This is a genomic window from Clostridium bowmanii (assembly GCF_018861315.1).
GTDB classification, from domain to species: domain Bacteria; phylum Bacillota; class Clostridia; order Clostridiales; family Clostridiaceae; genus Clostridium_AD; species Clostridium_AD bowmanii.
The window spans coordinates 57,672-100,445 of record NZ_JAHLDL010000016.1; the positions used below are offsets into that span (position 1 = coordinate 57,672).

Here is a 42,774-nt window from a genome sequence, read left to right on the forward strand (position 1 = left end):
GTTCTCCCCCTTTTAATATGTGGAATTATTACATTTTCTATTAGATTCTCTACTATTATTTCTACTGTATCCCACGCATAGCTACTAATATAGCATATGTCCTTATTTTCAAATTCAATGGTTACTTCATACTTACCATCGCTTATTTCTGTGGCTGCTACGTATGTATCCTCAATGAGTACTTCTTCTATTACTGTCTTGTAGATATCCCCTAAATCACACCCTACAACTGAATCTACTGTATACTCCATTAGATTATCTATACCAAATTCCCCTATGGCTTTCTTCGTTCTTCTTTCAAGATATTCTATGTCCATTCTTGTTAATAAGCTTTTTATCATTATTCTCATTCCTCTCTTCTTAATTTTGGGCACAAAAATAGCACCTAACCTCATTTATTTGAGATTAGGTGCCTCCTAGGAATTTTTTATAAAATTATATCTTTCAATCCCATAAAGGAACTAGTAAACTTTTCTATTGCACTATTTACAGCTATAATATTAATGCCCTCATTGTTTACTACCGCATATACAACTATATCTTCTTTAATTTCATCATTAGATATTAAGGCATAATCACAGATATTTGTGTTACCTGTTCTCAAGTCTGTAATTTCAATTTTAACCATTTCATCAAAACTTGTACCTGCCATATCTATTAATTTTGTTTCTAACAACTCCCCTATATTTTTAAACATTTCTGCATCCATTGAATTCGAAAATACTCGTTTGACTGGCATGTCAACTAAGACTTTTACTGAATATTCATTTACTAAAAGTTTCTCATTTATTGATTTAACTATCATTGGTTTATGCCCCCTACTCTTATTTTATAATGTTTCTTAGACTTATTACATAGTAACATATTTTTAACCTATCCTGGCATATTTTAGAGAACTGGTGCCTATATATTTTCAATGTCTTTCATGTTCTTTATTATTTCCTACATCCATAGATTCCTTGCTATCCATTTTCTAAATACTACACCTACTATTCCACCAAAGATTATTCCTGAACCAATACTTGTTCCTGTCATTACTGCCGCTATAGCACCTACTACAGCACCACCTATTGCCCATTTTATTAACATATATAATTCCTCCTTTTTATGCTCCTGTGTGTTCCATTTAATATGAATGTACTAAATTTATAATATAATATTATCTTTCAATTTAAGCCATTTATCTTGATACACCCCTAGTTATAGTACTAGATACAAATAGCATGAAAAATCCCCTACATCTTTTATTGATGTAAGGGATTCGATATTATATACACTAATTAGAGAAGGTCTACTGCCTCCTTTTTGTCCTTTTGGCTTGTATTAATATAAAAGTTTGCCGTAGTCTGAATGGAAGCATGTCCTGCGAGTTTTGCGACTGTCGTCAGCTCCACCTTCTTGCGAATGAGATTTGTACAGAAGGTATGCCTGAACAAATGAGGGTATATTTTTAGTCCTAGACTCATTCCTAGCTTGTTTAGGAGTTTATTGACAGCATCTCTATCCATCCTTGCTGCCCTGTTTGTTAGAATTAGAAATTCACTTTCTGCAAACTTATTGCTTCTTCTTTCTCCCTCTAGGTATTCCTTTATCGCCTCTATGCCTTCTCCCTTAAGAGGAATCTCTCTTCTCTTTCCACCTTTCCCCCAGGAAATAGTTAAGTTCATAGCTAAAAGATCTATATCCTTTAGTTTTATATTTACTAGTTCTGATACTCTTACACCAGTATAGAGTAAAAGTAGAATAATTAATCTATCCCTTGATGTTACTTCCTCTGAATTAATAAAGAATAGTAACTTTTCAACTTCAACATCTGTAAATACTTCTACTTCTTTTTCACTGCCTGCAGCTAATTTCATTTTATCTCTTCTGAGATCAACTACCTTTTCTGTTATATATTTTTTATTGATTAGAAATTGGTTAAAAGATTGCAGGCTATTGATTTTCTTATTTATGGTATTTATCTCATAGTTATTTTCAACCAAATATTTTTTGTAGGCTGTAACATGAAATCTGGTTAATTTGCCTGTGAAAATGTTCCCCTTAGATTCTAGCCATTCGAGAAAGGCTCTAATGTCACCTGTGTAGCTTGAAACAGTAGCAGGAAATAATCCATCTTCAACAAGTGCTACATCGAAACCAGCCGCTAATTTTAGAGATACTTTTTCAATATTATTATCAATCATACCTATTCCTCCAAATGAATCAGTAATTTTTCAGGAACAAGACCATATGGTACTATTAAACTAATACTGAAATCACTACTTAGAAGCATTAGAGCATTAGTGTAGTTTTTACCATTGGAACAACTTATTGAATCAACATATTCTGGCAGTGTATAGTCTAAGTCTATTAGTTTATTTATAGACACAATGTCATCTTTAACTTCTGCTATTAGAATGTAACCGCCTAACTCTTCTTCTCCTCTATCTTTTCCGTAGCTATCATCAAGTATTGTTGCAATTTCTAATGCTTTTGCTATTACTTCTGGTGGTAGATTTTTTAGAATTTCTGCTTCTGCTTTGTGAGCTATCTTAATCATATTAAACCTCACTCTTGTAGCAGTAGTAGATTGTTTTACCATTTGAATCAGTGTATCCTTCTTCTGGTTCTTCGCATTCTAATACACTCCACCAGTTATTATTCTTTAGATATTGCTCTGATGCTTCTTCCTTAGATGTAGCAAATATCCACATGTCAGCTATTACTTCAATACTAAACATAATAGCTAATTGATAAGCATCTTGTAACTTTGTATCTAATTCATCTTTAGCCAATTCTTTCATTATATCATTATCGGTATATAAGAAATTCCCTTGAACTTTGCAATAGCCTTGCTCTTTTAGATATATGTATGATTCTTGAGCATCATCTATTTCTACATCTAACCTTAAATCACTCCTTAAAACTACATAGAATTTTAAAAAGTCTATATCCTCTATTTGTGTACATACTTCAGCAACTGCTTTTGTTGCACTGTAACTTAGATATGGGTCAAATGCTACATCATTTTCCTCTACCTTATCTATGAAGTTTCTTATGGTATTTATCTCAACCTCTGGTATGCTATTATATCTGCTATAGATGGCTTCTACCTCTTTAGAAATGAACTTGCTAATGATTCCATTGATATTTGTTTTCATGATAAATCCTCCTCTGAATTTCTTACTTTATTATTCAAAGGTATAATATAGGTTTTAATAATGATTTGATGCGGATTCACTGAAGAATTATGATTATGCCTTGAAAATAGTTCTACTGGAAGTATGAAGAAGTGTTGGTGTATATGAAAAGGTCTTTAGGTGGTACTTAGGACAATTATTTTGCAGTGAATTTCTGTAAAGTTTTGCAGTGAACTAAAAAAGAGAAGAACATCTTCTAAAATGTCTCTCTCCTATTTTCTCATTTTATTATTCTTTGTAAGTTTATGATAGGTTCATCACCAGTTTTTAGTTATATTGTATACTAATTTTAGATGAAAATAAAAGCCACCATACCAAAAGATATGATGACTTATACTGTATATTTAGTTCTTTGATTCTATATAATTTCCACAACATGGTTTGTGGAGTAGTCAGTGATATGATCTGACTTGAATTGTAACTGATGTGATTGTTATGAAATGAAGTGGATATGCATTATAAAAATGAGAGGAACGCTTCACAACCGCTCTCCTCTCATTTTTTATTGCTTAACTGTCTTAAACAAACTGTCCCTTTAGCTTTACCTTTTTAGAATGATTTCTAGAAATCATTGCCTACAGAGTAGCTTGTTACTATTTTACAACAGCCATAGCTGAAGCTGAAGCCTTTTGTCCATTATTAGTTGATGATGCATCTTTCATATCAACATTTGATACTGGTACAAGAGCTTTGATTGTTATATCTTTAGTTAAATCAAGCGATACAGGTGTAGTTGTAGTTGCTGCATTTGCTACAATTGTAAATGTATCACCTGCTACTGAATCTGCTGATCCTGCACTAAATGAACCTAATGTTAAACCATCACCAAGTGATGTATCTGTTCCTGCAGCAGCCCATGTAGTACCATTATCTGTACTTATTTCCCATGTTGCTGCTACTTTAGGTGTTGCTACATTTACTGTTGCAACTCTTACTTTAAAAGTTTTATTTACTACTCCTGTATAAGTTCCAGTTGTAGCTCCAAGTGCTGAACCAGTTGCATTTGATAATACTGGTGATATAACTGAAGCTGGAGCTATTGCTCCTGTTGTCTTAACAACAGTTAATTTAATTTGATTATTAACACCTGATAAATTAGTAGCTTTTAACTCTGCGTCAAGTAATGTAAATGTTGTTGTACCTTGTTTAATTTCAAATTCTTCACCAACATTAGCTGCCGATATAGATTTCATATCTTCACTATATGTTAATATTATATTTTGATTATCAAGAACCTTAGCTGATTGTAATACTGGAGCAGTATTATCAACAACTATAACAGTTCCTAAATATGGAGTTACATTCAAATCAGTTGCTGATTTAACACCTGATACTGTAAATATAGCATTTATATCAGCAGTAGCCATTCCATCATCTGGTAATGTAATTCTTGCGATTTTTTTAGTGCTATCTAGTGTAATAGTAGTTCCAGCTGGTAGCGCTTTACCATTTAAAGTATAGCTACTTAATGAAGTTGCAGAATTAGCAACATTTCCACCTTTTACTTCTACTCCAAAATCAACAAGAATGATATTAGAAGTTGGTGTAGTTTGAACTGCACTAACTAAATCGAAAGTACCTGTTCCTGCATCTGGAACACCAAAGTCATTGTTGTAAGCAAATGCTATAGAATCATTTGCTGTTTCTGCTTGGTCAGATACTAAAGCATTAGCAAATGAGAAAGCATATGAACCGTACACTTTAGCAGGTGTAGTTACAGAATAAGTGACTTTTTTATCGCCAGCAACAACTATATCAGAAGTTAATCCACCTACAAAACTTGAAACAAGAACACCATCAGCATCAATTATTGTTGGATTAGCAATATCTCCTGTAGAAGAAGCAGCAGCTAAACCTTCATTAAAGTTTACTACTAGGTCTGTAACCTTACCAGTAGCATCTTTAACTACAGAGAAACCAGTTGCTACAGGTTTTACAGTATCTTTAGATAAACTAACAGTTTTTGAAGTAACTGCCATAGTATTTCCTAAACTATCTGCTAATGTAGCTGGTAAAATAACATTTAAAGTTCTTGAAGTTAAAGTTGCATATAAAGTATCAGTAACACCAATAACGAATTGCTTATTGTCAGTATTAGCTACCACTACAGCAGTACTACTACCAATTGAACCTAGAGACTCATCCTTAACTACTCCATTAGTTAAAGCTGAAGTTACAGAAGTAGGATTCATTGATTTCGAGAATGCAACTAATATGTTTTTGTCTCCTTGTGCTGCTATAGTTGCAGTAGGTTTTACCGCATCTACTGTTGCAGAAAATGTATTTGTTGTATAAGTTGTAACATTAGGAGTTGCTGCTAAATCAGTAAGATTTAGTACTTCAACAACATGTGCTTTTGTTGCGTCTAATGATAATCCAGTTATTGTTGCAGTATCACCAACAAATGTGATTGCTGTAGAAACTCCGTCTATTTTCAAAGTAGAACCAGCTGCAATAGGCTCACTCGCTTTAATTATAACAGTATTTGCTGTAGTACCAGCTGTTACAGATGTTACACTAGCAATTACAGGTTTTACTGTATCTTTGTAAGTGTATACTTTAGTGTATATTTCTGATGATACATTAGCATCAGCATCACTTTTAATAGGTTGTATTGTAAATACTTTAGATGTTGCTTCTGCAGTTGCAAAAGTTAACTTAACGCTCATTTTATCATCAGATAAAACAGCAGCAGTAGGAGCAACTCCATTTAATGAATATTGTCCATGAATTATAGCATCAGATGCATCAAGTGCTGCACTAAACACAACATTAACTTGTGTAGCGTTAATCGCACTTACTGAAGAAACTTTTAATTCTGCAACTACTACTGGAACAGGGCTCTCAATTTCAAGATCTGCTTTTACAGAAGCCTGTATTGTTGCCAATGATGCAGTAGGATTAGCCTCAAATATAGCATTTACCTTTGCAGCATCATATATATTACCAGTTACTTCATATCCATAAGTATCAAGTTTTGTTATCATATCAAAAATAGTTGATTTACTAGTAAGTAGCACATGACCTATTCCACCTAAATTTGTATTACCTTTATACAAGTCCCCGTCTGCTGCATATACAGATGAACTAACAGAAGCAGCCATTATTGCAGCTATAGCTACTGTAGACAATCCCATAAATATTTTTTTATTTGCCATTTATATTTCCCCCTAGTTTAGTTGTATTTTTTAAAAAGGGATGAGATTATCATCCCTTTTTAAATTATTACTTCATTAATTTATTTTACTACTGTGTAAACAACTGAATCAATAGTTACTTTGATTACATTTGTTTCACTAACTTCAAGTATTGTTAATGTTGTTCCATCAACACTGTAATTTGATGCTGATGCTTCTACTGCGTCTACTTTTACAGAAGTAGGAGTCTTTCCTGCTGTTATAGCTATAGTAACATAATTCATTCCTAACATAGTCTTAAATGTACCTTTAAGTTCATTTACTCCTACTGGTACAACTATTGCAGTTACTCTAGTTTGTAAACCTGTTCTAACTGTTCCAACTGCTAGTAAATTAACTGCAGTTTGTGCTGCTGTTTTATCAACTGCTAATTTGCTACCTTCAGCTTTAACTACTGCTGCTGTTGCTGCTTCTACTTTAGCTGCTTCTGCTGCTGTATCTTCTGCTGTAACTATTGCAGTTATTTTAGCTTGTAAAGCATCTTTAGCTGTTCCAGCTGCTAATGCAGTTACTAATGTTTGTGCTGCTGTTCTAGTAGCATTTGTTTTGCTATTTACAGCTGTATCAACTGAAGTTGTAGCCGCTGCTATTTTAGCTGCTTCTGTTTCTGCTGCTGGAGTACCACCGAAAACAATTTTCATTGTCTTAACATATCCATTACTAGTAGTACCAGAAACTGTGATATGGTCACCTGCATTTGCAGTTCCAGTTATATTTCCGTTTGCATCAACTTTAAATGTTCCTGTTACATTAGTTCCTGTAGGAACTGTTATAAATTGTGATAATGACTGAGCTTCTTTTCCATATTGATCAACAGGTGCAAAGTAAACATTTTGTGATCCTTTAGCTCCAGTTTCTTTTACGAATGCTGCTAAAGTGCTTCCTAACAAATCACTATAACTACCAGTTACTGGTTTTAAAGTTACAGTATCACCATCTTGTGTAATACCACGTACAGAAGAATCTACAGAAATATCTATTGATACAGCTGCTGGTTTTACAGTTGAAGATGTAATAGGTGTAGTTACTGTGTGTACAGCACCATCAGCACCTAAAATGTTCACTGATAAAGTTGTGCTTGCTTCTGTTTTAGATTTATCTGCTAAAGCATTAGCAATTACTTTTACAGCTTTATAACCAACATTAGTTGTTGATTCGAATACTGTAAAGTCTGTGTCATTAGAAACAGTTGCTCCTGTTATTGGAGTACCTCTTAATACTACCTTTGCTCCAGTTGCTGTTGTACCATAAACTTTTGGATTAGCTTTATAAGCAGCTTCTTGAGCAGTTACACCCATTGCAGAAAGAGTATTTACACCATTAACAACATATATAGGTTTTGCTACTGCATCAATTGTATAATCTTTAATATCACTATCTTTTAATACTGAGAATGTTTGTGATTTAGAATCTAAAACTGTATTATTGTTAGCAGTATCTACTAAATCAAATCTTACTGTTGCTGAACCTACTCCAATTGCTTGAACATCAATTCCAGCACCTTCTGAAGTTGCAGTACCAATTGCTGTAATTACTGAATTATTACTTGAGTATGCTTTAACTTGGTATTGACTAGCAGTACCTGTAGCTGTAAGCATATCAATGTCTCTACCATATTGATCTTTAACAGTGAATGCACCATCAAAGTCTGCTGTTTGAAGTGCACCAGCAACATTACCAAGACCGGCTTGAAGAGTGCTCTTTAATTCAGTTTCACTTAAAGTTAGTGTATCAGCTTTAACAGCTTTTTGAATGTTTATAGTTATGCTGCTGAATTTACCTGTTTTTGTGGATGCTGATATAACTGCAGGTACTGAAACAGTTCCTGTATTATAAACTATATCATTTTTTACTGAAGCGGATCCATCAAGGTTTTTAACAAATTTTGCTCCTGAAAGAGTTACAAAATCTACTAAATCATTGTATTTTGTTACTGCAACTCCATTTTGATCTGCTGCTGTAAATGGAATTACCTTTGATTCACCAGATGCTATAGAATCACTTGGAGCTTGTAATGTAAATGTATCTACTTGTGCTTGTTTCTTTAATGTAGTACTTATTTGTGAAGTCTTACCTGTCCAAGTCATAGCTGTAATTACTACTGGCATATCCAATGTAATTGATTCACTATTTGTTACTACTTTTATTAATCCTTTTGATGAATCTTTAGGGTTTTGTACAAGTTGAGCTGAAACATATGGGCTTGATGTAGTCAACATATGATCTCCAGTTAATATTAAACCTTGCTCCATAAGAGTGTAGTTTGTTGTAGGGTTTCCACTGATATCTGTAGCTACATAATCAGCATAGAATACAGTCGTTGGATCTCCTGCAGTCAACACTTTACCATCAACATTTACTAATTTTGTGATTGATATATCACTTAATGTACCAATTTGTGAAGTTGCAGTTAATGTAGCACTTGTTGAAACTCCTGTGCTTGTATCATTAGCTGTTACTACTATTCCTGATGTAAATGTCATAAGATTTAAATTAAGAGCTGGTGTTATTGTAAGCAATCCTTTTTTAGCATCAACAGTACCTACTCCAGTTTGGAATTGTACATTATTAGCTAATGCTGAATTTGTAATATCTACTCCATATTGGTCTAATATTCTATAAGTTGCATATCCAGTTTGAGTTGTAACATTATTTACAGTCTTATTAACAACACCTAATTTAGTTGAAGTTATTTCAATTTTAGATACTTTTTGTTCAGCTATAGTTACAGTTGATGTTCCTAAATCTGTTGTATCATTCATTACTTTAACTGAATAATTTCCTGCAACGAATTTTGATGCCTTAGTCAATGTAACTTCTGTGTTAGCAGTATTCCAAAGAGCTGTTACAGCTACAGGACTAGTTGCCTGAGTAACTGTTGATACAATCTTGCTTGTATCTGTCACTGCTTTATTGAATGTTACTTTCATAGTGTTAGCATCAGTAGCACTTACTGATGAAACTTTCAATTCTCCAACGTTAACTGCTGTTTTCAATGCTTCAACAGCATCTGCAGTTGATTGTGCAACTGTTCCACCAAGTCTAACTATTGCAGTTTTATCTTTTATTTTATCTGTTACTACTGTTGCTAATTTTTTATTAAGTTTGTTACTTCCATCAACCAAAACTATAGGACTGTTAGTTTTAGATGCAAGAGCTGAACCTGCAAGAGAATCTACTAAGTTAGCTGGTGTACCTTTTGCAAGATAAAGTTTAGTATAATCAAAATCAAATTTAGATAGTATTGTTGCATTTGTTTCATATCTATCTGCTCCGCCTAATCTTACAGCCTTTGTTGCACTAACAACATCTGCATTAAGAACACCTTCTCCACCAACTGCATAAACAGATTTACCTGCTATGTAAGTTGCTTGTTCTTTTGATAATTTGCTATGATCAACAAGTAATATTGGCATTCCTTTTGAAGCTGCTATTGATGAAACTGAAAGAGCATCTGCATAAGCTAAACCATTTGCAATAACTACGTCTGCTGGTGCTGTTCCGAATGCTTCTTTTGCTACTGCGAGTGAAGTTTCATATCTATCATCACCTTGTACACGTGTTATAGTTAAGCCCTGTCCAGCTAATTGATCTGCAACAGTTTTTGAAACAGCTCCAACTCCTCCAACGATGTAAACATTTTTAACTCCTAAATCTTTAAGTTCTTGTAAAACTCCAGCTGGAATTTCGTTAGTCTTTGTTAAAAGAATAGGTGCTTTTCCTTTTGCATATGCAAGTGGTGCTGCTGATAAAGCATCTGCTAAATCGTCTCCTCTTGCTATAACTGCACTTTCTGATTTATCCCAACCATTTTGTACAATTTTAAGAGCAGTTTCATATCTATCTTTTCCTGATATTTGTGTACCTGTAGCTGCTGAAGCTACTTGTGGTATTGTTACCATTGTAGCAAGCATTGCTACTGATAATGACATTGCTAATGAATTTTTAGTTTTTTTGAACATAATTTTTATGTCCCCCTTCTTATTTTTTTTCACAACTTAATGTTGTGACTGTGTTTTTATATTAAATTCTCAAGTGGCATTAGATTTTTTAGGATTTGCTTAATTTGATTTTTACAAATTAATATATAAATCTATGCAACTTTATGAAAAATTAAACATCTCGCTAGTACATCTTTTCATTAGCATCACCTCCTTTAATTTTATTTATAATTTTCTTTTCTACTATCACTAAACTATTCTATAGATACAACTTCTAAAGGTGAAGGTTTCATTGTTTCAACAGTAGCTGCTGCTGCTGGTGCAACTGTTCCACCCAGTAGAACTTCTGTGCTAGCATTGCCTATATTAGCTTTTACAACAGCCGATATTTTAGAATTAATCGTACTATACCCATCAACCAAAACTATAGGATTATTGCCAAGTGCTGCAAGGGCCGAACCCGTAAGAGCATCTACCAAGTTTTCATTTGTACCTTTTGCAAGATAAATCTTACTATAATCTTGTGGGAATTTGTTAAGTATTGCTGCATTTGTTTCATACCTATCTACTCCTGATAGCCTTGTAACCTTTGTTGCATTAGTAATTGTTGGGCTTAGAACATCTGTCCCTCCAACTGCATAAACAGATTTGCCTGAAATGTAGTTTGCTTCGCTTGCTGATAATTTATTGTTACTAACAAGTAGTATTGGCATTCCCTTTGCAGCTGCTATTGCTGATATTGAAAGTGCATCTGCATAGGCTGACCCATTTGCAAGAACTACTTCTGTTGGAACTGTTCCGAAAGCTTCAATTGCTACATTGTAAGATGTTTCGGCTCTATCTATTCCGCTTATTCGCTTTACGGTGAATTCCTTCAAATCATTTTCTACTTTTGCTCCAACAGCTCCAATACCTCCAACTATGTAAATGTTTTTAACTCCCAGTGTCTTTAATTCATTTAAAACTCCTGTAGGAAGTTCATCAGTTTTTGTTAGAAGTATAGGCGCTTTACCTTTTGCATATGCCAGTGGTGCTGCGGCAAGTGCATCTGCCAAATCATCTCCCCTAGCAATAATTACAGTGTCTGATGTTTTCCAACCTGCTTGTACAATTTTAAGTGCAGTAGAATATCTATCAGTTCCTCCTAATGTTGTAGCTGCTGAAGTTACCCTTTGGAACGCTACCGTTGTAATCAGCACAGAAAATGTTAAACACAGTGCAAATATTTTACCTCTTCTTCTGTTCATAATTCTAAACGTCCCCTTTCTGATTTTTCACAAATCATAGATATAAATATCTTTGTTTATTTACTATCAATTTACAATTATATTCTTTTTTAAAAATTGAATAATTTTCTTGATTATATTTTGAACTTCTTAATTATTTAGATAATGTTGAAACATTTACATAAATTTCACGATATATGTATTATATAACTGTTTTGGTTAAATATCAACATTTTATTATAATTTAACTCTATTTATTTTTTTTTCATAAGTTACAATAATATAACCTATATGTTCAATTTTAACTTGGTTAATCTTTACTAAAAGGTTAAAAATTCATATTATTATATGTTTTTGCATCCTTCACTTATATAACGTTCGTTCCTATAATTTAGTTGCACTTTTTTAAATCTTTTTTTAAATCTTTTCAAATTCTTTTCTAAATCTTTTCTAAATCTATTTTAGATCTCTTCTATTATTAAAATATAAAACCATAATCATATGCATAATATGTTTTTGCACCTTTATATGTTTATTATAATTGCGCTTAATTTATTCCAATTAAATACAGTAACCTTCTAGCATTTCCCTTCATATACTAATATAGTAGAAATATTTGAAGGGAGCCTTTCATGTATTATTGTCCAAAAAATGTCTATAATCCTTATTCTCAATATAGAGAATTCCCGAGCTATAGAGTAAGCCCTATGACTTCATATTTAAGAATTCTTCATGCTTCACCTAAATCCCCAGCTGTTGATGTATATATTAATGATATGTTGAAATTTAAAAACCTTGCCTATGCTGCTTTTACAGATTATATAGAAGTTATCTCAGGTAATTATAATGTAAAGGTCTATGCCACTGGAACTAAAGTCTCTCCTGTACTTAATAAAACTATTTTTGTTCCACCAGAAAAAATTTACACGGTTGCTGCCATAGGAATATTGCCTAACATCGATTTACTTCCTGTTCCAGAAACTAAAATTATGAACCCCGCGGATATGGCATACATTAAATTTGCTCATTTGTCACCTAATGCTGGGCCTGTTGATATTGTGTTACCAGATGGTAAGATTCTATTTAAAAATATTAGTTACAAATCATTTACGGGTTATATAGAAGTTCCTGCAGGTACCTATACTTTAGAAGCCAGACCTACTGGTACTAAAACTACAGCTTTATACGTTCCTAATATAAAACTAAAATCTCAACGTTATTACACCGTATATGCTATAGGTCTACTTAAGGGTCAACCAGGCCTTCAGGCACTAATTCCACTTGATGGTGTTTCTTATTTAAATATGCGCGAAGACTAGTTATCTTTTACACTACTTATAATAGAAGCATTTAAAATTTCTCAACAGCTTTCTTTAAACATAAAGCACCAGGAAGACTTCCTAGTGCTTTATGTTTTTTATGCTTTTCATGCTCTTTTATATTCTTTTATGTTTTTATGAACTTTTATATTCTATATCTTTTATACTTTATCTTTTATGCTAAATACATTTATTCATATACCTTATTGAAGAGTTGGTAATAAGATGTTATAATGTTTTCAGTTATCTAGTGTATATACACTAGAATATACTCATTGTGTACTTAATTTATATTGTTAGTATAACAAAAGTACATATTCCCTAAAATACATTTCAGGAGGAGAACTCATGGACAAATTCAAAATTCTTGTAAAGAAAGCCCTTAAACGATACTTTTTAGATGCCTTAAGTGCTATGGCACTCGGTCTATTTGCATCCTTAATCATCGGACTAATACTAAGCCAATTATCAAAAGTCCCTGGACTAGCCTTTCTCAAAGAGTTTACAGCAATAATCTCAGCTAAATCCCCCGTAGTTGGATCAGCAATAGGTGTAGCTGTAGCTTGGGGCCTCAAAGTTACCCCACTTGCAATGTTTTCTTCAGCTGCAACTGGTGCCTTCGGATATATGTATATGGGCGGTGGACCTGTAGGCGCCTTCGTTGCTGCAGTAATAGGAGCAGAATTTGGAAACTTTGTATCAGGAAAAACAAAACTTGATATTGTTATAGTCCCCATTGTTACTATAGTTACTGGTAGTATAATAGGCAAATTTATTGGCCCTTATATCTCAGTCTTTATGACAGATTTGGGTTCTGTAATAAATTCTGCTACAACTCTTATGCCTATCCCAATGGGCATAGCAGTATCTACACTAATGGGACTTGCACTTACAGCCCCAATTAGTAGTGCCGCCATAGCAATCTCTCTCAATATGTCTGGCCTTGCAGCCGGCGCTGCCACTGTAGGGTGTAGTGCTCAAATGATAGGCTTTGCTGTTGCAAGTTATAGAGAAAATAAAATGAGCGGTTTAATATCTCAAGGACTAGGTACCTCCATGCTACAAGTACCCAACATAATAAGACGTCCTCTTATATGGATACCCGCAACCCTAGCCGGTGCAATTCTAGGACCTCTTTCCACCACAATTTTCTCTATGAAAAATAATTCCCTAGGTGCCGGCATGGGCACCAGCGGTCTTGTAGGTCAATTCGGAACCCTTGCTACCATGCAAGGCAGTGAACCTACCTCCATAATAATTTTCAAGATAATATTTCTACACTTTATAGCCCCCGCAGTCTTAACACTAATTTTCTCAGAACTCATGAGAAACAAAGGCTGGATCAGAGAGGGAGACTTAAAACTAAATCTTTAAGTCGGTGCCACCCACGTGGCAAGTGGCATGTTAAAAAATAAAAAAGCTTCTATAATACATGAATATATTGTAGAAGCTTTTATTTTTTTAAATAAAAACGGTATCCTTTAACATTTTTTCTAATCCAACTGTCCAAAATTCTTTTAGAGGCGCTAGCCTCATTCATTTTCACCGGGCGCTACTATTGTTCCGCCACCTACCGCATATTAAACGAAAACAGTATCCTTATTTCTTTCTCATAGCATCTTATCTGCATTCTTAATAGTAGATAACCTATGCGCCACAATAATCGTAGTTCTATTTATAGTTAGCTTATTTAACGCATCTTGAATTAAGCTCTCAGTTTCTGAATCTATATTTGAAGTAGCTTCATCTAGTACTAATATTGGTGGATCAAAAGCTATAGCTCTTGCAAAAGCTATTAACTGCCTTTGACCTTGTGAAAAAGTTGAGCCCCTTTCGTTAACAGGATCAGAATATTTCTTGGGCAATTTTTCAATGAACTTATCTGCATTAACATATCTACATGCTTTAACTACTTCTTCATCGGATATTTTCTCATTATTTAACCTTAACATTACCTTTTATGTCCCCAGCAAAGAGAAAGACGTCCTGAAGCACTGTAGCTATGTTCTCGCGTAGTTGTTCTTTTCTCATGTGCACAATATTCTGTCCATCTACTAGTATTTCACCCTTTTGAATGTCATATAACCGTGTTATAAGGTTTATAATAGATGTTTTACCAGCACCAGTAGCTCCAACGAAGGCTATTTTCTCACCTTTCTTAATGTTGAAGCTTACATCTTTTAAAATCCAATCTTCATCTTTATATGCAAACCAAACATTTTTAAACTCTATTTTTCCCTGGAGTCTATCCACTTCTATAGGCTTTTCAATATTATTAATTTTCTCCTGGTTATCCATAAGCATGAAGATTCTTTCTGAGGATGCCATGGAGGATTGAAGTATATCATATTTTTCTGTCAGATCAAATATAGGTTGGAAAAACTGCATTAAATAACTTATGAAAACAAATAATACCCCTAGTTTTATATTTCCATCCATTGCTCTTATTCCACCAAACCATAAAAGTACTGCTAAGGTTAAAGAGGAGAATAGGTCCATGGTTGGTCTAAAGATGGCAAATACCTTTATTTGCTCCATGGTAGCCTCTTTATAAGATTTATTTACCTCAGCAAATTCCTTATACTTTTTCTTTTCCTTGCTAAATACCTGAACAGTTTTCATACCAGATATATTTTCTGATATGGAGGAATTTATCTTTGCAAGTCTTGCTCTTACTTTTCTGTAAGCTTCCCTGTCATATTTGTTGAACACATAAGCCGTAAAAATTACAAAGGGTAGTGCTCCTACAGTGATTAATGCTAATTTAACATCTAGTATGAACATTGCTATAATTATCCCCACTAGCATGAACAAATCCTTAAATAAATTAACAAGCACTGCTGTGTACATTTCATTTAGTGTTTCTACATCATTTGTTACTCTAGTCACAAGGCGCCCCACTGGGTTTTTATCAAAAACGACAGTGATAAGCCCTCTACTTGCTTAAATACCGCTTCCCTAATACTAAAAACAATCTTTTAACCTGTATATTGCAATATGTATGTCTGAATATAATTAAGTATGAAAATCAAAATGTCTGGATTTTTAATAAGAGCCCTTGCTATAGAAGTCCTTTGCTTTTGCCCACCAGATAGTGTTACTCCTCATTCTCCAACAATGGTTTCAAAACCCATAGGGAATTCCATTATATTATCATAAATATCTGCATCCACTGTACTTTGAATTATTTTATCCCTATCCAGCTCTTCAAAGGCTAAATTTATATTTTCTGATATTATATTAGAGAACAAGAAGGAATCTTGAGATACAAAGCCTATATCTTCTCTTAATGTATTTAATGGTATCCTATTTATATCTTCATTATTTATAAAAATTTTACCATCATCTACGTTATAAAGCCTTAATAGCAGTTCCACCATGAAGAGGAAAATGAATTTGCTCCAGCGGGCATAATGGATGAAAACTTGTTAAGAGCAAGAGATGCTTATCGAACTAAGAAGGGGTTATTAACTTCAAATGAAATTGCAACAATTAGAGGTTTTTATGGAATATCACAAAGCGACTTTTCTACTATGTTAGGTTGGGGAGATATAACCGTAACGCGGTATGAAAGCAAAACTATTCAAGATGAAACTTACAATAATATCATGATTATGGCTTATGAAAATCCGATGTTTGCATTAGATAGTATAGATAAACACAAAAAAAGATTTACTATAGAAAAGTATAATAAAATCCGTAATAGCATTACCCATAAGGTAGAAGAATTGGGAAACTTATATTTAAAGAAACAGGAAATTAATGTCCTCTACGTAAACTATCAACAAGACTGATAGTTAGCTTTTCTTTATTGCTTTTAATTTTGAAATTTCATTCCAATTTTTTGATGTAACTATTTCTACAGTATTTAAATCTTGTCTAATTCCATTAACCTCATTATTAATATTAATCTATTGCTCCTTAGTTTCAGTCCTAAACTCTTTTAAATCAGCAGTTTGCTCCACTACTGAATCCATTTTTCTTTCTATTCTTTCAAGTTTCTCACTTGTATTATTCTGACCATCTAATAATTGATTTGGTATTTCCAATATATTATTTTCCAATTGTATATTCTCCTTTCAATTTGTTTTTTAATTAAACTTTTAATATTCAAAATCTAACATTTTTACATATATTAAAGCCTTCCATATTTTCATCTATATAAAACTACATAACTTTAATTATTTACTATTTGATTGTAACATTAATTAATTCTAGTTTCAATATTTATTAATGCTAATTAGTGCAAATGCTAAGCCATTTTTTACAATATATTTATCATCAAATCACTAACAATAAAAAAAATGCTGCAAGTGAATTAACCTGCAGCCCCTTTATTCTATAATATGTTATTTATATAAATCACTATAAATTATTTTAAACACCTCTAAAGCTTCTTCAATTTTATCCTGCAGTAGGTATTTTTTATTTTCTAATTGTTTTAAACCTTCCACCGTGATTTTATAAATTTTCTGTGCTTTCTTAGAACTACTCCATTCACCAACAACCAATTTCTCTTTTTCTAACCTTTTTAAAAGAGGATATATTCCGCCTGTACTAGGAATCCAAAGACCATTTGTCCTATCACCAATTTTGTGAGATATATCATTTCCATTAGTTTCGCCTAAACTTAGAATAAATAACACATACAGTGGTAGTAATCCTTTTGTGAATACTTGCCCCACCGCTTCTTTTTCCTTTTGAACTTTTCTCAGTTCTAAAAGTTTTTTCTTATATTCTTCGTAAAGCCTCTTTTCTTCAACCCTAATGTCTATCCCATTTTCTTTATTCACAGTATTAGTCATTTAGATTTAAGGTTCCTCTATGCAAACCATTCCTACCAAACCTGGCCCACTGTGAACTCCCGATACAGGACTTATATATCCACCGAATTCTGTAGAAATAGCATTTGGATGGGAGCTTATACTTTCTAGTACTTTTTTAGCTTCTTCTTCTGCATGGCCGTGAACTATATAAACTTTACACTTCTTTTTGTCTAAAATGTTATTTGTAAGTTCTATAAGCTTATTAAGAGATTGTTTTCTGCCTCTTACTTTTTCACAGGTCATGTACTTACCATCAGTGTCAATGGCTATTATAGGTTTAATATTTAAAAGCTCTGCTATAGTGCCTGAAACCTTCCCTATTCTTCCACCTTTTTTCAAGTACTCTAGAGTTCCAACTACAAAGTATAGATGGATTCTCTTTTTTATAGATGGAATAGCGGAAACAATTTCTTCAAAACTCTTTCCTTCTTCTATGAGCCTTCCACATTCAGTTACTATTAATCCTTCGCCAAGGGCAATAGATTGTGAATCACATAAATGAGTATTAATACCTGGATGATTTTCACTTGTAAGTTTTATAGCATTAAATATCCCTGACAGTCCAGTGGATAGTGTTATTGCTATAGCATGAGTGTATCCCTGCTCTTCTAATTTTAAAAATAATTCCTCCATATCCTTCATTGATGGTAATGAGGATGTAGGTACTTCTTTTTCCATATTTTTATAAACTTCTTGTGGTGTAATATCTACATTGTCTAAATATTCTCTATCAGAATAGATAATCCTAAAGGGCAATACATTAATATTATATTTCTCTATGACTTCTCTACTTAAATCGCTTGTAGTATCTGTAATTAAAGCTATTTTGTTCAAATTAACTCCTCCTATATTACATTATATTGCCATTATATCACTATAGATTATATGTATCAATAGTGATACATATAAAATTATATCTTATATAGATGCAACTAAAGATATTGAGGCTATTTTTCCAGAAAGCATATGTATATGAATAATAATCAATAAAATAAAGGTAGCCATAGGTGATTGAAACATCTCTAATGTATGCCTATAGATTAAATTATTAAGGTCAAAATAGTGTAGAATAAAATGAATTTTTCTGATAAAATAGATATGTATTGGAGTTGGTGAACATGGACATTGATATTAAAAAAGCAGAAGAAAATATTGCAATAGCAACAGAATAAGAAAAAAAAATAGTATAAATATTGAATCCCTTACATCAATAAAAAGATGTAGGGGATTTTTCATGTATTTTGAAATACTATACAATATAATTAATGTTTTAAATGTATTGTGCGGAGTATAAGTTATGAATTGTTTAGATAGTTTCTAACTGTCCCCCAGCAAAATTGCCCATTTTAATGGACTACCATAGGTGCTTCTGTTTTTATTTCTGCATCATATTTTACTGCTGTTGTTATATTACTTTCAAGACAACCCTTACTTGTTACTGATATATATATATTTCCTTTTGATACTCCAATTTGTGGAATAATTACTGTTGCAGTTGAAGTTGCTACCATGCCTGTTGCTGCTTTATCTGCTACCCCTATAGCTGTTCCTATGGCTTTTCCTGCACCCCTTGTTCCATCTATTGTTGATGCTGAGTAAACTTTAACTATATCTCCTACTGCTAAACCTGTAACTATTATTGTGTCTGATGTTCCATATGCATTGTTTTTTGTTGTTACATTACCTACAAATGGTGCAGTTGATTTTGGTTCTGCCAAATAAGCTACTGGTGTTGTTATATTACTTTCAAGCAGACCTTTGCTTATTACTGATACATAAATATATCCTTTGGTCGCCCCAAGTTGTGGAATACTTACTTTGGCTATTCCTGTTGCTGCTTTGTCTGCTATTGCTATTGCCGTTCCCATAGCTTCTCCTATGGCCGATTTCCCATCTGCTGTTGATGTTGAGTATACTTTAACTATATCTCCTACTTGTAAATTTGTAACTGTTACTGTATCTGTTGTCCCTACTGCATTGTTTTTTGGTGTTATATTAGCTACGAATGGTGTATTCGATCTTTGTTCTCCAAAATATGGTACCTTTATTAATTTTTCACTCTCATGAAGCCCCTTGCTTGTTACTGTTACATATACATTTCCTGCACCTGTTCCAAACTGTGGAATACTAGCTGTTGCTATTGCACCATTATTTCCTTTATCTGCCGTTGCCGTTGCCGTTGCTGCTGCCAAAGGTGTTCCCTCTATTATTTCTTCTGAGTATACTTTAACTATATCTCCTACTGCTAAGCCTGTAATTGTTACTGTATCTGGTGTTCCTACCGCATTGTTTACAGTAGTTCCTGTCGCAAGTGGTGATATCATAGTTGCTGCTTCTGCAACATATGCTACTTTTGTTCTATCACTTTCAAGCAAACCCTTGCTTGTTACTGTTACATATACATTTCCTGCTACTACCCCAAGTTGTGGAATAGTTGCTATTGCTGTGACTTCTGTTATTTTTATTTGTTGTGATCCTAATGTTATTATTTTTGATGTTACTGTTGCTGTACCTATGGCTATTCCACCCGTTTCCGCTTGATATACCTTAACTATATCTCCTACTGCTAAACCTATTACCGGTTGGTATGTCTTAACCATATCTTGTTCTATTAAAGTTGTAACTGCTACTGTTACTGTATCTGGTGTTCCTGTTGCATTGTTAATGGACTTTATATCGACAGCAAATAGTGCAGTTGATTTTGGCTCTGCCAAATATGCTACTGCTTTTGTTATAGTACTTTCAATCAAACCCTTGCTTATTACTGACACATATATATTTCCTGCTACTGAACCAAGTTGTGGAATACTTACTGTTGCCGTTCCCGTGGTGGTTGTACCTCTATCTGTCGTTGCTGTTGCCGTTCCTATGGCTTCTCCTACTGAGTATTTTCCATTTGATGTTGCATCTGAGTATACTTTAACTATATCTCCTACTACTAAATTTGTAACTGTTACTGTATCTGATGTTCCTAATGCATTATTTTTTGTTGTTATATTAGATACGAATGGTGTACTTGATCTTTGTTCTGCAAAATATTGTACTTTTATTAATTTATCACTTTCAAGCAAACCCTTGCTTGTCACTGATACATATACATTTCCTCCTGCTGCCCCAAGTTGTGGAATAGTTGCTATTGCTATTATACCATTTACTTTGTCAGCTACTGCTGTTGCTGTTCCTATGGCAGATCCTATACCTGCTACCCCATCTGCTGTTGCCGCTTGATATACTTTAATTATATCGCCTAATGCTAAACCTTTAATTGTTACTGTATCTGATGTTCCAACTGAATTATTTACAGTAGTACCCTTCATAATTGATGATATTATCGTTGCTGCCTCTGCCGCATATGATACTTCCACTCTATCACTTTCAATCAGGCCCCTGCTTGTTACTGATACATATACACTTCCCGCCCCTGCCCCAAGTTGTGGAATGCTTACTATTGCTGTTGTTTCTGTTCCCTTTATTGTTCTTCCTGCCATTACTATTGACCTTGTTATTGATGTTGCTGTTACTGACCCTATGGCTATTCCCCCAGTTGCATCCGAATATACTTTAATTATATCTCCTACTTCTAAACTTGCTACCGTTACTGTGTCTGGTGTTCCTACTGCATTGTTAACAGGAGTTATCCTATTAATAATTAACCCTTTTGCGAAAACTGTACTTGTTGCTGGTAAAATCATTAATAATACTATTATTATACTTAGTGCTTTTGATAATAGCTTCTTCATAAATTCTATCTCCCTCACTGTTTTATTAATTTACCTAACATATCCTTTGCTTCAAAACGTTTTAATGAATCTTCCTTGAAAATCCTATACATATAAATTATCGATTAATTATACTTACACTTTATACTAATAACTAAATAAATGGTAAAACTTATATCTTTTAACACAAAAAAGACATAAGAATACCCTAATCATAGTTTATTATCCTACAATTAGGGATGTTTTTACAATGTCCACTTTTAAGCAAAAGGAGCTTATTTCCTATAATTTATATAAATGTTCATATTTATTCTAATTCCATGTACTCTCCTATAACATCCAATAAATCTTCACAGGCTTCTGTCTCAACTAATTTACCATTTATTCTGGCAATTAGTGTATTTCCGCATTTCTCGCAGGCACCTATACATTTATTTATGGTAACTGTACATTCTGGGTACTCATTTCTAACAGCCTCAATAACCTCTTCTATTCCTTCATTATTCTCGCAAAAACTAATCTTCATATGTTCCATCTCTCCCTCTGCATGTTTAACTAAAGTTAAAAATTTTTTCCTTGCTTATTGTAACAGATAACTTAGATAAAAGGAACATAAGAGTGTATTTGTTATTAGTTTGTTGTTTTGTTGTTTTGTTGTTTTGTTGTTTGGACTGTTTGGGCTGTTTGGGCTGTTTGGCTGTTTTAGGTTGGGGACACTTAATGATAATTCAAGATTTTCACTATTTAAAAAGTTCCCTGACCCACTGCAAATTTCCAAAAAAGTGCACATGACCATAGCCTGCTAAGGTATTTTTCTTAAGGTATCCGCATTGCCAATTTCTCTGACTACCATCATAGACCTGTTTGAAAAGATCAAATATCTTTTCTTCTTCTAAATTGACAGTTGATTTATGAAACTCATGACAATTTATACTCATGTTTTTAGGCAAAATATTGTTTTCTACCCCTACCTTTATTTCTGCATAGCCAAAATTCTGAAGTGTTTTTGTTAAGGTATAATCCCCATCAAAAAATCCTACTGCCTTATGTGATATTTCATCTTCTCCTTTAAGTAGTTCCCCTTGAGTAAGATACATTAATCCTCCACATTCTGCATAACAGTGAAGTCCATTATTTAAAGTTGCTTTTATACTATCCAGCATAGATGTATTTTGAGATAATTCTCTTATAAATACCTCTGGGTAACCTCCACCCAAATACAGGAAATCAATATTACTTGGCAGCTCCTTATCCTCAATGGGACTAAAATATATAACTTCTCCTAGCTCCTCTAGAAGCTCTAGATTTTCTTTATAATAAAAACTAAAGGCTTTGTCATAGGCCACAGCTATCCTTTTTCCCACATTCTCCAGATGAAAATTATCCTCATACTTTTCGGTTTCTTTGAATTTTTGTAATAACAATTCCATATCCACATGCTTTTCTAATAACTGAGCACAGATCTCAATTTTTTGTTCTAAATCCTCAACTTCACTGCTTTGAATTAACCCTAAATGTCTACTTTTAAGATTTAATCTTTCATCCTTTGGGAGATACCCTATAACCTCCAAGTTACAGTTTTCTTTAATTGCTGCTTTAAGTAGATTGTAATAGTTTTCTGTTATATTGTTTAGTATTACACCCTTTATATTAGCATCTTTAAAGTTAACTATTCCATTAATTTCTGCACAAAAGGTCGCCACCTGAGCCTTTGGAGATAATACAAGAATAATAGGCAAGTCTAAAACCTTTGATAGGTGATAAGTAGAATTGGATGTGTCTATGCCTTTCCCATCATATAATCCCATTACCCCTTCAACTACTGCTACATCTCCCACACCTCTAGAAAAGCTAGCTTTAACTCCAGACTCACCCATAAGAAACAAATCCAAATTTCTTGAATTTTTACCTGTTATCTTTGTATGAAAAGCAGTGTCTAGATAATCTGGTCCTACTTTATACCCCTGTACATCCAATCCTCTATTTTTTAATGCCTTCATAACTCCTAGTGTGACTGTGGTTTTACCGCCACCACTTGTATTTGACGCTATTACTATACCCTTCATTTGTCTCCCATCCTTCTCCGCTAAAGTTGAATTAGTTATTAAGTGTCCCCAGAGGGTTAAGTTAAACTCCTAAGCATAAGAATCAGCTTTTCATTAGTGTCCCTATCCTTAATAGCTAGCCTTATATACTGATTATTAAGTCCTCTAAAATTATCTGCTTTTCTTATAACAAAACCTTGAGCTAAACATAATTTATAAAGTTCCTCTGAGGTTAGTGTTTTTCCAGAGGCTAGTCCATTTAATTTACATAATACATAATTTCCATAGCTTAAATATACTTCTTCTATAAAGGAAATATTTTTTAATGAACATAGAAAACTTGGCCTTTCGCCACTTATCCACTGTTTGCTTTTTTCAATATACTCACTATCTTTTAACACATGACGTGCAGCTACTTCTGCAAAACAGTTTATATTCCAAGGATTTTGTTTTTCTTTAATGTTTTTTATTAAAGCACTGTTACTGCTTATTCCATACCCAAACCTTATACCTGGCACTGCAAAAAATTTAGTTAAAGCTCTGATTATAAATAAGCATTTATAATTTTTAAGGCTTCCCACAAAACTGTGTTGCTCGTCTCCCGTAAATTCAATAAAAGCTTCATCTATTATTATTACTTTATCGTTACTCTCACAATATTCTAGAATTTTTTGAAACTCCTCTTTATCAATGATATTGCCATTAGGATTATTGGGATTACCCAAAATTATGGCTTGAACCACTTTCAATTTATCTAGAATATCTTCATAATCATAGGAAAGTTCAACATAATCCTGATTTAATAAATCACTCTCATTGATCTGCTCTTTTAAATTTAAAGACTTTTTTAAATATGAGTACTCTATATTACAATTCCACTTTTTAGCATCAATTTCATACTCTACAAAAGAAGGCACCACAATTAGTAAACTTTTGTGGCAAGATATAACTAAATCAATTATTTCCGCAGCACCATTGCCTAATACAAAATACTCCTCTGGGCAACCAACATATTCCTTTAAACCTTTTAACACATCCCTATACTTAATATCTGGATATCTTGTTAAAGCATCTACTGCCTCACTAATGTTATCAATGAAGCTACTGGGAACTCCTAATGGATTTATGTTAGAACTATAATCTATTAACTCTCTTCCCCGAAGTAATCCATCAGTATAAACATCTCCACCATGTATCATTGAATACCGTCCTTTCTAGTTGCAACCCTTGTGTATGAGTAATTCTTTTTAATTTAACGTAGTCGCATTAACCCCTTATTTAATATATATTAATAGATATTAATGGCAATAGTTGTTAACCGTCCCCACCTAACACTCACTTAACACTTAAAATTGATTCGCTTAACTTGAGTTACTTAAACTTGATTCATAGCTACAAATAAAACCATAACCAGGATTTCAACTAATTCATTATTTGCGCCTAAGCTATCCCCTGTAAGTCCAGTAATTTTACTCTCACAAAACTTATTAAACAAGAAACTTAAAACCATTCCTGAAACTATCAATATAATACTTTTATTAATTCCTATTAATAGAGTCCCAAGTGCAATAGTTATAATTGCTGTAATCACTAGTCTTTTCACATCAATATTACCGATAAATATATTTCCTGAGCCCTTCTCTTTAGCATTTTTCCCTATGAAAGATATGAACACTACAGTAAATCTTGCAATTATTGGGGTTACAATTAATATAAGCGGTAAATTCATTTCAATAATAGTGGATACCGCTGCATATCGTGCCAACATATCAAAAACTATGGCAATACTAGCATAAGTACCTACTCTACTATCCTTCATAACTTCTATTATTTTATCTTTGCCGCCTTTAAATGAAAAGAAACCATCACAGGTGTCTCCCAGTCCATCCACATGTAGTCCTCCAGTAAGAACTATTGGTATAATAACTACAAATACTGCTGTAATATTTACTGGCAATACTTTTATTAACAGATAATAAATTACCCATTGAACAAGCCCTATAAATAATCCTACTACCGGAAAAAATATAGATCCTTTCTTAAAATTTTCTCTTTCACAGTTCAAATTTTTATTTATAGGTATACGTGTAAAAAACTGAAAAAACAGTAAAAAATCATTGAAATATTCTCTCATTTGTTTGTTTGCAAAGACTTCCCCTTGCAAACCTCACCTCTTTCCTAGATATGTATAATGCATTATGCATCATGAACTATATGTTATTCATTACTAGTTACTCTTTATTAGTTACTCTTTATTAGTTACTCTTTATTAGTTACTCTTTATTAGTTACCCTTTGTTAGTTATTTATTGTGCATTATGAATAATGGAATCAATATATAAATTACCAAATTCATATTTTATAATGCTAATATCACCATTTTTACAACCAAACTTCCAAAACAAATCTATATTCTCATTCATAACGTAACAATATATAGCTCTTATGACTCCGGAATGAGTGCATAATAAAATATTATCACATTCTAACTTTTTAATTTCTTCCATAAAACACTTAACTCTCTCACATAACTTAATATAACTTTCTCCCCTGGGCGGTACAAATTCCATCCAATTATTTTGCCAACAGTCACATTCCTCTGGATAGAGCCGCTTAATTTCCTGGTAGGTCTTCCCTTCAAAATCACCAAAATTAGTTTCATTTATTCTACTGTCCTGTATAATTTCAACTTCTGCTTGTCCTAAAACTAATTTTGTCATTTCTCTAGTTCTTTTTTTATCACTAATATATACTTTATCTAATTTTATATCATTAAAGAAAGCCTTAGCACTATTTCCCTGGCTTATACCAATTGAATTTAAACTTATATCCAAATTCCCATAATAAGAACTTTTTCTGTTTTCTTCAGTCTGACCATGCCTTAATAAATAAATGTTCATTTTTCATCCCTTATATCTATATACTTTTTGCTGTCAAGGGTTGCCTCTTCAAAGGTTCCCATATTATCCATTGTAAAAAGTGCTGCCTCAATTATATTAAAAGCAAGAGGGCAACCTGAACCTTCCCCTAGTCTCATATTCAAATTCAGCATAGGTGCAAGTCCTATTTCCTTCATTATAAAAGCAGCTCCTGGTTCCGCAGATAAGTGAGATGCAAATATATATCCCTTAACTAAAGGGTTCAATTTATAAGCACAAAGTGCAGCCGCTGAGGCTATAAACCCATCAATAACAATAGGTACTCTATTTTTTGCTGCTGCTAGAAAACAACCACACAATCCTGCAATGTCGAATCCTCCAACTTTTGATAACACATCAATAACATCATCTTTATCCGGTTTATTTATTTCAATGGCCCTTTTTATTACTCGCTTTTTATTAATAAATTGCTCCTCTGTTATTCCAGAGCCTTTACCTACTGACATATCTACATCTAGGCCTGAAAACACACTTAAAATAGCTGCACTTGTAGCAGTATTCCCAACACCCATTTCTCCTGTACCAAACAAATCATAACCTTTACTTACTAGATCATCAATTGTTTCTATACCAACTTCTATAGCTTTAATTGTTTGCTGCCTAGTCATTGCAGGCCCCTTCATCATATTCATAGTACCGTATGCGATTTTTCTATCTATGATTTTAGGATTATTAAACTCCGCATCAACTCCAACATCTACAACTGTAATGTCACTTCCAGCAAATTTTGATAAAACATAAACTCCTGTTATCTTTTTAGTGAAATTATTAGTAACTGTAGCAGTTACACTTTTAGGGCAATTAGAAACATCCTCTTCCACCACTCCATTATCGCTGCACATTATAACCACATTTTTTTTATTGATTTTATTATGTACTTCACCAGTAATCCCTACAATCTTAGCTATAATATTTTCTATTTCACCAAGACTTCCTATGGGTTTCGTTAAATTATCAATTCTATCCCATGCTTTTTTCATAGCTTCTTTATTTAGAGGCTGGATACACCTCAAGGTCTTTTCTAGAATTTCCATTCGTTTCTCCCCCTGTTAATCTGCGTCTATTAAACAATTTTAACACATTTCAAGGCTGGTTCCCATTATTTTAGCGGAAAAATTTAATGGTTAAAATTGCAAATAGAACTACTAAGCAACCCCACTAAAAAAACAGAGACAAAATTGTCCCTGTTTCACATAGTCATACTTTCTAATAGATTTCGTTATCGTCTATGATTGGCAAACTATCTAAATTATTGGATTTATTTCCATCAGGTAGACTTTTTAAGAATTCTTCACCTTTTTTTGAAGTTGAGATAGAAACTCCACCTATATTTCCTTGTTTAGCCAAACTGACTGCTTGTGCTTTTGAAACTATATCTCCATTTTCAAACTCGTAAGCTGTTATTTCTCCACCGTTGTCCTTAACTACTCTACTAATCATATGAGATGAGCCTTCTCTTTTATTCAAATCAACACTACCTTTCACAATTTTTTTAACACATAAAGCTGTGTTTATTATTGCAGATGATTAAGCATTATCAATTGACTTATTTATTACTTAAAGTATCTACCTATACAGTTTTACCAATTATATAAGTAATTATTATAAATATTCATATATTTTTTTGGTAATAACAGGGTAATAACAGTAAAAAAATATTGTAAGCTGTTGGCACTTTGTTGTATACTATTCCTTATTACTATTATTAAAATATGTAACTATATATTATTTAAGATGGAGGTATTTAATTTGATAAAAGCTATGAATTCTAGGAAATCTGTGAGAAAGTATATAGATAAAAGTATATCCGCTGAAGATTTACAAAAGATTAGAACTATTATAAGTGATGTTAAACCACTGTTTGACACTATACCAATGGAATCAATACTAATTGAAGATGGTGAAAAAATTCATGCTACTTTTAAAGGCCTTATTGCTAAATATACAAAAGTTAAAGCTCCCCATTATCTAGCCTTTACTTCCGAATCTATGGAAGGTCATTTAGAAAACATAGGTTTTATTGGTGAGGAAATAGTTCTTAAGTTAACACAACTTGGACTTGGAACTTGTTGGCTGGGCAGTGCAATTAAACAAGATGTATTCAAAACTATAGTGGAAGTAAAAGACAAACAAAATTTTATAATTTTAATTGCTTTTGGATATCCAGTTGAGGAGTTAAAACCAATAAAAAACAGAAAAAGATTAGATAAAAGCAAACTTGTTACTGGTACTTATGATGATAAATATGAAATTATAGTCCAATCACTTATTGATGCTCCCTCTGCTGTTAATTCTCAGCCTTGGAAATTATCCATTACTGATAATAAGTTCGACTTATATTTAGAAAATAAAAATATTTTAACCAAAAACATGCTTAAAGACACCAACCATATAGATATGGGTATTGGTCTTAATCATTTATATAATTCAGCAATTGAACTAGGCTACAACGTGGAACTAAAGCAGGCTCCTCATAGTTCTCATAATGATTCACGTTATGTTATTAGTGCCTTGTTAAATAAATCCTAAACAATTTATTTAACAAGGGAATGTAACAATCTACCTACATTATTTTCAAAAAAAACAAAAGCCATAGGAGACAAGATTCATGTCTCCTATGGCTTTTAATCTTTTATATTAAAATTTATAATCTTTGAATTTGTTCTTAAATAAATCGCCTAGTGTTAAACCCTGTCCATCGCCATTATATTCTGAAAGATCACCATAACTCTTATCTAAGGCTTCTTTAATACTTAGGCTTATTCTTCTATCTTTTTCATTAATATCTCCGATTTTAACTTTAACAACGTCTCCAACCTTTAATACATCAGAAACTTTTTCTATACGATCTTCTGATATTTCTGAAAGATGAACAAGTCCATCTATACCTGAAGGAAGTTGTACAAAAGCACCAAAGTCCATTATTCTTACTACAGTTCCCTCTACTATATCATTTATGTGATATGTACTTGATATATTATTCCATGGGTTTCCTTTTGCTTCTTTAAGTCCTAGAGATATTCTGCCTTTTTCTCTATCAAGATCTAAAACATGAACTTCCAATTCCTGTCCAACAGATACTACCTCTGATGGATCTTGAACTCTTTTCCATGATAATTCTGATATGTGAATAAGACCATCAACACCGCCTAAATCAACAAAAGCACCAAATTTAGCAAGTCTTGTTACAACGCCTTTTCTAAGGTCGCCTTTTTTAAGCTCATCCCATACTAAATTACCTTTAGCTTCGTTTTCTTCTTTTTCTATAACTTTTCTAGATAAAACTAATTTTTTGTTTTCTTTTTCTAATTCAATTATTTTAACTTCCATAGTTTTTCCTTTGAAATCTTGTAAATTTTCTATATAAGAAGTTGACATTTGTGATGCAGGAATGAATGCTCTAATTCCTTCAACATCAGCTGTAGCTCCACCTTTTACTATTTCATTAATTGTAATTTCAAAAGCTTTATTTTGTTCTGAAATTTCTTGTAATTTATCCCATATATCAATACCATCTTCAACATCAATATTTACTACAGATTCGTCAATGTTCTCCATTGCCTCTTTCATAGTAATTTCCTCTACATTATCCACTGCATCTTTAACTGTAACTTCCTCAACATTATCCACTGCATCATTCATTAGAACTTCTTTATTATCCGTTGTCATACAATACACTCCTCTATTCCATTATTTTATTAAAACTATCCTTGAATTAGTTATATAGGTTAATATTCATATTCTATATATTCATCCAAATCCTGCTTATTTTTATGATTTTATAGAATATCTATAAAATCAGTTTCGCTATTTAATTTTTTTGTCATTCCTACTATTTAAATATCACACTACTCATTATACACAAAAAAATCATAAAATACAAAGTTGTTTGTAATTCTTCGCAAAATAATTAAAAAATAGCGGGGATACTTAACAACTTTTTGAATTATTTACATTTAAAAGCACATCATTCGTCTTATTCCTTAAAAACTATGGTGTTATCTTTTATAGATTTTACTATGGCTAAAGATTCTACTCTAACACCCGTGGCTTCTATGCGGCTTCTACCGTTTTGAAATGCTTTTTCAATTACAATTCCTACTCCAACTACTGATGCTCTAGCCTGTTCTACAATTTCCACAAGTCCAAGTACAGCATTTCCATTGGCTAGAAAATCATCAATTATTAGTATTTTATCTTCTGGATTTATGTATTTTTTACTAGTTCTTATTTTATAAGTCTTATTTTTTGTAAAAGAGAATACATCAGCTTCATATGTATCGCTATCCAAATTGGTGGCTTCATGTTTTTTTGCAAAAACCACAGGAATGTTTCCAAAATATTGTGCAACAATACATGCTATCCCTATTCCAGATGCCTCAACTGTTAATATCTTTGTAATTTCATTACTTACAAATCTTTCTTTAAATTCTTGTCCGATTTCATTGAAGAGATTTATATCTATTTGATGATTCAAAAAGCTATCAACCTTTAAGATTTCACTACCTATTACTGTTCCCTCAGCTAATATTTTCATCTTTAATGTTTCCATAATTTTCTCCTTTGCTAATTAAATTTTAGTTGTAATGTGCGTTATACTCCAACTACCCATGACTAATGCCATAGGATTCATGTTTCAATCAAAAAAAACTCCCCAGTTATAGTTAACTAGGGAGTTCATAATAAAAATAACTAACCCAAATACACAAGCATAAAAAGTAAATTCTTTAATCTTAAAGAAAAAGCTATTTAAACTTTGTAATAAAGGCAAGAACAATAATCATTTTTATAATTATTGCGCTATTTTTATTTAAACACCCATAGTCAAGTATTTTACGGTTACTTTGTAGAAACACTTAGTCCATATTTCTAAGCATATATGAGTTTATAAATATTAAGTTTTATTTTCTTCAAAATCATTGGTTTATATCTTGCTTATGATAATATTATAACATTTTTTTATTAATTTATCATATTTTTTATAAATTCGACCCATATTTTAAAAATTAATAACAAGACAATAAGCCAGCCTATTGGTAAGCTAGCTTATTGTCTTGTTATTTTATTAAAAGTATTAAATTATAATTTAATTTTAACTGCTGGTGCCTTCCAAATTTCCTTTGCATATTGCTTTATAGTGTTATCACTAGAAAATATACCGGACTTAGCAATATTTACAATGGCCATTTGTTGCCAAGTAGACTTTTGTCTAAACAACCTATCAATTTCACTTTGAGCCCTTACATAAGAATCAAAATCTTTAAGTACAAAGAACTCATCATTGTGTGGAATCAAGCTGTCGTGAATAGTAACAAATTCCATTTTATTAGAATGTAAAAATCCATTTACTAGTTGATTTACAATGGTATTTAATCTGATATCACTATCATATAAATCAGAAGCCCTATACTTTTTATTCTCGTAATATTCTATTACCTGCTGCGAAGTTAACCCAAATAATATAATGTTTTCTTTTCCCACAGCATCAAATATTTCTACATTGGCTCCATCTAAAGTAGCTATTGTTATAGCACCGTTCATCATGAATTTCATATTACCCGTACCAGAAGCTTCTTTAGAAGCAGTAGATATTTGTTCACTAACATCAGCACAAGGAATGATTTTCTCAGCTAGTGACACTCCATAATTTTCAAGGAATACTATCTTTATTTTATCTCTAGCTATAGGATCATTATTTATCCTACTTGCTAGTGTATTAATGAGCTTAATAGTTTGCTTTGCCAAATAATAACTTGGAGAAGCTTTTGCGCCAAATATAAAAGTTCTCGGCACTATGTCTAGATTAGGATTGTCTCTAAGTTGGTTATATAAATTCATTATATTAAATATATTTAAAAGTTGTCTTTTATAAGCATGCATTCTCTTTACCTGAACATCAAATATAGAATTTGGGTCAATTGAGGTCCCAAGGTTTGACATTACATAATTTGAAAATTTTATCTTGTGATTTGTTTTTATTACTTGAGTCTTCTCTTGAAAATTTTTATCCCCTGCAAAATCCATTAAGTTATGGAGCTCATTTGGAGACTTTATCCAGCTGCCTCCTATAGTTTCTGTTATAAGATTGGCAAGCTCTGGATTAGAATTTAATAGCCACCTTCTATGAGTTATGCCATTTGTTTTATTGTTAAACTTTTCTGGATAGAATTCGTAAAAATCTGAAAGCTCTTGATGCTTTAATAATTCTGTATGCAATTTTGCTACTCCATTAACTGAATGACTTCCTACAATTGCCAAATATGCCATCCTTATATACCCATCTTGAATAATGGACATTTTATTGACTTTATTCCAATTACCGTTGTATTTATGGTAAATTTCGTTACAAAAACGCCTGTTTATTTCTTCTGTAATCATATAAATACGTGGTAGTAATTTTTTAAACATATCTACAGGCCATTTTTCTAGTGCTTCTGCCATAATTGTGTGGTTAGTATAGGCCATTGTAGCTGTTGTTATAGCATACGCATCATCCCAATTTAAGCCTTCCTCATCCATTAACAGTCTCATAAGTTCTGCCACAGCTACTGCAGGGTGAGTATCATTTATCTGCACTGCTACGTGCTTATGAAAATCTTGCAGTGAAAGATCCATCTTTTTGTAACTTTTCATAATACTTTGCATTCCAGCACTTACAAAAAAGTACTCTTGCTTAAGCCTTAGTAGTCGTCCTTTCTCATAGCTATCATCTGGATATAACACTTGAGAAATGGCCTCTACTGAGTATTTATCCTCTCCTGCTTTTGCATAATTACCTTGACTAAAAGATGAGAAATCAAAATCCTCTTCCATAGTTTCTGCACTCCAAAGCCTTAAGGTATTTACAGTATTATTTTTATATCCTTTTATTGGAGTATCATAGGGAACTGCTCTTACAGATTGATAATTTTCATGGACAACTTTCGTTTCACCATTTTCTTCCTTTAAATAAACGTCACCAGCAAATCTTACTTCTACAGCCTTATTTTCTTTTCTTATTTCCCATACGTTACCATTCTTTAACCAATTGTCAGGAACTTCTACTTGATACCCATTTTCTATCTTCTGTTTAAATAATCCATATTTATATCTTATACCGCAGCCATGACCAGGTATCCCTGTGGATGCCATTGAGTCCAAGAAACAAGCTGCCAATCTTCCAAGACCACCATTACCAAGGCCGGCATCTAATTCTATGTCCTCTATTTCAATCCAGTTAATCCCTAAGTCCCCAAATGCTTCCACACAAATATCCTTTATACCTAAATTAACTAAATTACTATTTAATAACCTACCAACTAAGAACTCCATAGAAAAATAATATACTTGTTTTCCTTTATTTTCTCCATACTCTTTATTAGTTTTTATCCAGGCTTTAGAGCAATAATCTTTTATCAATGCTCCTAAAGCAAAATATTGATGCAGCCGAGATGCATCTACTGCATCTTCTGCAAACATATTTTGTAATTTTTCTATATAATCATTCTTAAAGTTCTCTTTATCTATTACCACAGTACTCACCACCTAGAAATTTTAAAATCTCCTACAAATAAAAACTTAATATATTACTATAAATAAAACTTAATCTATTAAATTACTATATAAATCCATATAGTTTTCAGCGGAATTTTCCCAACTATTGTTTGAATTCATAGCATTTCTAACTAATTTGTTCCAAGAATCTTTGTCTTTGTATAGATCTAAAGCTCTATCTATGGCCTCTAATAGGTCATCACTACTATAATTTGTAAAAGAAAAACCATTTCCAGTGCCCGTATATTTATTATATGGGGTGATAGTATCTTTTAATCCTCCAGTTTCACGAACAATTGGAATACTTCCATATTTTAAAGCTATAAGCTGACCAATACCACAAGGTTCAAATAAGGATGGCATCAAAAACATATCTGATGCAGCATATATTTTCTGAGCTAGAACCTCATCAAAAATAATGTTTGTAGATATCCTACTTGGGTAAATAGATGCATAATACTTAAATATATCTTCATAATATTCGTCACCATTACCTAGCAACACTATTTGTATAGGAAGACTTAGCAATTCTTGAAGTTTTTCAACTATTAAATCTAAGCCCTTTTGTTTTACTAGTCTAGTTACAATGCCTATCATTGGTATATCTTCATTTACAGTAAAACATAGTTCACATTGAAGCTTTAATTTATTTTTCGTCTTTTGTTTTCTAGTTTCATAATCGTAATTATAAAGTATTTTTTTATCCACTTTAGGATCGTAGAGCTCATAATCTATACCATTTACTATTCCGTATAGTTTATCAGATTGTGAACGTAATAAGCCATCTAAGCCTTCCCCGTAAAATGGGGTCTGTATTTCTTTTGCATAAGTTTCACTTACAGTGGTTACTGCATCTGCGAAAACAATTCCACCCTTCATAAAGGATACAGCATCATAAAATTTCAGCGCATCATCACTATTATACCCATAATTTAAATTTAATAACTCTCCAAGTATTTCTTTTGGGAATACTCCTTGATATTTCAAATTATGAATAGTAAATACACTTTTTATTTTACTATACATTTCATCATCTTTATAGTTATCTTTAAGTAGCGCTGGCACAATTCCACAATGCCAATCATTGCAATGAATTATATCCGGTACAAAATCTCCCATATATTTTATGGATTCTAATATTGCTTTTGAAAAATAAGAATATCTCTCTCCATCATCATAGCATCCGTATATTTCAGGTCTTTCAAAATAATATTCATTATCTATAAAATAATAGGGTATCTCATCATAAGTTAAATGTTGCAAACCGCAATATTGACTTCTCCAGCCAACTGGAACAGTGAAACTCGCTACAGTTTCCATACAATTTCTAAAAGACAATGGAATTCCACTGTATTTAGGTATAATTACTCTTGCATCAATGCCCATCTTTCTTAGTGCCTTAGGTAGTGCATATGCTACGTCCCCAAGTCCTCCCGTTTTTATAAAAGGGTATGCTTCAGAAGCCACAAATAATATTTTCATACTAAACCTCCTCTGATTTTAAAATTATTCTAGTCGAGATTTTTTCTCTATAACAACTGGGAATTCTTCATCCCCTTTTAATACTGTATTCTCATGTATAATAGTATTTTTATCAATTATAACATTGGTTAGCATGCATCCCTCTTTAATCTCACAATTCTCGAATATTATACAATTTTTAACTTCTGCACCAGCATGTACAGTAACACTTCTTGAAATTATACTATTTTCAATACTACCTTTTAAAATACATCCATTGGATATCAGTGCATTATTAACTTTTGATCCATCAAAGTATTTCGTTGGTGCTCCATCTTTACTCTTTGTATATATTAACCCATTATTAAAAAATAATTCTTTGGTTACTTTTCCATTTAGCATATCCATACTAGTTTTATAATAATTTTTTATAGAATTTACACATTGAAGGTATCCTTTAAACTCATATGCATTTACATCAAGCTTGGCAACACGATTGTAAATAGCGGCTTTTAATGAATTATGATAACCAGTCTGAACACTCTCGTTTATAATAGTTATCAGGGTACTTTTTTTCATTATAAACATTTCCATACATATATTTAGTTTATCCTCTTCTCCTATATTTTTTCCTATACTCAAAACTTTATTTTCTTCATTGATATATAAGGTATTACAGTTTACAAAATGCTTTTTAGCATTATTCGTTTTTTTGTATAATAGGGTTATATCACTACCTGATTCTTCGTGATACTTAGCAGCCTCATTGTAATCCATGTTACATAACATATAGGAAGAAGATATTATTACATATTCTTGCTTAGTCCTATAAATATATTCAATATTATCTCTTATTGCATCTATATCTCCTAATTGTGATCTATCTGAACTAAAATTAAATAAAAATAATCCATTTAACTTTCTGTCCAAATCCCAAGATTTCCCTGAGCCTAAATGATCCACGAGAGACCTAGTTTTTGTATTAGCAAATATCCCTACATTATGAATGCCCGAATTAATCATATTTGATAGCACAAAATCTATAATTCTATATCTTCCACCTATAGGTATAGATGCTATAGGCCTTGATTTTGTAAGACTTTTAATATTATCTTCATTCTCATTTAACATTAATATTCCAATATAATTTTTAAGCATACTATCACCCCCTAATTTTATAAGTTAGCTGTTATCTTCGAATCAACTTTAATGTCTTTTCCGCCTTCTATAACAACGATATTGTCTCCATTTCCGATGTTCGAATTACGTCTTATGGTAACATTGCTGCCTATAATAGCTTTATCTATCACAACATTATTTCCTATTTTTGTATTAGGTAGAATAACCGAGTTGGTTATTTTTGAATTTTTCCCTATATGTACTCCTTGGAATAAAACACAGTTGTTTACTTCTCCAAAAACAGTACAACCTTCATTTAACATTGCATTATTAATATTTGCGTCGGGCCCTATATATTGTGGTGGTAGCATTGCATTAACTGTATATATTCTCCACTCATTATCATGTATATTTAAATCATTATCTTCAGATAGTAAATCCATATTAGCTTCCCAAAAACTTTCAATAGTACCAACATCTCTCCAATATCCTTTGAAGGGATAGGCATAAAGTTTCTGCTCTTTTTTAATCATTTTTGGTATTATATTTTTTCCGAAATCGTTATCAGAATTTTTATCAAGGTTGTCCTCTTTTAAAAGTTGCTTAAGAACTGCCCAATTAAAAATATAAACACCCATAGAAGCTAAGTTACTTTTTGGCTTTACTGGTTTTTCATCAAATTCATAGATAGTATTATCTTTCCTAGTGTTCATCATTCCAAATCTACTAGCTTCCTCAAGTGATACTTCGAGTACTGCAATAGTAACATCTGCACCTTTTTCTTTGTGATAATCTAGCATTTTAGAATAGTCCATTTTATAAATATGGTCTCCTGATAAAATAAGCACATATTCTGGATCATAGCTATCAATGTAATTTGTATTTTGAAATATAGCATCCGCAGTACCATTGTACCAATTACCCCCATCTTCACTTTGATAAGGTGCAAGCATGGTTACCCCGCCATTTCTTCTGTCTAAATCCCATGGTGCGCCTATCCCAATATGAGAATTTAAAGCCAAAGGTTGGTATTGAGTAAGAACCCCTACTGTGTCAATATTAGAATTGGAACAATTACTTAAAGAAAAATCTATAATCCTATACTTTCCTCCAAAGGGAACTGCTGGCTTTGCTATCATTTTCGTTAACTGTTTTAGCCTTGAACCTTGACCCCCTGCTAATATCATAGCTATCATTTCTTTTTTTAACATGCTAGTTTCCTCCTTTTTAAATCTACACTAATGAAATACGTTTGTAAAAAAGATTAACATATCGACTGTTTTTTAAATATGAATAGATATGCAGTAGTTCACAATAATTGTGTTATATATTGAAGATTTGAAAAAATGATAAACAATTTTTTCACAATATCATTTATAAGAATATTTTTAATAATTTTGTTAAAAGTATACCATAGAAACGCAGGAAAAACATATCAAAAATAAAAATTCTCATATTTTTGTAATGTTTTAAATTAAACCCAATTTTACTACTAATATTTCAAAATCCAGTGGCATATTTTGTACAAAATAGTCTGTTTTGGTTTGTTTTGGTTACACCCCCAGAGGTAACTTAAGTTACTTTTTCCGCTTCTTCTCCAATTATCCTTATGCCTTTTTCTATATCTTCCATAGACACTCTAGAAAAACCTAATCTTATTGTGTCATCTCCATGACGGTAGCTTACTCCCAAAAGGAAGCATACCATCTTGGATCATTTCCTTCATATACTTGTAAACCTGAATATAAATAGTTTCATGTTGTAGGATGTATAGATATTACGGGAAGTATTTCCCCATTTAATATGCAGCAGGTTATTTCCTCACCTTTTATATATTCTTCAATTATAATTTCATGATCATATTTTAAAGCTTCTTTCACTCCTTCTTTAAGCTCATCTTTTGAATGTGCCAAGATAGTTCCGATACTTGAGCCTCCACTATTAGGTTTTACAATTAGTGGGTATCCTATATTTTCTATTATACTATAATCTATTTTATTTTCATCTTTTACTAATATCCACTTTGGTGTTTTTATTCCTTCCGATACAAACAATTTTTTACTTATATTTTTATCCATACATAATGCACTGGCGAGTTTCATGATGTAGTGGTATCCCAACAGAAAAAAACTTCAGTTGGAGTGTCAATCTCCTTCTGAAGTCCTTAATTAAGTAGCTTTATTAAATTTTCTGAAGCTGTGTTTAACAAACACTTAAACTAGCTTCCTCATCATCTTCTTGTTCTTCTTCTTCGATTTTTTCAACTAATTTTATATTTGCACCCAATGATACAAAATCTTTCACAATATCCACGTATCCACGTTCGATATGTTCCACCCCAGTAATATAGGTTGTCCCCTCCGCAATTAGTCCAGCTAAAATAAGAGATATTCCAGCCCTTACATCTGAAGCATTGACCCATGCTCCTTTTAAGGAGCGGTTACCTGGGATTGTTACGCTTCCTTCTTTAATAATAATATCGGCTCCCATGCGATTTAGCTCATGGCAATTATTAAATCTTCCTGGATAAACCGTATCAGTAATGACACTGTGACTGCTGGCAACTAGCATCATGGATGTTAGGGGCTGTTGTAAATCCGTTGCGAATCCTGGATACATAGTAGCCTTAACATTTATACCCTGAATTTTGTCATCAGTATATGCTCTTATAAAATCATTTCCCTCTTCTATACAAACCCCTGCTTCTTTAAGCTTCGCTGTGCAGGATATCAAATGCTCAGGTATAATACCCTGAACTTTAATATTACCACCGGTTATAGCTGCTGCCATTAGATAGGACCCTGCAATTAATCTATCTGGAATAGCGCAGTGAGTACCTCCGCCTAGTGTTTTTACGCCTTCAATAATAATTAGGTCTGTTCCCGCACCTTTAACGCAGGCTCCCATTTCATTCAAAAACATAGCCACATCAACAACTTCCGGGTCCCTAGCTACATTTCGTAATATTGTTTTGCCTTCGGCAAGCACAGCTGCAAGCATTATATTTATGGTAGCACCACTTGAAATTACATCTAAATATATGTCAGCTCCAATAAGTTTCTCTGCTTCAACTACATAATAATCATTATAAAAATTGAATTTTGCTCCTAATGCTTCTAGTCCTTTAATGTGTTGATCGATAGGTCTTGACCCAAAATCATCCCCACCTGGATATCCTATAGAAACCCTTTTAAATTTTCCAAGCAATGCTCCTGCAAAATAATAAGATGCTCTAAAGTGAGCCGATTTATTATGATCTATAAGTGAACTATGAATATTGGATGGGTCTAGTATTAACTTATCATTATTAATTACTATCTTCATTCCGATATCCTTAGCAATATCGCAAACTAAGCTAACATCAGAAATATTAGGTATATTTTTTAATGTAACCTCTTCATCACATAAACAACAAGCAGCTAATAGTGGAAGCGAACTATTTTTTGATCCTGGTATAGTAATACTACCTGTTAACGAATTACTTCTAGTAATTTCTAACCAACGCATGTATACCCCCTGTATTGTATGTTTTTATCATTATGGTTTTCCATACATTATATCATTGTTACTACTATATTGTTGAAGTTTTTGGAGAATTACTGCATATAATGTAGTCAAGAAGATTTTATTGACGAAATTTGTATTAAAATATTGTTTCAACCAAACATAAAGAAGACTTCAGATGGAATACTAATCTCCCTCTGAAGCCTTAATAAACTTTTAATAGGCCATTACTAAAGTTTAAAGAAATCACCCATTAGAAATATCCATACCATAAAATATTTCTGTCATTTCTTTTTTCAATTTTTGTACAATTTCATTTTTCTCATCTTCATTTAAATCTTCTTGCTTAATCTCGAATAAATAATCATCTAACTCAAAATCGTTTAATATCATTTTTGTATGAAATATATTAGATTGATATATATTCATGTCAATTAAGTTATATCTATCTTTAGTTTCTCTAACAATATAATTTTGTATAGAATTAATTTCATGATCTATAAAATGTTTTTTACCATCCATATCTCTAGTAAAGCCGCGAACCCTATAGTCAATAGTTATAATATCCGAATCAAAGCTACTTATCAAATAATTTAGAGCTTTTAATGGGGAGATTGTCCCACATGTAGCTACATCTATATCTACTCTAAAGGTGCTAATATCATTTTGCGGATGACTCTCAGGATAAGTATGGACTGTTACATGGCTTTTATCTAGATGTCCCACAATATTCTCACGAAGGGGTGTCAGAACCCCTCTATTACAGGAAGGATCAACCAAATATATAGGTATTTCTTCCTCTGAAATAAGTAAAGTTACACTTGCTCCTTGAGGATCATAGTCCTGTTTCGCAATATTTAGCACACTAGCTCCTATTATTTCTGTAACATCATTTAGAATTTTCGTTAATCTCTCAGCATTATATTGTTCGTCAATATATTCTATATATTTCTTGCGATCTTCTTCCGTTTTAGTGTAACAAATATCATAAATATTAAAACTTAATGATTTTGTTAAATTGTTAAATCCATATAGTTTTATTTTATTTTTATCATTTTTAGGCAACTTTATTCCCCATTTCTCTTAGACTCTTCTAGAAAAATTATATAACTTATAGCTTCATTGTCAAGACCTAATTTACTATACATAATCATTGTATATAATTATTTACTTGAAGTATATCCTTTTTAACATTATAATCGTTAATAATAGTAAATTACATACATATGATTTTATATTTATTATTAGCACTATTAACTTTATAACTTAGATATGAATATATATAAATATAGCATTTACATTTTGCCACAAGTATATATCATTAAAATTGGAGGTATCAATCAATGGATAAAAAATTAAAAGTTGGATTATTAGGTGGAACTGGATTTGTTGGTCAACGTCTTGTTACACTACTAGCAAATCACCCTTATTTCGAAATAGCCGTTATTGCTGCTAGCGCGAACTCAGTGGGTAAAACTTATTTTGAGGCAGTAAATAATAGATGGAAATTGGATGTGCCAATGCCAGAGAGTGTTAAAAACATTGTGATTAAAAATATAGATGAAGTAGATTTAATAAGCAGTCAAGTTGATTTTGTATTCTGCGCAGTTAATATGCCTGCAAATGAAATTAGAGAAATTGAAGAAAAATATGCAAGAGCCGAGACTCCAGTAATTTCAAACAACTCTGCACATCGACATACGGCTGATGTTCCAATGGTTATTCCAGAAATAAATGCTGACCATTTTGATTTGATCCCAGTACAGCGTAAGCGTTTAGGCACTAAAAAAGGCTTTATTGTTGCTAAACCAAATTGTTCAATTCAAAGTTATGTTCCTGCTATAAGTGCACTTATGGAATATAAACCTACAAAAATATTAGTTTGCACCTATCAAGCTATATCTGGCTCCGGAAAAATATTTTCAGATTGGCCAGAAATTATTGATAATGTTATACCATATATAGGTGGTGAAGAAGAAAAGAGTGAGCAAGAACCACTTAAAATTTGGGGACATATAGAGAATGATAGCATAGTTAATGCTACAGGTCCTATAATTTCAACTCAATGTATTCGTGTGCCAGTGTCAGATGGTCACTTAGCTGCAATATTTGTTTCCTTTGAAGATAAACCATCTAAAGAAGCTATATTAGAGCATTGGGCAAATTTCAAAGGAAAACCTCAACTATTAAAACTCCCAAATGCCCCTGAACAGTTTATAACCTACTTTGAGGAAAATGATAGACCTCAAACTAGATTAGATAGAAATATCGAAAAAGGCATGGGCATAACCATAGGAAGACTACGTGAAGATACACTGTTTGACTATAAATTTGTTGGCTTATCTCATAATACTCTACGTGGAGCAGCCGGCGGTGCAGTGCTTACTGCGGAACTTTTAAAGGCTGAAGGGTATTTGACTTCAAAATAGAAATATTGGCACCAAATAGAAATTAAATTAAGACCTTATTACTTAAGATGGATTTTATCTTGAAGTTATGGGGTTTTTTTTATTTGAATTAATGGGGTGGGTGGGGGCAGAGCTGGGGGCAGAGCTGGGGGCAGAGCTGGGGGCAGAGGGACGCTTAGAAACTAAGCGATGAGTTAACGGGGTTATCAGGGGGACGCTTAGAAACTAAGCGAGGGTTTAACGGGATTATCAGGGGGGACGCTTACAACATAACCGATGAGTTATCGGGTTATACTAGGGCACCGGTAAGACAGAAAGCGAGGATTTAGGGGTGTTGCATGGGGGACGGTTAGGGG

General features: G+C 32.4%; 36 protein-coding genes, 1 pseudogene and 1 riboswitch (1 of these 38 cut by a window edge). Of the genes and pseudogenes, 5 read left to right on the plus strand and 32 right to left on the minus strand.

The window, feature by feature from the left end; all coding sequences use genetic code 11:
• From KPL51_RS12300 to KPL51_RS12340, 9 genes are all read right to left on the minus strand, one after another.
• On the minus strand, positions 1-341 hold the 5' portion of the coding sequence (locus KPL51_RS12300; RefSeq protein ID WP_216161735.1) for a hypothetical protein. It extends 28 nt beyond the left edge of the window; only the first 341 of its 369 coding nucleotides appear in the window; the start codon lies at positions 339-341; its stop codon lies off the left edge, out of view.
• A gap of 86 nt (positions 342-427) precedes the next feature.
• Positions 428-805, minus strand: coding sequence for a hypothetical protein (locus KPL51_RS12305; protein ID WP_216161738.1), 378 nt, complete (start codon positions 803-805; stop codon positions 428-430).
• Positions 806-942: 137 nt separating this feature from the next.
• The gene (locus tag KPL51_RS12310) at positions 943-1,089 is read right to left on the minus strand and encodes a hypothetical protein (RefSeq protein ID WP_216161741.1); all 147 of its coding nucleotides are present in this window, start codon (positions 1,087-1,089) and stop codon (positions 943-945) included.
• A gap of 191 nt (positions 1,090-1,280) precedes the next feature.
• The gene (locus KPL51_RS12315; RefSeq protein ID WP_216161745.1) at positions 1,281-2,186 is read right to left on the minus strand and encodes a tyrosine-type recombinase/integrase; all 906 of its coding nucleotides are present in this window, start codon (positions 2,184-2,186) and stop codon (positions 1,281-1,283) included.
• Positions 2,187-2,188: 2 nt separating this feature from the next.
• Positions 2,189-2,542 (minus strand): hypothetical protein, encoded by a 354-nt coding sequence (locus KPL51_RS12320; protein WP_216161748.1) that lies wholly within the window; start codon positions 2,540-2,542, stop codon positions 2,189-2,191.
• A gap of 1 nt (position 2,543) precedes the next feature.
• Positions 2,544-3,143 (minus strand): hypothetical protein, encoded by a 600-nt coding sequence (locus KPL51_RS12325; protein ID WP_216161751.1) that lies wholly within the window; start codon positions 3,141-3,143, stop codon positions 2,544-2,546.
• Positions 3,144-3,775: 632 nt separating this feature from the next.
• Positions 3,776-6,340, minus strand: coding sequence for a hypothetical protein (locus KPL51_RS12330; RefSeq protein WP_216161754.1), 2,565 nt, complete (start codon positions 6,338-6,340; stop codon positions 3,776-3,778).
• Between the two features lie 80 nt (positions 6,341-6,420).
• On the minus strand, positions 6,421-10,341 hold the full coding sequence (locus KPL51_RS12335; RefSeq protein ID WP_216161757.1) for a cell wall-binding repeat-containing protein: 3,921 nt from the start codon (positions 10,339-10,341) through the stop codon (positions 6,421-6,423).
• A 233-nt stretch (positions 10,342-10,574) separates the two neighbouring features.
• Entirely contained in the window at positions 10,575-11,567 is a 993-nt protein-coding gene (locus KPL51_RS12340) for a cell wall-binding repeat-containing protein (protein WP_216161760.1), read from the minus strand.
• 611 nt (positions 11,568-12,178) lie between these two features.
• Here KPL51_RS12340 and KPL51_RS12345 point away from each other — a divergent pair.
• Together KPL51_RS12345 and KPL51_RS12350 are read left to right on the plus strand one after the other, a co-directional pair.
• Positions 12,179-12,865, plus strand: coding sequence for a DUF4397 domain-containing protein (locus KPL51_RS12345; protein ID WP_224853496.1), 687 nt, complete (start codon positions 12,179-12,181; stop codon positions 12,863-12,865).
• A 348-nt stretch (positions 12,866-13,213) separates the two neighbouring features.
• Positions 13,214-14,239, plus strand: coding sequence for a PTS sugar transporter subunit IIC (locus KPL51_RS12350; RefSeq protein ID WP_216161763.1), 1,026 nt, complete (start codon positions 13,214-13,216; stop codon positions 14,237-14,239).
• A 236-nt stretch (positions 14,240-14,475) separates the two neighbouring features.
• On the opposite strand, the gene KPL51_RS24030 is transcribed toward KPL51_RS12350, so the two are convergent.
• From KPL51_RS24030 to KPL51_RS12360, 3 genes and pseudogenes are all read right to left on the minus strand, one after another.
• On the minus strand, positions 14,476-14,817 hold the full coding sequence (locus KPL51_RS24030; RefSeq protein ID WP_263628153.1) for an ATP-binding cassette domain-containing protein: 342 nt from the start codon (positions 14,815-14,817) through the stop codon (positions 14,476-14,478).
• A complete protein-coding gene (locus KPL51_RS24300; RefSeq protein ID WP_312888616.1) occupies positions 14,801-15,754 on the minus strand; it encodes an ABC transporter ATP-binding protein in 954 nt (317 codons plus the stop codon). The genes KPL51_RS24030 and KPL51_RS24300 overlap by 17 nt, the downstream gene beginning before the upstream one ends.
• An 89-nt stretch (positions 15,755-15,843) precedes the next feature.
• Positions 15,844-16,245, minus strand: a pseudogene (locus tag KPL51_RS12360) (ATP-binding cassette domain-containing protein).
• A gap of 33 nt (positions 16,246-16,278) precedes the next feature.
• Here KPL51_RS12360 and KPL51_RS12365 point away from each other — a divergent pair.
• Positions 16,279-16,659: a hypothetical protein gene (locus KPL51_RS12365; RefSeq protein ID WP_216161766.1), complete on the plus strand. Its 381-nt coding sequence runs from the start codon at positions 16,279-16,281 to the stop codon at positions 16,657-16,659.
• A 117-nt stretch (positions 16,660-16,776) separates the two neighbouring features.
• Here KPL51_RS12365 and KPL51_RS23520 read toward each other — a convergent pair whose 3' ends face one another.
• The 11 genes from KPL51_RS23520 to KPL51_RS12420 form a co-directional block, all read right to left on the minus strand.
• Positions 16,777-16,929 carry a hypothetical protein gene (locus KPL51_RS23520; RefSeq protein ID WP_224853493.1) on the minus strand — a complete coding sequence of 51 codons (153 nt, stop codon included), beginning with the start codon at positions 16,927-16,929 and terminating at the stop codon, positions 16,777-16,779.
• 285 nt (positions 16,930-17,214) lie between these two features.
• The gene (locus tag KPL51_RS12375; RefSeq protein ID WP_216161771.1) at positions 17,215-17,670 is read right to left on the minus strand and encodes a PadR family transcriptional regulator; all 456 of its coding nucleotides are present in this window, start codon (positions 17,668-17,670) and stop codon (positions 17,215-17,217) included.
• Positions 17,671-17,676: 6 nt separating this feature from the next.
• Complete coding sequence (locus KPL51_RS12380; RefSeq protein WP_216161774.1) at positions 17,677-18,525, minus strand: DegV family protein; 849 nt, start codon at positions 18,523-18,525, stop codon at positions 17,677-17,679.
• A gap of 512 nt (positions 18,526-19,037) precedes the next feature.
• A complete protein-coding gene (locus KPL51_RS12385) occupies positions 19,038-21,431 on the minus strand; it encodes a hypothetical protein (protein ID WP_216161778.1) in 2,394 nt (797 codons plus the stop codon).
• 286 nt (positions 21,432-21,717) lie between these two features.
• Positions 21,718-21,936: a DUF1450 domain-containing protein gene (locus KPL51_RS12390; RefSeq protein WP_216161782.1), complete on the minus strand. Its 219-nt coding sequence runs from the start codon at positions 21,934-21,936 to the stop codon at positions 21,718-21,720.
• A gap of 214 nt (positions 21,937-22,150) precedes the next feature.
• The gene (locus tag KPL51_RS12395) at positions 22,151-23,476 is read right to left on the minus strand and encodes a cobyrinic acid a,c-diamide synthase CobB (RefSeq protein WP_216161786.1); all 1,326 of its coding nucleotides are present in this window, start codon (positions 23,474-23,476) and stop codon (positions 22,151-22,153) included.
• 56 nt (positions 23,477-23,532) lie between these two features.
• Entirely contained in the window at positions 23,533-24,654 is a 1,122-nt protein-coding gene (locus KPL51_RS12400) for a pyridoxal phosphate-dependent aminotransferase (RefSeq protein ID WP_216161788.1), read from the minus strand.
• A 176-nt stretch (positions 24,655-24,830) separates the two neighbouring features.
• Positions 24,831-25,589, minus strand: coding sequence for an adenosylcobinamide-GDP ribazoletransferase (cobS, locus tag KPL51_RS12405; RefSeq protein ID WP_216161855.1), 759 nt, complete (start codon positions 25,587-25,589; stop codon positions 24,831-24,833).
• Between the two features lie 171 nt (positions 25,590-25,760).
• Positions 25,761-26,354, minus strand: a complete 594-nt coding sequence (gene cobC, locus KPL51_RS12410) for an alpha-ribazole phosphatase (protein WP_216161791.1) — start codon at positions 26,352-26,354, stop codon at positions 25,761-25,763.
• Positions 26,351-27,427, minus strand: a complete 1,077-nt coding sequence (cobT, locus tag KPL51_RS12415) for a nicotinate-nucleotide--dimethylbenzimidazole phosphoribosyltransferase (RefSeq protein ID WP_216161794.1) — start codon at positions 27,425-27,427, stop codon at positions 26,351-26,353. Before cobT ends, cobC begins: the two co-directional genes overlap by 4 nt.
• 172 nt (positions 27,428-27,599) lie before the next feature.
• Complete coding sequence (locus KPL51_RS12420) at positions 27,600-27,860, minus strand: DUF3892 domain-containing protein (protein WP_224853490.1); 261 nt, start codon at positions 27,858-27,860, stop codon at positions 27,600-27,602.
• A gap of 282 nt (positions 27,861-28,142) precedes the next feature.
• On the opposite strand from KPL51_RS12420, the gene KPL51_RS12425 reads away from it, so the two are divergent.
• Positions 28,143-28,922 (plus strand): nitroreductase family protein, encoded by a 780-nt coding sequence (locus KPL51_RS12425; protein ID WP_216161798.1) that lies wholly within the window; start codon positions 28,143-28,145, stop codon positions 28,920-28,922.
• A 108-nt stretch (positions 28,923-29,030) separates the two neighbouring features.
• On the opposite strand, the gene rpsA is transcribed toward KPL51_RS12425, so the two are convergent.
• The 9 genes from rpsA to speD all read right to left on the minus strand — a co-directional run bounded on the left by rpsA (position 29,031) and on the right by speD (position 41,075).
• Complete coding sequence (gene rpsA, locus KPL51_RS12430; protein ID WP_216161801.1) at positions 29,031-30,062, minus strand: 30S ribosomal protein S1; 1,032 nt, start codon at positions 30,060-30,062, stop codon at positions 29,031-29,033.
• Positions 30,063-30,369: 307 nt separating this feature from the next.
• Positions 30,370-30,945: a xanthine phosphoribosyltransferase gene (locus tag KPL51_RS12435; RefSeq protein ID WP_216161804.1), complete on the minus strand. Its 576-nt coding sequence runs from the start codon at positions 30,943-30,945 to the stop codon at positions 30,370-30,372.
• Positions 30,946-31,194: 249 nt separating this feature from the next.
• A riboswitch (purine riboswitch) is annotated at positions 31,195-31,296 on the minus strand.
• Between the two features lie 176 nt (positions 31,297-31,472).
• Positions 31,473-33,905 carry a glycogen/starch/alpha-glucan phosphorylase gene (locus KPL51_RS12440; RefSeq protein WP_216161809.1) on the minus strand — a complete coding sequence of 811 codons (2,433 nt, stop codon included), beginning with the start codon at positions 33,903-33,905 and terminating at the stop codon, positions 31,473-31,475.
• Between the two features lie 69 nt (positions 33,906-33,974).
• Positions 33,975-35,408 carry a glycogen synthase GlgA gene (glgA, locus tag KPL51_RS12445; protein ID WP_216161812.1) on the minus strand — a complete coding sequence of 478 codons (1,434 nt, stop codon included), beginning with the start codon at positions 35,406-35,408 and terminating at the stop codon, positions 33,975-33,977.
• A 24-nt stretch (positions 35,409-35,432) separates the two neighbouring features.
• Positions 35,433-36,545, minus strand: coding sequence for a glucose-1-phosphate adenylyltransferase subunit GlgD (glgD, locus tag KPL51_RS12450; RefSeq protein WP_216161815.1), 1,113 nt, complete (start codon positions 36,543-36,545; stop codon positions 35,433-35,435).
• 17 nt (positions 36,546-36,562) lie between these two features.
• On the minus strand, positions 36,563-37,717 hold the full coding sequence (locus tag KPL51_RS12455; protein ID WP_216161818.1) for a glucose-1-phosphate adenylyltransferase: 1,155 nt from the start codon (positions 37,715-37,717) through the stop codon (positions 36,563-36,565).
• A gap of 543 nt (positions 37,718-38,260) precedes the next feature.
• Positions 38,261-38,608, minus strand: coding sequence for an ATP-grasp domain-containing protein (locus KPL51_RS12460; protein WP_216161821.1), 348 nt, complete (start codon positions 38,606-38,608; stop codon positions 38,261-38,263).
• A 100-nt stretch (positions 38,609-38,708) separates the two neighbouring features.
• A complete protein-coding gene (gene murA, locus KPL51_RS12465) occupies positions 38,709-40,013 on the minus strand; it encodes a UDP-N-acetylglucosamine 1-carboxyvinyltransferase (protein WP_216161824.1) in 1,305 nt (434 codons plus the stop codon).
• A gap of 243 nt (positions 40,014-40,256) precedes the next feature.
• Entirely contained in the window at positions 40,257-41,075 is an 819-nt protein-coding gene (gene speD / locus KPL51_RS12470) for an adenosylmethionine decarboxylase (protein ID WP_216161829.1), read from the minus strand.
• 278 nt (positions 41,076-41,353) lie between these two features.
• On the opposite strand from speD, the gene asd reads away from it, so the two are divergent.
• On the plus strand, positions 41,354-42,439 hold the full coding sequence (asd, locus tag KPL51_RS12475; RefSeq protein WP_216161832.1) for an aspartate-semialdehyde dehydrogenase: 1,086 nt from the start codon (positions 41,354-41,356) through the stop codon (positions 42,437-42,439).
• Positions 42,440-42,774: the final 335 nt, after the last annotated feature.

What these genes read in the sequence shown, in the direction of transcription:
- KPL51_RS12305 (WP_216161738.1), bottom strand. Translation starts at nt 805, where the DNA reads ATGATAGTTAAATCAATAAATGAGAAACTTTTAGTAAATGAATATTCA.
- KPL51_RS12310 (WP_216161741.1), bottom strand. Translation starts at nt 1,089, where the DNA reads ATGTTAATAAAATGGGCAATAGGTGGTGCTGTAGTAGGTGCTATAGCG.
- KPL51_RS12315 (WP_216161745.1), bottom strand. Translation starts at nt 2,186, where the DNA reads ATGATTGATAATAATATTGAAAAAGTATCTCTAAAATTAGCGGCTGGT.
- KPL51_RS12320 (WP_216161748.1), bottom strand. Translation starts at nt 2,542, where the DNA reads ATGATTAAGATAGCTCACAAAGCAGAAGCAGAAATTCTAAAAAATCTA.
- KPL51_RS12325 (WP_216161751.1), bottom strand. Translation starts at nt 3,143, where the DNA reads ATGAAAACAAATATCAATGGAATCATTAGCAAGTTCATTTCTAAAGAG.
- KPL51_RS12330 (WP_216161754.1), bottom strand. Translation starts at nt 6,340, where the DNA reads ATGGCAAATAAAAAAATATTTATGGGATTGTCTACAGTAGCTATAGCT.
- KPL51_RS12335 (WP_216161757.1), bottom strand. Translation starts at nt 10,341, where the DNA reads ATGTTCAAAAAAACTAAAAATTCATTAGCAATGTCATTATCAGTAGCA.
- KPL51_RS12340 (WP_216161760.1), bottom strand. Translation starts at nt 11,567, where the DNA reads ATGAACAGAAGAAGAGGTAAAATATTTGCACTGTGTTTAACATTTTCT.
- KPL51_RS12345 (WP_224853496.1), top strand. Translation starts at nt 12,179, where the DNA reads ATGTATTATTGTCCAAAAAATGTCTATAATCCTTATTCTCAATATAGA.
- KPL51_RS12350 (WP_216161763.1), top strand. Translation starts at nt 13,214, where the DNA reads ATGGACAAATTCAAAATTCTTGTAAAGAAAGCCCTTAAACGATACTTT.
- KPL51_RS24030 (WP_263628153.1), bottom strand. Translation starts at nt 14,817, where the DNA reads ATGTTAAGGTTAAATAATGAGAAAATATCCGATGAAGAAGTAGTTAAA.
- KPL51_RS12365 (WP_216161766.1), top strand. Translation starts at nt 16,279, where the DNA reads ATGGATGAAAACTTGTTAAGAGCAAGAGATGCTTATCGAACTAAGAAG.
- KPL51_RS12375 (WP_216161771.1), bottom strand. Translation starts at nt 17,670, where the DNA reads ATGACTAATACTGTGAATAAAGAAAATGGGATAGACATTAGGGTTGAA.
- KPL51_RS12385 (WP_216161778.1), bottom strand. Translation starts at nt 21,431, where the DNA reads ATGAAGAAGCTATTATCAAAAGCACTAAGTATAATAATAGTATTATTA.
- KPL51_RS12390 (WP_216161782.1), bottom strand. Translation starts at nt 21,936, where the DNA reads ATGAAGATTAGTTTTTGCGAGAATAATGAAGGAATAGAAGAGGTTATT.
- KPL51_RS12395 (WP_216161786.1), bottom strand. Translation starts at nt 23,476, where the DNA reads ATGAAGGGTATAGTAATAGCGTCAAATACAAGTGGTGGCGGTAAAACC.
- KPL51_RS12400 (WP_216161788.1), bottom strand. Translation starts at nt 24,654, where the DNA reads ATGATACATGGTGGAGATGTTTATACTGATGGATTACTTCGGGGAAGA.
- cobS (WP_216161855.1), bottom strand. Translation starts at nt 25,589, where the DNA reads ATGAGAGAATATTTCAATGATTTTTTACTGTTTTTTCAGTTTTTTACA.
- cobC (WP_216161791.1), bottom strand. Translation starts at nt 26,354, where the DNA reads ATGAACATTTATTTATTAAGGCATGGTCAGACTGAAGAAAACAGAAAA.
- cobT (WP_216161794.1), bottom strand. Translation starts at nt 27,427, where the DNA reads ATGGAAATTCTAGAAAAGACCTTGAGGTGTATCCAGCCTCTAAATAAA.
- rpsA (WP_216161801.1), bottom strand. Translation starts at nt 30,062, where the DNA reads ATGACAACGGATAATAAAGAAGTTCTAATGAATGATGCAGTGGATAAT.
- KPL51_RS12435 (WP_216161804.1), bottom strand. Translation starts at nt 30,945, where the DNA reads ATGGAAACATTAAAGATGAAAATATTAGCTGAGGGAACAGTAATAGGT.
- glgA (WP_216161812.1), bottom strand. Translation starts at nt 35,408, where the DNA reads ATGAAAATATTATTTGTGGCTTCTGAAGCATACCCTTTTATAAAAACG.
- glgD (WP_216161815.1), bottom strand. Translation starts at nt 36,545, where the DNA reads ATGCTTAAAAATTATATTGGAATATTAATGTTAAATGAGAATGAAGAT.
- KPL51_RS12455 (WP_216161818.1), bottom strand. Translation starts at nt 37,717, where the DNA reads ATGTTAAAAAAAGAAATGATAGCTATGATATTAGCAGGGGGTCAAGGT.
- KPL51_RS12460 (WP_216161821.1), bottom strand. Translation starts at nt 38,608, where the DNA reads ATGAAACTCGCCAGTGCATTATGTATGGATAAAAATATAAGTAAAAAA.
- murA (WP_216161824.1), bottom strand. Translation starts at nt 40,013, where the DNA reads ATGCGTTGGTTAGAAATTACTAGAAGTAATTCGTTAACAGGTAGTATT.
- asd (WP_216161832.1), top strand. Translation starts at nt 41,354, where the DNA reads ATGGATAAAAAATTAAAAGTTGGATTATTAGGTGGAACTGGATTTGTT.